The organism is Pseudomonas sp. F1_0610 (assembly GCF_047470865.1).
Taxonomy (GTDB): domain Bacteria; phylum Pseudomonadota; class Gammaproteobacteria; order Pseudomonadales; family Pseudomonadaceae; genus JAZDRH01.
Window position 1 is genome coordinate 1 of record NZ_JAZDRH010000004.1, and the last position, 57,671, is coordinate 57,671.

The following is a 57,671-nucleotide window of genomic DNA, read 5'->3' on the forward strand; positions in this document are numbered from 1 at the left end:
TCCATAAATATAAAACAACACCATCAATATCAATTTTTATAACACAAGGATCATCAATAAGCTCTCCATCATATGCATAATAGAGTCCAGATATATTATTTAGTTTTTTGCCATTAAATTTATACTTACTTAATTCGCATGCACTTAGTTTCATTTATATTTACCTTACTTATTAATACTCAATACAGGATGGATAACATTGTTTTTCAAAGCAGACTGGACGGACTGATTTGAAACACCATCTTTCAAAATGGTAACAAATTGCCCATCTAATCTTGTTACAACAACATTAGAATCTCTTATATGAAATAATACTGCTCCTCTATTACTGCTTTGAGATGTTTTCACTGCTGCCTGCCCTGAAAAATCACCTAATAGAACTTTATCTGGTTTACCTACAATATCATATATAGTTGAACGAACAGTTTCCCTCGCTTGCGGATCAGACGCTTTTAATCCAAAATCCTGAGCATGTTTTCCTACTTTTTTACCAAACTGGGCATCATCTGGTAATCCCCCCTAAAAATAAAAGGATGCAGAAGTAGAATTTTCTCTTAAAGTATTAGCCGGAGATTCTGTATGAAACCATCTAGATTTACTGATAGCCAGATCATGGTAATCTTGAAACAAGCTGAAGCTGGCACCCCAGTTCCTAACCTTTGCCGTGAAGCATTCCAGTCTTACCTTCAATATCACGCTATAACAGCCAGTATGAGGCGTAAGGGAAATTGTTTAGATAATGCAGTGGTTGAGCGCTTTTTTAGAAGCTGGAAGTCTGAACAAATTAACTATCGAAGATATTTGAGTCGACATCAAGCTGTGACAGATATTATTGATTATATAGAGCCCTTTTATAGCCAAGTTAGGCGTCATGCTCATCTAGGAAATATATCTCTAGACCAATATGAAGCCAAAACCTTAAAAGCTGTTTAATAATGTGTTCCATTTTAGTGGACTATTACAAATACATAATTCAACAGATATAAAAACGCCGCGGCTAAGCGCGGCATTTTTATTGTGAGAAAACTTAGGCTTGTTCTTGCGCTAGTTTTTCTTTGGCAGCAGCTACGTCTTTAATAGATAGTTTGATACGGCCGCGGTTGTCCACGTCCATAACCAATACTTCTACTTGCTCGCCTTCTTTAAGTACGTCAGATACTTTTTCAATGCGCTCTGGGCTGATCATTGAAATATGTACTAAACCATCTTTGCCTGGGAGGATGTTTACGAAAGCGCCAAAATCAACAATGCGTTCTACTTTGCCCACGTAGATTTTGCCAATTTCTGCTTCAGCAGTAATGGCTTCTACGCGTAGTTTTGCAGCTTGCGCGGCTTCTTTGGTTTGGCCAAAAATTTTAACTTCGCCGTTGTCTTCAATATCAATGGAAGCGCCTGTTTCTTCGCAAATAGAGCGAATGGTTGCACCGCCTTTACCGATAACGTCGCGAATTTTATCTGGATCAATTTTCATCGCAACCATAGTTGGCGCGTTGTCAGATAATTCGCTGCGTGAGCTAGCGATAATTTTGTTCATTTCACCAAGAATATGCTGACGCGCAGTATGAGCTTGGTTTAATGCAATCTCCATGATTTCTTCGGTGATGCCTTGGATTTTGATGTCCATTTGCAGTGCAGTTACGCCTTTAGCGGTACCTGCTACTTTAAAGTCCATGTCACCTAGATGGTCTTCGTCACCTAAAATATCGGTTAATACAGCGAACTGCTCGCCTTCTTTAACTAAGCCCATAGCAATACCTGCTACAGGTGCTTTCATAGGCACGCCAGCGTCCATTAGCGCTAACGATGCACCACAAACTGATGCCATAGAGCTTGAACCGTTAGATTCAGTAATTTCTGATACAACACGGATGCTGTATGGGAATTCTGTTTCCGCTGGCAACATAGCTTGCACGCCACGACGCGCTAAACGGCCGTGACCGATTTCACGACGACCTGTAGCCCCCATGCGACCACATTCACCTACAGAGTATGGAGGGAAGTTGTAATGCAGCATGAAGGAATCACGGCGCTCACCTTCTAGCGTATCCAGTAACTGCGCATCACGTGCAGTACCTAAAGTAGCCACTACTAGCGCTTGTGTTTCACCACGTGTGAATAAAGCTGAACCGTGAGTTTTATCTAACACACCAACTTCAATATTTAATGGGCGAACTGTTTGGTTGTCACGACCATCAATACGTGGTTTGCCCGTTACGATATTTGAACGAACAGTGCGATATTCAATTAAACCGAAGGCGTCTTTAACTTCTTGCACAGAAGGTTTGCCTTCTTCATCACCAGCAAAACGTGCAACCGTTTGCTCGCGTAGTTCATCGAGGCGGCCATAGCGATCTTGTTTGATGGTAATGGTATAAGCTTGAGAAATAGCTTCACCAAATTCTGCTTTGATTGCATTTAGCAAAGTTGTATTTTCTGCAGGCGCTGTCCAATCCCATGTTGGTTTAGCTGCTTGCTGCGCAAATTCTTTGATGGCCTTAATAGCTACTTGGAATTCTTCGTGAGCAAAGAGCACTGCACCTAACATTTGGTCTTCAGTTAGCTCTTGCGCCTCGGATTCCACCATTAGTACAGCTTCTTCTGTACCAGCTACAACCATGTCTAAGCTAGAAGACTTTAATTGCTCATACGTTGGGTTGAGCAAATAGCCCATTTCTGGGTGGAAACCAACGCGTGCTGCGCCAATAGGGCCGCTAAATGGAATACCTGAAACTGCTAATGCCGCTGAAGTACCAATCATTGCAGCGATATCTGGATCTGTCTTTTTGCTGGTTGAAACAACGGTACAAACAACCTGTACTTCGTTGGTAAAACCTTCTGGGAATAATGGACGAATAGGACGATCAATCAGACGAGACGTTAAAGTCTCTTTTTCTGATGGACGTGCTTCACGCTTAAAGAAACCGCCAGGAATTTTACCAGCAGCATAAGTTTTTTCTTGGTAGTGCACTGATAATGGGAAGAAGTCTTGCCCTACAACGGCGTTTTTTGCGCCTACAACTGTTACTAAAACACTAACGTCATTATCTACGCTAACTAAAACGGCACCTGTCGCTTGACGCGCAATACGGCCAGTTTCAAGAGTGATGGTCGATTGACCAAATTTAAATTGTTTAATCACCGGATTCACGGATTTTTCCTTCTCTTTATTTACCCTTGGGGGAATCGCTAGAAACATAAGGTATCGACCTTAGTGCCCCTAAAATACTGCCTTAACAAGCACGAAGCCCGAAGCCAATAGCACAAGTACTATTGAAGCTTCGGGCCCCGTTCATCGCAAAAGCAACGTTAATTATATTAACGACGTAAGCCTAAACGTGCGATTAAGTTGCTGTAACGTGCTAGTTCTTTACCTTTTAGGTAGTCTAGTAGTTTACGGCGTTGGTTAACCATGCGAATTAAACCACGACGTGAGTGGTGGTCTTTTTTGTTCGCTTTGAAGTGGTCTTGTAGCTTGTTGATGTTGAAAGTCAACAAAGCAACCTGTACTTCAGGTGAACCAGTATCGCCTGCAGCTTGTTGATAATCTGCAACGATTTGAGCTTTTTCTGCTGCGCTAAGTGCCATGTTAGGGCTCCTTCTATGGACAGGCCAAGACAATGTCTTGTGTTTAAAATAAAGGATTAACCGTGCCTGCCAACAGCTATCCTCATCTATACGCAAGTTGCTTATCGCAACCTGCCTATTTTGACTGAATTAGTCGCTTAGGTGCAACTAATCCGTCGTCATTCATTTCACCAATGCCAATAAACTGTGCTTGATGATTATACACGCGCACCATACCAAAGCGAGGTGCTTGATTGCCTCTTACAGGTTGACCGTGCAGCCAATAATAACTGCTATGCTCGGTTAACTCTACAATCGGCCAGTGTGTTAAGCCACAATCCGACGGCAATAAAAACTGATCTAATGCTTCGCTGTCTTGTTGCTCTTGCAATGCTATAAGTTTTTCCAAACTAATAGCTTGGCTAATATCAAAAGGACCTGCTTGTGTACGACGCAACTCAGCTACATGAGCGCCACAACCTAATTGCGCGCCAATATCTTCCACTAAACTACGAATATAAGTGCCTTTGCTACACGCCACACTTAATTTTACTTTGTCACCATTTACAGCTAACAGTTCAAGCTTGCTAATAGTAACGTCACGTGCTTCTCGCTCTACTGTTTCACCATTGCGTGCTAGTTTATATAGCGGTTGCCCGTCTTTTTTCAAGGCAGAGTACATAGGTGGAACTTGTTTAATAGCACCACGAAATGCAGGTAGTACAGATTCAATATCTGCTTGCGTTACAGAGACGGGCTTGCGCTCAAGCACTTCACCTTCTGCATCTGCAGTGGTCGTAGTGACACCCAACTGCATTACTGTTTCATAGCATTTGTCAGCATCTAACAAATAACGCGAAAATTTAGTGGCCTCGCCAAAACACAGTGGCAAAACACCGGTAGCCAATGGATCAAGACTACCTGTATGCCCACCTTTTTCAGCATTTAGCAACCAGCGTACTTTTTGCAAGGCAGCATTGGAGCTAAAACCTAAGGGTTTATCCAAAATAATGACGCCGCTAACTGCACGACGTTTACGTTTAACCTGTTGTTGCGCCACAAGTTACTCCTCGTCATCAGCCACTGGCTGGTGGCGACGATCAGCCGCTACGGCCTTTTCAATCAGCGCCGACAAGTGAGCGCCTTGAGTGACTGTTGCATCATAATGAAAGTGCAACTGAGGCACGCTGCGCAATTTCATTACTTTGCCTAGTAACGAACGCAAAAAGCCTGCTGAATCATTTAAAACAATTAAGTTTTGCTTAATTTGCTCAGGCGTATTTTCACCCATGATGGTGACAAAGACTTTTGCATGACCAATATCGCGCGTAACGTCAACCCCCGTAACTGTAACAAAGCCCAAACGAGGGTCTTTTACTTCACGTGAAATCAACATGGCTAATTCACGCTGAATTTGGTCGCCTACACGCTGAGTACGACTGTATTGTTTAGCCATAAAATTTTCTCAAAGAATAAAGCCAGGCTTTATTGTAAATTTCATTCGTATAAAAACACTAAACGGCAAGTTCAGGTGAGCGGTTAAACTCAGTGAACTTGCCGCTTAATGATAGCTTAGCGATTAGAGAGAACGTGCAACTTCGACTTTCTCATAAACTTCGATCTTATCGCCAACTTTCACATCATTGTAGCTCTTAACGCCAATACCACATTCCATGCCATTACGTACTTCTGCAACGTCATCTTTAAAGCGGCGTAGAGATTCTAGCTCGCCTTCAAAGATGACAACATCGTCACGTAATACACGGATTGGGCGGTTACGGTGAACAACACCTTCAACCACCATACAGCCTGCAATAGCGCCAAGTTTTGGCGAACGGAATACATCACGTACTTCTGCCACACCAAGAATTTGCTCGCGAATATCGCTGCCAAGCATACCAGACAAGGCTTTTTTCACGTCTTCGATGATGTCGTAAATAATGTTGTAATAGCGCATATCTAAATGCTCAGTTTCAACAATTTTACGCGCACCAGCATCAGCACGTACGTTAAAGCCGAAGATAACTGCGTTTGAAGCCAAGGCTAAGTTAGCATCACTTTCAGTAATACCACCTACACCGCCAGCAACCACATTCACTTGTACTTCATCATTACCAAGGTCTGCTAATGAGCCTTGCAATGCTTCAAGCGTACCGCGAACGTCTGCTTTAAGAACGATGTTGAGTGTTTTCTTCTCTTCTTGCCCCATGCTTTCGAAAATATTTTCCAATTTACCAGCATGTGCACGGGCGAGCTTAACTTCACGGAACTTGCCTTGGCGGAAGAGTGCAACTTCACGTGCTTTTTTCTCATCCGTAATAACAGAAACTTCATCGCCTGCTTCTGGTGTGCCATCAAGACCTAAAATCTCAACAGGAATAGAAGGGCCAGCTTCTTTAATCGCTTTACCGTTTTCATCAAGCATTGCACGTACGCGACCGTAGTGCACGCCTACCAGCACCATATCGCCTTGGCGTAAAGTACCGTTTTGTACGAGCACTGAAGCTACTGGGCCACGGCCTTTATCTAGACGTGATTCAATTACAACACCACGTCCAGTCGCGCTTGGGATTGCAGTTAGCTCAAGCACTTCAGATTGAAGCAGTACAGACTCTAACAATTCATCAATGCCCGTACCCTGCTTAGCAGATACATGAACAAACTGCGTATCGCCACCCCATTCTTCTGGGATAACTTCGTACTGTGCTAGATCATTTTTGATGCGATCTGGGTCTGCTTCTGGTTTATCAATTTTGTTCACTGCAACAATTACTGGAACACCAGCCGCTTTAGCATGTTGAATCGCTTCTACGGTTTGTGGCATCACACCATCATCGGCAGCTACTACAAGAATGACGATATCCGTTGCCTGTGCGCCACGTGCACGCATTGCTGTAAAGGCAGCATGGCCTGGAGTATCTAAGAAGGTGATCATGTCACCGCCTGTAGTTTTAACGTGGTAAGCACCAATATGCTGAGTAATACCACCGGCTTCGCCAGTCGCTACTTTTGTGCGGCGAATGTAGTCAAGCAGTGAGGTTTTACCATGGTCAACGTGGCCCATTACCGTAACTACAGGTGCACGGTTAACTGCTTCACCTTCAAGTTTTAATGATTCAGCTAAACGCTCTTCAATCACATTGTCACTCACACGTTTAACCTTGTGTCCCATTTCCTCAGCAACAAGAATAGCTGTGTCTTGGTCTAACACTTGGTTAATGGTAACGGGTGAGCCTAGTTTGAACATAAACTTAACAACATCAGCACCTTTCGCTGACATTTGTTGAGCTAGTTCAGATACAGTGATCGTTTCACCAATTTGCACTTCACGTACAATAGGTCCAGTTGGCGTTTGGAAACCATGCTCATTACGTGATTTTTTAGACTTAGAACGGCCACCACGTCCGCGGCGAGACATCATGCCATCTTCATCTTCCACATTAATGCGTGATGTTGATGCAACTTTGCCTTTACTCACAGCTGAACGACCTTTACGCTCATCGCGACGATCATCATCCACTTCACGCTTACGACGTGGTTCTTCACGACGACGCTGTTCTGTTGGTAGAGGCACATCAGCTGGGGCTACACTCACAGAGAGAATAGAGGATGCATTACCACCACGTGGCGCTTTATTGACGCTCACTGACTTAACTGCATCTCTTGGTTCACGCTGTGGACGATCACCGCGAGGCTGTCTATCAGTTTGCGGACGATCGTTACGTGCTGGACGCTCGCCTTGCGGACGCTCGCCACGTGCTGGGCGTTCACCTTGCGGACGCTCGCCACGTGCTGGGCGTTCACCTTGCGGACGCTCGCCTCGTGCTGGACGCTCGCCTTGTGGGCGGTCACCACGTGCTGGACGCTCACCACGTGCTTGTCTTTCACCCTGAGGGCGATCAGTACGCGATTGACGCTCGCCTTGCGGACGATCACCACGCGGCTTACGCTCAGCTTTAGCAGGCTTATCTTCTTCTGCTACAGGCTTAGAGATAGCCACTTTTTTAATCGTTGGTGCTTCTTGAGCTTTTTTCTGCGCTTGTTGACGCTCACGCTCAGCAGCGCGTTCTTTAGCTTTTTCTTCTTCAGCTTTAGCACGTGCTTTAGCTTCAACTTGTTCGCGTTCTGCTTCAATACGTGCAGCCTCTTTATCAGCAGCTTCACGTTTAGCATTATCTTCACGACGTTTTTCCGCCTCAGGATCAACCTCTCCTTCTGGCTTCACATAGGTACGTGTTTTTTTCACTTGCACACTAATAGTTGATTTGCTGCCTGGTGTGCGAATAGTACTGTTACTTTTACGTTGCAAGGTAATTTTACGACCTTTATCAGCATCACCTGTTTGTAAAAAACTCAATAATGTTTGTTTGTCTGTATTACTTACTACTTGATCAGCACTTTTATGTGCTAATCCAGCATCGCGCATTTGCTCAAGCAAGCGCTCTACTGATGTATTGACCTCTTTGGCCAAATCTTTAACCGTGACTTGCGTCATGCTCTTTTCTCCTCAGGCCGCAACTTGCTTATTCAAACCAGTGGGCGCGGGCGGCCATGATCAGCTTGCCGGCACGTTCTGAATCCATGCCTTGGATCTCGAGCAGATCATCAATTGATTGCTCGGCTAGGTCTTCGCGGGTGAGCACACCGCGTACTGCCAATTCTACAGCAAGCTCTTTGCTTACGCCTTCAAGATCTAATAAATCTTGAGCAGGCTGTGCATCGGCCAGTTTTTCCTCAGTGGCAATAGCTCGCGCTAATAGGCGATCTTTGGCACGAGTACGTAGCTCATTTACAATATCTTCGTCAAATCCGTCGATATTGAGCATCTCCTCCATTGGTACATAAGCAACTTCTTCAAGCGTTGCAAAACCTTCTTCAACCAATATAGCTGCAAGATCCTCATCTACTTCGAGTTCATCAACAAACAATTGTAGCAAGCTACCTGTTTCTGCTTGTTGACGTGCTTGAATGTCGTCTTCGGTCATCACATTTAACGTCCAGTTCGTTAACTGAGTTGCTAAACGCACGTTCTGACCACCACGACCAATCGCTTGCGCTAAATTATCTTCAGCCACAGCAATGTCCATAGAATGGGCATCTTCATCTACGATGATAGCTACTACTTGCGCAGGAGCCATGGCGTTAATAACAAACTGCGCTGGATTATCATCCCAAAGCACGATGTCAACACGCTCACCACCTAGTTCACCCGATACAGCTTGTACGCGAGAACCGCGCATACCAATACAGGCACCTTGTGGATCAATTCGTTTATCTTTTGAACGTACCGCAATTTTCGCACGTGAGCCAGGATCGCGTGCTGCCGTCATAATTTCGATAAGGCCTTCATAGATTTCAGGCACTTCAATACGAAACAGCTCAATAATCATCTCTGGCGCAGTACGCGAAAGAATTAATTGTGGACCACGGTTTTCGTTACGAATCTCTTTTAGTAAAGCCCGTACACGAGAGCCTACGCGGAAGGTTTCACGTGGGATAATTTCATCACGTCCTAGTAATGCTTCAGCGTTATTACCAAGGTCAACGATGATGTTATCACGTGTTACTTTCTTCACTGTTCCTAGTAGTATCTCACCTACTTTAGAACGGTAAGCTTCAATTACTTGTGCACGCTCAGCTTCACGTACTTTTTGTACAATCACTTGCTTTGCAGTTTGTGCAGCAATACGACCAAAATCGACAGACTCAATCTGTTCTTCAATGGTTTCGCCTACTTTGGCGTTATATTCCATCGCTTTTGGCATATCTTCAGTTACTTGAAACGCTGGATCATCCAGTTCTTCATCAGTAACTACTGTCCATTTACGGAAAGTTTCATAGCTGCCTGTTGTGCGATTAATAACCACACGGACATCTACTTCTTCGTCGTAACGTTTTTTTGTTGCTGTCGCTAGGGCCTGCTCCAGTGCTTCGAAAATAACGCCTGGTGGAACACCCTTTTCGTTAGATACTGATTCTACAACCAGCAATATTTCTTTACTCATTGCATGCCTCGCCTTGCGCAATCCTTTGAACCCGCGGGATCCACGTCGTTAATCAAAATTCGGGACAATGTTGGCCTTATCAATTTGGTCGATGGGTAAAAGATATTCTTCGTCGCTAACTCGTACAACGACATCTTCTTCCTCAACTCCTTGCAGAATACCTGTAATATTGCGTTTACCATCAAATGGTGTGCGCAAACGAATTTTCACTTGTTCACCTGCAAATGCTGCATATTGTGCCAAGGTAAACAAGGGGCGATCCATTCCAGGAGATGACACTTCTAAGGTGTATTCCGTAGAGATAGGATCATCAACATCCAGAACTGCACTTAATTGACGACTAACTGCTTCACAATCATCAATATAGATACCCTTTTCACTATCAATAAATACTCTTAACAGTGAGTGGCGTCCTTGGGAGATAAACTCAAGACCCCAGAATTGAAAGCCAAGTGCCTCAACTACCGGAGCTAACATGTCTTGCAACTGTTCAAGTTTGCTTGCCATGCACCCTCCTTCAAGCCTAAAAATAAAAAATGGGCATAACGCCCATCCTTGAAAACCGCCATTTGCATTGGCACAGAACGTTTAGCCATGAAAAAGCCCCTAAATGGGGCCGGCTAGAATACAAACGCTTGCAACTTCACTCTAAAATCAATTACATAATTGAAAAATTAAGCTGCAATATTCTAATGAGCGCCCTGCACCTTGTCAACCAACGCTCTTTTTACGAAAAAACCCGCCAATGTAGCGGGTTATTCGTTTTTGGTACCGAGAAGGGGACTCGAACCCCTACAGCCTTAGGCCACTACCACCTCAAGGTAGCGTGTCTACCAATTCCACCACCTCGGCAAAACTTGTAGCTACTTACTCAACCGTTGGAACATCACCATTTGAAGTCTGTGGCGCTGCACTTTCAGGCGCAACAGGCACATCATCATTTTGAGCTTTTGGTGCTTTTAATTCAACCACTTCTGCAGCTTCTGGTAGCTGCGGAACACCCACCAAACCTTGCTGCTTAGCAGTATCATTTGCGTAATACGCCAAACCAATACTAGTCGCAAAAAACACAGCGGCTAAAATAGCAGTTGTACGGCTTAAAAAGTTAGCCGAACCTTGCGATCCAAACACTGTTGCTGAAGCACCTGAACCAAAAGAAGCACCTGCATCAGCACCTTTACCGTGCTGAATAAGCACGAATCCAATTAGCGCTACCGCCACAATTAAGTGAACGATGATAATAACGTTCAATAGCATCTTAGTTTCCTGCAGCGCGACAAATCGCACTAAATTCTTCTGCATTCAGGGAAGCTCCACCTACAAGCCCCCCGTCGATATCCGCCATTGCAAACAGCTCAGCAGCATTAGCGGCTTTTACACTACCGCCATACAGTATTTGGACGCTTTGCCCGATTAATTCATCGTGCTGCTTAAGATATCCACGAATAATACCATGAATCTCTTGTGCTTGTTCAGGCGTTGCAGTTAAACCTGTTCCAATCGCCCAAACTGGCTCATAGGCAATAATAGCATGCTTAAAAGCACCTACACCTACTTCCTGTAATACTGCATTTAACTGTGTTAACACAGTTTCTTCTGCTTTGCCCGCCTCTCGCTCAGCTAAGGATTCACCCAAACATAAAATTGGAATTAAACCTGCTGACTGCGCTGCAATAAACTTGCGGCATATTACCTGATCGCTCTCAAATTGCAATATTCGGCGCTCAGAATGCCCCACTAAAACCATGGAGCAATTTACATCTGCGAGCTGTTTGGCACTTACTTCACCAGTAAATGCGCCCAACTCTAGTTCAGTAGCGCAATCTTGCGCACCTAAATTCCATTTTTTTTGCAATAACAAGTTTTGACTGACTTGTTGTAAATGCAAAAAGTTTGGAAACACAGCAATTCCAACATTAGCTGGATATTCCTGCGCAGCCAGATCAAGCAATAGCTGTTCAACGCTAGCGCGGCAACCAAACATTTTCCAGTTTCCTGCTACTAGTTTTTGACGCATGCTTGACCTCTTATCTAAATAGGGCGCAGATAGTACTCAACAACGCACAATCTTGCAAGAAAAATCAACTACATACAGCATCAACTTGCGCTGCAAGTTGTTCTGCATATTGTTGCACCATAGCTTCGTCATCACCTTCAACCATAACACGCACTAGTGGTTCGGTGCCTGACTTACGTAATAATACACGCCCACGGCCTAGCATAGCTTGAGTTACCTCATCACAGGCTTTAACAACATCTGGATGAGAAACAGGATCACTATCGCCTTTCAGGCGTACATTAATCAGAACCTGTGGGAATTTTTTCCAAGCAAAACGTTCTTTTGCCAAGCTATGCTGACGACGCTGCAAAGCACGAAGCACTTGCAACGCAGCAACAATGGCATCCCCCGTTGTGACATGATGTGCACATAAGATATGCCCTGAGTTCTCTCCACCTAGCATCCAGCCACGCTCTTGCATATCAGCAATCACATAGCGATCCCCTACTTTAGCGCGCGAGAAGCCTATGCCGCGTTCTTTAAGTGCTAGCTCTAATCCTAGATTACTCATTAGGGTACCCACTACACCTGCACCTTCAGTTAGCAATCCTCGGTCTTGTAAGTCGGTTGCTATGGTAAAGAGTATGCCATCGCCATCAAGCACAGCACCGGTATGATCAACCATTAATACACGATCGCCATCGCCATCAAAAGCAATACCTAAATCAGCACCTTGATCAACAACAGTTTTACGAAGTAGCTCTAAATGGGTAGAACCTACACCGTCATTGATATTTAAACCATTAGGCTCATCACCAATCACTGTAACCTGCGCACCTAACTCACGAAAAACACTAGGTGCAACCTTATAAGTGGCGCCATGAGCACAATCTAGCACTACTTTTAGGCCATCAAAACTAGTGGATGTTGGCACACTGCTTTTACAAAACTCAATATAACGACCTGCAGCATCATTAACGCGTGAGGCCTTACCTTGTTGACTGGATTCAACCACGGTCATAGGTGAGTCAATTAACTCCTCAATCATCATTTCAACTTCATCAGGGAGCTTAGTGCCTGTTGAAGAAAAAAACTTAATACCGTTATCGTTATATGGATTATGCGAGGCACTAATAACAATTCCTGCATCCGCATGAAAGGTGCGTGTTAAATAGGCAATCGCTGGTGTTGGCATAGGTCCTAGCAGCATAACATCAACCCCTGCCGCAATCAGCCCTGCTTGTAATGCTGACTCAAACATATAGCCTGAAATACGCGTGTCTTTACCTATTAAAATGCGCGCTCGACCATTTTTGCGAAACGCCATTCCTGCCGCCCAACCTAGCTTGAGCATAAAATCTGGTGTTATTGGAAATTGCCCTACTTCACCACGAATACCGTCAGTTCCAAAGTACTTTCTTGACATTTACACACCTACACAGCTGCTTGCACAGCGTTAAACAATTTTAATGCATCCATGGTGGCTTCTACATCATGTACGCGAAGAATTTGAGCACCTCGCTCAAATGCCATTAGAGCTAGAGCCACGCTTCCAATAAGGCGCTGATCCGTAGTTTTATTCAATACTTGACCAATCATGCTCTTACGAGATACCCCGACCAATAATGGCAATTTAAAACTATGCAATTGCTGCATATGTTTAAATAAGGATAAATTATGCTCTAGGTTTTTTGCAAAGCCAAAACCTGGGTCTAACACCAAGCGCTCACGCTGAATGCCTTGCTCTACACAGCGCTCAATTTGATGGCGTAAGAAGTCTTCAACTTCGTTAGTGACATTCTCATAGTGAGGAGCATTTTGCATAGTCCGAGGTTCGCCTTGCATATGCATCAAACAGACGGCCGCCAAGCTATCTTTTACGGCCTCAATTGCACCCTCCCTGGACAAAGAGCGCACATCATTAATCAAACCAGCTCCCACCTTTAGACTTTCACACATCACTGCAGGCGTTGATGTGTCTACTGAAATAACCACATCAAGATTTTTTGCTATTTTTTCAACCACAGGCACAACACGATCTAGCTCTACTTGCTCAGATACTTCATCTGCGCCAGGCCTTGTCGATTCACCACCAATATCAATCAACGTAGCACCTAACTGAACCATAGATTCTGCACGCTTTAGCGCTGCATCTAGACTGTTATATTGACCGCCATCTGAAAATGAATCAGGAGTGACATTAACAATCCCCATCACATGAGGACGAGATAAATCCAGTACACGCTGCCCGCACTTGAGTTGCATTTGTATTCTCTTCATTTACTCATAAAAAATGCCGATGTAGACATCGGCATTTTTACACACTTAATGATTTTTCGCAGGATCTCCTACAGGATCCTCAGGGTCATCCAAAGTCAACTCTGTAACTTCTGCCACTGATGCATTACCTGAACCACCTGGTTTATTATCAGACCAGTCTTTTGGCTCACGTGGCTCTCTGCCTTCCATAATGTCATCAATCTGGTCTGAATCAATAGTTTCATATTTCATCAGTGCTTGCGCCATCATATCTAGCTTATCGCGATTATCTTCCAAGATTTGCTTAGCCGTAGCATAACAGTGATCAATCACATCACGCACTTCTTGGTCAATTAACTTAGCCGTTTCACCTGACATATGTGAAGCCTGGCTAGCACCACGACCTAAATAGCCGCCATTTTCTTCTTCCACGTACATCAGGGGACCTAACTTTTCAGACAAGCCCCACTTGGTCACCATATTGCGGGCAATTTGTGTGGCACGCTCAATATCGTTGGATGCTCCCGTAGTAACACCATCCATACCTAGCGTCATCTCTTCTGCAATACGCCCACCATACAGGGAGCAAATTTGACTGAGCAAACCACGCTTAGACAAGCTGTAACGGTCTTCCTCAGGAAGAAACATAGTTACACCTAAGGCACGCCCACGCGGAATAATAGTTACTTTATATACAGGATCATGCTCAGGTACCAAACGCCCAACAATGGCATGACCTGCTTCATGGTAAGCCGTGTTCAGTTTTTCTTTCTCAGACATAACCATAGATTTGCGCTCTGCGCCCATCATGATTTTATCTTTAGCCAACTCAAACTCTTTCATGGTGACTAAACGCTTACCACCACGAGCAGCAAAGAGTGCCGCTTCGTTTACAAGGTTAGCTAAGTCTGCACCAGAAAAGCCTGGCGTACTACGCGCAATAATGGCTGGCTGCACATCATCGGCAATAGGTACTTTACGCATATGCACTTTTAAAATCTGCTCACGGCCACGAATATCCGGCAGACTTACTACAACCTGACGATCGAAACGACCTGGACGCAACAACGCTGGATCAAGTACATCAGGACGGTTAGTAGCGGCAATTACAATAACGCCATCATTGACCTCAAAACCATCCATTTCAACGAGTAACTGGTTAAGTGTTTGTTCACGCTCATCATGACCACCCCCCATGCCTGAACCGCGGTGGCGTCCTACAGCATCAATTTCATCAATAAAGATAATGCAGGGTGCATGTTTTTTCGCTTGTTCAAACATGTCGCGTACACGAGAAGCACCCACACCTACAAACATCTCAACAAAGTCAGAACCTGAAATAGAGAAGAAAGGCACTTTAGCTTCGCCAGCAATTGCTTTAGCCAGTAAGGTTTTACCTGTACCAGGCTGACCAACCATGAGTACGCCACGAGGAATTTTACCGCCTAAGCGTTCAAAACGGCTCGGGTCGCGTAGGAACTCAACCAATTCACCTACTTCTTCTTTAGCTTCGTCGCAACCAGCTACATCAGCCAATGTAGTTTTGATTTGGTCTTCTGCTAAAAGGCGAGCCTTGCTTTTGCCAAACCCCATAGGACCGCCTTTACCACCTGCACCACCTTGCATTTGGCGCATAAAGAACATAAAGACAGCAATAATAATTAAAATAGGGAAGCTAGCGATAAACAGCTGCATAAAGATATTTTGTCTTTCTGGCAGTTTGCCTACAACTTTCACATTGTTGTTTAGCAAGTCGCCCATCAAACCATTATCAGTAACGTTTGGACGTATTGTCTCAAAGAAACTGCCATCTGTACGCTTAGCATTAATCGTCAAGTTATCAATTGTTACCTGACTGATTTTTCCTTCATTCACTTCTTTAATGAATGCGGAATAATCAACCTTACCCGCATCATTTTGCGAGGAAAAGTTATTCATAACTGTAACGAGCACGACTGCAATGACCAGCCAAAGAATTAAATTTTTTGCCATATCACTCACTTAAGTAGCCCTCTGCAAGCGTAACCCGATGTAGATAACTGTTCTCACAACTATAACTTACTACAGATCTGCCTACATGGCTTGTGTTGCCTGTAACAAAAATTGATTTATATCGTCTACTCAGCTTTAAAACCGCGTGCTAACAGATACTGTTCACGTGATCGGTCTCGAGAGGACAACGGTTTTCGAATCTGTACTTTTTCAAACCGTGAGCGCACCTCTTTCAAGTACACATCAAAACCGTCACCTTGGAAAATCTTGATGAGAAAATCACCACCTGGGCGCAAAACACGACTAGCCAAATCTAATGCCAGTTCACACAAATACATAGCACCTGCTTGATCTGCAGTGCGTATACCACTCATATTGGGTGCCATATCTGAAATTACAAGGTGTACTGGATTATTATTTATCGCAGCAAGAATTTGCTCAAACACCTTATCCTCAGTAAAGTCCCCTTGGATGAAGGTTACATCAGCAATACTATCCATTGGTAGAATATCGGATGCAATTAAAGTACCCTTATCACCAATGATGCGGCTAGTTACTTGTGACCAACCGCCTGGAGCACTGCCTAAATCCACCACGGTCATTCCAGGGCGTAAAATTTTATCTTTGTCCTGAATTTCTAGCAATTTATAGCTAGCGCGCGAGCGATAACCATCCTTTTGTGCCATTTTTACATAAGGATCATCAAAATGCTCTTTTAACCAGCGTTGACTGCTTTTAGATCGTGCCACGTGATACCTCTTAGGCGATAGCTAAGGTAAACTAGCCATCTTATTTATCTGCAAATACGACACCGAGGTCGATTATGTCGCTCACTCAAGAGCAAAAGAAAAAATTTAAATCCATCGGCCATCATCTAAAAGCGGTTGTAACCGTAGCTGATAATGGTTTGACGGAAAACGTGCTTGCTGAAATTGATCGCGCACTCAATGATCATGAACTGATCAAAGTACAAATCCGCTTACCTGAGCGCGATGACCGTAAAGTCATTTTAGACGAACTTTGCCAAGCGTCTAGTGCTTTACTGGTTCAAAGCATAGGAAAAATGGCTTTGATCTACCGCAAAAACCCTAAGCCTAATAAAAACCTGTCAAACTTACTACGTTTTCAGGAATGATTAATAAAAGAGGAAGCTGAGCTTCCTCTTTTATTTTGGACTAGGCTGAATAACCAAGAGCAACCCTAAAACAGCTACTGCAAGATAGCAATACATCTGCCAGTAGAGGTATTTAGGTAATAGCAGCCACACTGTAAAAAATACAATAGACAACGCAATAACTGCCAGCAATAGTTGTGCACGCACATCTTTCCACCACAGTTTCCATTGCAAGCTTTGCCCTAGCGCAACCAGCTGCAGACCAGTGCACAATAGTGCAAAACCTATCACCAATGGCCGCATGCCTTTTGCTACCTCTTGTACCAAAACATCAGCAAAGCCAGCCTTCAAGAGTGCGGGTAAGAATACAAATTGCAGCATCCACACAGCGCCCACCCAAAAGGTTTGAGCGAGCTGCCATGTAATACGTGGTGCTTGCAGTGATGCCATTTTAAATATGCTTCACTTCAAGAATTTCATACTCAACAACACCGCCTGGCGTTTGTACTACAGCGACATCACCTTCCATTTTACCCACTAACGCGCGAGCAATAGGTGAAGTGACTGATATTTTACTGAGCTTAATATCCGCTTCGTCTTCTCCCACAATCTGATACGTAAGTTCTTCACCTGTTTCTACATTTTCAATATCCACAGTAGTGCCAAAAATTACTTTTCCAGAATGAGGAATAGTTGAAATATCAATAATTTGTGCAGCGGATAAGCGCCCTTCAATATCACGAATACGCGCTTCAACCATACCTTGCTGCTCGCGAGCAGCATGGTATTCGGCGTTTTCTTTTAAGTCCCCTAGCTCACGTGCTGTTGCAATAGCTTCTGTGATCGCTGGGCGGCGCTCTGTTTTTAGGATTTTTAATTCATCTTCCAAGGCGCGAGCGCCTTGGACTGTCATTGGAAACTTTGTCACGCATTCATTCCTGTGTGCAAGTCTTGCAAGCGGCGAACAGTCTTTTCAGGACCAAACTTCAGCGCTTCACAAACAGCCTGACCAGCCGCCAAAGTGGTGGTGATATAGACTTTGTTCTGCAAGGCATTACGACGAATAGAGAAGGAGTCGGTAATCGACTGACGTCCATCTGTTGTATTAATGATCAAGCTTACTTCACCATTCTTGATCATATCAACAATATGTGGGCGACCTTCAGTTACTTTATTAACCTGACGAACAGGTACACCTGCATCTTCAATGATACGCGCCGTACCTGAAGTGGCAACTACCGCAAAGCCTAATGCCACTAAATTGCGAGCAATTTCCACAATATAAGGCTTATCATCGTCACGCACACTGAGGAAAGCAACCCCCCCTGTTGGTAACTGTTCGCTGGCTCCCATTTGCGCTTTAGCAAAGGCTTCGGCAAAGCTTGCACCTACCCCCATTACCTCGCCCGTTGATTTCATTTCAGGGCCAAGAATAGTGTCTACTCCAGGGAATTTAGCAAACGGGAATACTGCCTCTTTCACGCTGTAATAATTTGGAATAATTTCTTTAGTAAATCCAATTTCAGATAATTTCTTACCTGCCATGACGCGGGCTGCAATTTTAGCAAGGGAGTCGCCAATACATTTAGACACAAAAGGTACAGTACGTGAAGCACGTGGATTAACCTCAAGCACGTAAATATCTTCACCTTGTACTGCCATCTGTACGTTCATCAAACCAATTACGCCTAGCTCTAACGCCATACGTTTAACTTGATCACGAATAGCCTCTTGAATGTGTGCTGCTAGTGAGTAAGCTGGCAATGAACAGGCTGAGTCACCAGAGTGCACTCCTGCTTGCTCGATATGCTGCATAATGCCGCCAATAACCACCTGCTCGCCATCACAAATAGCGTCAATATCTACTTCGATCGCACTATTGAGGAAGTGATCTAGCAATACTGGGCTATCATTAGACACCTGTACTGCTTCACGCATATAGCGTTTTAATTCATCTTCGTCATGCACAATTTCCATGGCACGACCACCCAATACATAAGATGGGCGAACCACTAACGGATAACCAATGCTACGTGAAGCAATAATGGCTTCTTCTTCACTACGTGCAGTCGCATTCTGCGGTTGACGCAAGTTCAAGCGTTGTACCATTTGCTGGAAGCGCTCACGGTCTTCAGCGCGGTCAATAGCATCTGGGCTTGTACCAATAATAGGTACGCCTGCTTCTTCTAGTGCGCGACAGATTTTCAATGGTGTTTGGCCACCGTATTGAACAATCACACCTTTTGGTTTTTCAACACGTACAATTTCAAGCACATCTTCTAAAGTGACAGGCTCAAAGTACAGGCGATCAGAGGTGTCATAGTCGGTTGATACGGTTTCTGGGTTACAGTTAACCATGATAGTTTCGTAACCGTCTTCACGCATTGCTAGTGCTGCATGTACACAGCAGTAGTCAAATTCAATACCTTGACCAATACGGTTCGGGCCACCACCTAAAATCATGATTTTATCACGACTAGACGGGTTAGCTTCGCACTCTTCTTCATAGGTTGAGTACATATAAGCTGTATCAGTAGCAAACTCACCTGCGCAAGTATCAACACGCTTATACACTGGCTGAACGCCTAGCTGCTGACGGCGCGAACGTAAGTTTTTCTCACTAACGCCTAATAGGCTAGCCAAGCGTGCATCAGAAAAACCCTTACGCTTTAGTTTAAACATTAGACGCTGGTTAATATCAGCCAGTCCTATTGTTTTCAAACGCTCAGCTTCTTTTACTAAGTCTTCAATTTGGATTAAGAACCAATGGTCGATTTTGGTGAGGTTATACACTTCCTCTAAGGTCATCCCAAAACGGAATGCATCGGCGATATACCATATGCGATTAGCACCTGGCACTGTTAGTTCGCGACGTAAAATAGAAGCCGCATCGCTAACACTAATATCCATAATTGGATCGAAACCGCTCACACCTACTTCTAAACCACGCAGCGCTTTTTGAACTGATTCTTGGAAAGTACGGCCAATAGCCATAACTTCGCCCACAGACTTCATCTGTGTTGTTAAGCGGGCATCTGCTTTGGGGAATTTTTCAAAAGCAAAGCGCGGTACTTTAGTCACTACATAGTCAATGCTTGGTTCAAAAGAAGCAGGTGTACGACCACCAGTAATATCGTTATCCAGCTCATCTAGCGTGTAGCCAACAGCCAGTTTGGCGGCAATTTTAGCAATAGGGAAACCTGTAGCTTTAGAAGCTAAAGCAGATGAGCGCGAAACACGCGGATTCATCTCAATAACAACCATGCGGCCATCTTTTGGATCAATACCGAACTGAACGTTAGAACCGCCTGTTTCAACACCAATTTCACGCATAACTGCTAAAGAAGCGTCACGCATGATTTGATATTCTTTATCCGTCAAGGTTTGCGCTGGAGCTACTGTAATAGAGTCGCCTGTATGCACGCCCATTGGGTCAAAGTTTTCGATAGAGCAGACAATAATGCAGTTGTCTTTTTTATCGCGGACAACTTCCATTTCATACTCTTTCCAGCCAATTAACGACTCATCAATAAGCAGTTCATTAGTTGGCGACAGATCTAGACCGCGTGTACAGATTTCTTCAAACTCTTCGCGGTTATAAGCAATACCACCGCCTGTACCGCCCATGGTAAAGCTTGGGCGAATAATACATGGGAAGCCTACTTCATCTAATACGCCGTACGCTTCTTCCATGTTATGGGCAATGCCAGAGCGCGGACAGGCAAGACCAATATTGCGCATAGCGTTGTCAAAACGAGAGCGATCTTCGGCTTTATCAATGGTATCTGCATTAGCGCCAATCATTTCAACGCCAAATTTTTCTAACACACCATGACGCTCTAGATCTAACGCGCAGTTCAGTGCTGTTTGTCCACCCATGGTTGGCAAGAGTGCATCTGGACGTTCTTTTTCAATAATTTTTGCAACAGTTTGCCACTTGATAGGTTCAATGTAAGTAGCATCAGCCATTGCTGGGTCAGTCATAATGGTGGCAGGGTTTGAATTCACCAAAATAACGCGAAAACCTTCTTCACGCAGGGCTTTACAGGCTTGTGCACCTGAATAGTCAAACTCACAAGCCTGACCAATAACAATAGGACCTGCGCCGATAATGAGGATGCTTTTAATATCTGTACGTTTTGGCATGGGACTCTCGTAATAATCAGGACAAAGTAGCGGTTGCCAGCTTCACGCCAAAGCCGACGAACAAGGCGCCCACTCCAGTAGTTGCACCAGCAGCTAAGCGTTTACGCTGAGCAAACCATTGTGCAAGGCGGGCACCAGTAAAAATCAAGGAGCTTAAGTAAACAAAGCTAATCACTTGCAAAATAACGGCCAAAATCAAGAATGATAATCCTGGGTAGGCGTATTTAGGATCAACAAACTGAATGAAGAATGACACGAAAAATAAAATTGCTTTGGGATTAGACAAACTAAGCAAAAAAGCTTTTGTCAGTGGCTTAGCCACTACCTTAGGCACTGCTTTTAGCTCATCTATTGGCGCTGTTTGATACATTTTCTTCCAAACACCGCGCAACATATTTACCCCAAGCCACACGAGGTAAGCTGCACCTAAGCTTTTAATTAGGATAAATAGCACAGGAAATGTGTGTAGTAATGAAGCCACGCCTAAGGCGGTTGCTAGCATTAGTACACTATCACCTAAAAATACACCGCAGGCGGCTCGATAGCCTGCGGCGATTCCACGTTGAGCAGCCGTTGCCAGAACAAACAAGGAGTTTGGCCCTGGTAACAGAACAATAGCTATAGTACCTAGCAAGTAGGTCCATACGTCTGGGATACCAACGCCTGCTAACATGTGCTTAACCTAATTTAGCTTGCATTGCTTGAATAAAGCGATCAAACAACACACTGACGTCATTAGGCCCTGGGCTTGCTTCAGGGTGGCCTTGGAAACTAAAGGCAACTTTGTCAGTACGCGCAATACCTTGCAACGTGCCATCAAACAATGATTTATGGGTAGGTTTAATTGTTGCAGGCAAGCTATTTTCATCTACCGCAAAACCATGATTTTGACTAGTGATCATCACTACGCCTGTTTCTAGGTCTTGCACAGGATGGTTGGCACCATGATGGCCATTTGCCATTTTCATGGTTTTAGCACCAGATGCTAAAGCCAACAACTGATGGCCTAAGCAAATACCAAAAACAGGAATATCCGTTTCTAATATCTGCTTAATAGCGTTAATCGCATAGTCACAAGGCTCTGGATCACCAGGACCATTGGATAAAAATACGCCATCCGGCTGCATAGCTAATACTTCACTGGCTGGCGTTGTAGCAGGCACTACAGTCAAGCGACAACCGCGCGCCACCAGTAAACGTAAAATATTGCGCTTCACTCCAAAATCGTACGCTACTACATGAAAAGGTAAATCAGCAGCTGGAATTTCAGGATGGCTATCTGTTTTTAATACCCAAGGCGCACTACGCCACTCATAGGCGGTTTGCGTGGTCACTTCTTTGGCTAAATCCATGCCTTTTAAGCCAGAGAAACCGCGTGCTAATTCAAGTGCTTTTTCTTCAGTTGCGTTTTCACCTGCTAAAATACAACCATTTTGAGCACCTTTATCACGTAAAATACGTGTTAGGCGACGCGTATCAATGCCAGCGATAGCGACAACATTATGCTCTTTTAGGTAATCACCTAATGTCTGTTTTTCGCGCCAACTACTTGATAGCAAGGGTAAATCGCGGATTACCAAACCTGCCGACCATACATTAGAAGATTCTGCATCCTCAGGTGTTACGCCGGTGTTGCCAATATGCGGATAAGTCAAAGTGACTATTTGTTTGGCATATGATGGGTCTGTAAGAATTTCCTGATAGCCTGTCATGGCCGTATTGAATACCACTTCACCGACGGTTTGCCCGTCGACACCAATGGCTTCGCCGTGAAAGATGCTGCCGTCAGCAAGGGCGAGGATGGCTGGCTTAGTCAAGAAGACCTCCCGTATTTCGAGCCGTTTGTGCAGATTTTTTCCGCAAAAAAGCGGAATGACGTAGAGAAACATCATTCCGCTTTTTTATGAATTCATAAGCACACTTCTAGTGGATACACTAAAGCAGTAGTTTAGCCTACTTTTGCGCAAAGAAAAAGTTATCACCGTAAATTTAATACATCTTGCATATCATAAAGATCTGCCGGCTTCTCTTTTAGCCATACTGCAGCACGCACAGCGCCTTTGGCAAAGGTCATTCGGCTAGAGGCTTTATGGGTAATTTCAACACGCTCGCCATCTGCTGCAAACAATACTGTATGATCCCCTACAATATCGCCAGCACGTACGGTAGCAAAACCTATGGTTTCAGCTTTACGCGCCCCCGTTTGACCTTCTCGCCCATAAACTGCCACCTGCTCTAAATCACGGCCCAGCGCATTAGCCACAACTTCACCCATACGTAAGGCAGTGCCAGAAGGCGCATCTACTTTATGACGATGATGTGCTTCAAGAATCTCAATATCTACATCATTGCCTAATACACGGGCAGCAGTATCTAGCAGATTTAAACAAAGGTTTACACCTACACTAAAATTAGCAGCAAATACAATAGGAATTTCCTTACCGGCCTGAACAATGAGTTCACGTTCTTGTAGGCTAAAACCTGTGGTGCCAATAACCATCGCTTTTTTAGCTTGGCGGCAAATTTCAAGGTTTTTTAAAGTGACGCTAGGATGAGTGAAGTCGATGAGTACATCAAAATCATTTAAAACATCACGCAGATCAGCTACTAATGGTACGCTAATCTTACCTAAACCTGTTAGTTCACCGGCATCGGCACCAATTAAACTACTATCTGGTCGATCAATTGCTGCGGTCAATTCACCTGTTTCTGTTTGACACACTGCTTCAATAAGCGTTTTCCCCATGCGCCCAGCGGCGCCCATCACTGCGATACGTGACATTTGCTACACCTGTGATTATTTTTGCAAGGCGCTAAGACTACCAAAATAAAAAGCCAGTTTGCATATTAAATCACAAACTGGCTTTTTTCTTTTTAGCTAAACCCTAATGCTCGCTATTTGCAGCTATATTTTTTGCAATTTCAGCAAGAATCTAAAGGCAAAGTCTAATTACAGGTCGTTAAAAAAACGCTTCATACCTTCAAACCAGCCAGACGCACGTGGTGAATTACCATTATTGCCTTTTAAGGTGGAGCGAAATTCTTCTAACAATTCCCGTTGACGCTTATCCAGTTTTACTGGTGTTTCAATTACCGCACGGCAAAGCAAGTCACCTACCGTACTACTACGCACAGGTTTAACGCCTTTACCACGCAGGCGGAACATTTTTCCTGTTTGTGTGCCTTCTGGAATTTTTAGCTTTACTCGACCATCTAAGGTGGGCACTTCAATTTCACCACCTAAAGCAGCGTCAGCAAAGTTAATAGGAACTTCACAATGCAGGTTGCTTCCATCACGCTCAAAAATCTCATGTCGTTTCACATGCACAACAACATAAAGATCCCCCGCTGGACCGCCTTTGGCGCCTGCTTCACCCTCTCCTGCCAAGCGAATTCGATCGCCATTATCGACCCCAGCTGGAATTTTCACAGACAAGGTTTTATTTTCTTCCACATGACCATGGCCATGACAACTATTACAAGGATCTGTAATCATCTGCCCCGTACCATGACAGCGTGGGCATTCCTGCTGAACAGCAAAGAAACCTTGCTGCATACGCACTTGACCTACACCATTACAGGTTGCACAAGTGGTTGGTGAGGTACCTTTTTTAGCCCCTGAACCATCACAGCTTTTACAAACTACTGCCACTGGAATTTTAATAGTTTGCGTAGTACCGCGTACTGCTTCTTCCAGCGTTAACTCAATATTGTAACGTAAGTCGCTACCACGCTGCGGACCATTACGTGACGAGCGCCCACCGCCGCCAAAGAAATCACTAAAGACATCACCAAAAATATCTGAGAAGTTGCCACCAGCAAATCCACCTGCACCAGCGCCACCCCCCATATTTGGATCAACCCCAGCATGCCCATAACGATCATAGGCCGCGCGTTTATCTGCATCAGATAAAATCTCATAAGCCTCATTAGCTTCTTTGAATTTTTCTTCTGCTTCTTTGTTATCCGGATTGCGGTCAGGATGGTACTTGGTTGCTAAACGGCGATAGGCTTTTTTCAGTTCAGCCTCAGTCGCACCGCGCTCAACGCCGAGCACTTCATAATAATCACGTTTTGCCATAACTTTTACTCCGGATGACTTAACTATCTAAACGCGACAACGCGGGAGCAATGCCCCCGCGTTGAGTTGCTAGACAGCCGTAGTTGACTAGCAAGATAACTTCAGCGCAGGCTTACTTGTTATCTTTGTCTTTTACTTCTTCAAACTCAGCATCAACTACATCGTCATCAGCTGCTTTGCTTCCTTGAGCTTGTTCGCCACCTTCTTGCGGTTGCGCTTCAGCGTACATTTTTTGTGCTAATGGTGCACTAGCTTCTGATAAGGCTTGAACCTTAGCTTCAATCTCTGCTTTGTCATCGCCCTTTACTGCATCTTCAAGCGCTTTAACCGCTTCTTCGATTTTCGCTTTTTCTTCATCAGTAGCTTTATCGCCTGCCTCGGTTATCATTTTGCGCGTTGCATGCACTAATTGATCACCTTGGTTACGTGCTGCTGCTAGCTCTTCAAACTTGCGATCTTCTTCAGCATTAGCTTCTGCATCGCGAATCATTTGATCAACTTCTTCGTCACTTAAGCCTGAGTTTGCTTTAATGACGATAGACTGCTCTTTGTTTGTTGCTTTGTCTTTTGCTGATACGTTTAAAATACCGTTCGCATCAATGTCAAAAGTTACTTCAATTTGTGGCACGCCACGTGGTGCTGGCGGAATGTCTGATAGATTGAATTGCCCCAAAGACTTGTTCTGTGCAGCTTGCTTGCGCTCGCCTTGTAGCACATGAATAGTCACTGCATTTTGGTTGTCATCTGCTGTTGAGAAAGTTTGCGACTTCTTCGTTGGAATAGTGCTGTTTTTCTCAATTAGTACTGTCATTACACCGCCCATGGTTTCAATACCTAGCGACAGTGGTGTAACGTCTAACAACAGAACGTCTTTTGTATCACCTGCCAATACGCCACCTTGAATTGCCGCACCCATAGCAACAGCTTCATCTGGGTTTACGTCTTTACGTGGCTCTTTACCAAAAAACTCAGTTACAGTTTTTTGCACCAGCGGCATACGTGTTTGACCACCCACTAAAATCACTTCATCAATAGCTTTAGCATCTAAGCCTGAATCTTTTAATGAGGTACGGATTGGCTCTAAAGTGCGCTGTACAAGGTCTTCAACTAATGACTCTAGTTTGGCACGCGAGATAATCACGTTTAAGTGTTTAGGGCCAGTTGCATCGGCCGTAATGTAAGGCAAGTTAACATCTGTTTGCTGTGCTGAAGAAAGTTCGATTTTCGCTTTTTCAGCTGCTTCTTTTAGACGTTGCATTGCTAATGGGTCGCCTTTAAGGTCAACACCATTTTCTTTTTTGAACTCATCGGCTAAATAGTCGATTAAGCGCAAGTCAAAGTCTTCACCACCTAGGAAAGTATCCCCATTGGTGGCTAATACTTCAAACTGTTGAACACCATCAATATCAGCAATTTCAATGATAGAAACGTCAAAAGTACCGCCACCTAAGTCATACACTGCAATGGTGTGGTCACCTTTGGATTTGTCTAAGCCGTAAGCTAAGGCTGCTGCAGTTGGTTCGTTAATAATACGTTTAACATCAAGACCAGCAATACGACCGGCATCTTTAGTCGCTTGGCGCTGACTATCATTAAAGTAAGCTGGTACTGTAATAACAGCTTCAGTTACTTTTTCGCCTAGGTAATCTTCTGCTGTTTTTTTCATTTTTTTCAGCACTTCAGCTGAAATTTGTGGTGGTGCTAATTTGTCACCTTTCACTTCAACCCAAGCATCGCCATTGTCAGCTTTAGTGATGGTAAAAGGCACTAACTTAATATCTTTTTGCACAACCTCTTCGTCAAAACGACGACCAATCAAACGCTTAACCGCAAATAGCGTATTTTTTGGATTAGTTACTGCCTGACGTTTTGCAGACTGACCGACAAGCACTTCACCATCGTTGGCATAAGCAACAATAGATGGAGTAGTACGCGCACCTTCTGCGTTTTCAATAACTTTTGTAACACCGTTTTCAAGCACGGATACACAAGAGTTAGTTGTACCTAGGTCAATACCAATAATTTTTCCCATGATTAACTCTCCGAAACTCTTTGAAGTACACAGCCTAAATTTCTTTTATGCTGCGCCATTTAATCTTGCTTTAATAAATATGGGCTGGTTTTTATATTTCAAGCCCTACTGCTAATTGCTCTATTAAACTGCTTGGCTTACGACAACCATCGCTGGACGCATAACTCGCCCATTAATTAAATAACCTGGCTGGAAAACCTGTAACACGCTATTAGGTTCCATATCTGCACTTGGTTGAATAGAAACAGCATTATGCTGCTCTGGATTGAATGGCTCACCTAATGGGTTAATTTGTTCAATATTGTGGCGCTTTAAGGTGTCTAAAAAGAGCTTTAATGTTTGCTCCATACCTTCACGCACCGCTTTATTGGCTTCATCTTCAGCATTCGTCATAGCCAAGCCACGCTCAAGTGCATCAACCACTGCTAGTAAATCATTAGCGAACTTTTCTAGCGCAAACTTATGTGCTTTTTCTACATCTTGATCAGCGCGACGGCGAATATTTTGAATTTCCGCTGCAGCGCGTAATTTACTATCGGCCAACTCACCTTCTAACTGAGCTACACGCTCTGCTAAGTCTTCAGTTGGTGCTTGCTCTAGCTCTTCTACGTCAGCTTGCTGTGCTGAACTTTCTGGCTCAACTAGGTTTTCTTCGTGATTTGTTTCGTTAGTCATGTGTGCTCCTATGTGCAACGTCTTTTGGCACTTGGCTGGTTATATGGGGATGAGCTAGCCTAGCTTCAAGAGACAACATCAAAAATGTGGACTATTTTTATTTTTTACATAAAGCCAAGAGAAACTATTGCCAAAACCTATATTTTAACTGTATAAATGAACAGCCATTAATTTGGAGAACGGCTATGCTGGTACAACTGACCATCACTAACTACGCTATCGTTGATCATTTAGAATTAGAGCTTTCCTCAGGCATGAGCACCATTACGGGCGAAACAGGTGCGGGTAAATCTATTATGCTCGATGCTCTCGGTTTGGCATTAGGTGATAGAGCAGAGGCTGGAATAGTCAGACCCAATGCAGATAAAGCCGAAATTAGTGCTACCTTTGACTTAAAAGATATTCCAGAAGCTAAAGCATGGCTGGCAGAACGCGATTTAGCTGCAGAAGAGTCGTGCATTCTACGTCGTGTTATTACCCCGGAAGGCCGTTCCCGCGCATATATTAATGGTAGCAGCTGTACCTTAGGCGACCTTAAAGCCTTAGGTGAACACTTAATTGATATTCATAGCCAGCATGAGCACCACTCACTGCTCAAACCAGAAACCCATCGCCGTTTACTTGATGAGTTCGCCACCACCAGCCAACTAGCCAGTGAAGTAGCTCAACTGGCCAATCAATGGCGCAGTTGCAAAGGTAAATTAGAGCAACTTACACAAAGCAATGAACAACAACGCGCACAACACCAGTTACTCAGCTATCAGCTAGAGGAACTTGATCAACTTAGCCTAGGCGAGAATGAGTTAGACGAGCTAGAAAACGAGCATCGTACCCTGACCAACGCTGTTGGTTTACTGCAAAACTGCCGTCAAGTGATTGAGCTCTGTAGTGAGAATGATAGCGCCAATGTATTAAGCATTCTAAATACCTGCTTGCATCGTTTATCCTCCATGCAAGGCGCCCCCCAAGCTTTAACTGAGGCAACCAACCTAATCGCCAGTGCACAAATTCAAGTTGAGGAGGCTGTTGGCGAGCTAAATCGCTTTTGTGATCACTTTGATGCCGATCCTGAACGCCAACAGTGGATAGAGGCACGCTTAGATGCTATTTATAGCTTAGCACGTAAGCATCGCGTGCAGCCGCATGAATTAAACCAACTCCAACAGGACTTGTTTACTCAATTAGAAGCCTTGAATGCTGACGACAGCCAACAAGAACAGCTCAACATACAGGTAGAGGAGCTGGCTAAAAACTATCAGAAACAAGCTGAAAAACTGAGTCAAAAACGCGGTCAAGCTGCCAAAAAACTCTCTGACGCAGTGCAACAGCAAATGCAAAAACTGGGTATGCCAGGAGGGCGTTTTACTATTGAGCTAAATCGCACAAAAACTATCCAGTTAGATCCTAATGGCTTAGAAAGTATTGAGTTTCAAGTAAGTGCCAACCCTGGGCAGCCTTTACGTGCATTAGCTAAAGTAGCTTCTGGTGGTGAGTTATCCCGTATCAGTTTAGCGATTCAAGTTATTACAGCTCAAACCTCACGGATTCCCAGCCTTGTATTTGATGAGGTGGATGTGGGTATTGGTGGCCCTACGGCTGAAATTGTTGGCCAACTATTACGCCAATTAGGGGAGCGCGGGCAAGTATTAACTGTAACCCATCTACCTCAAGTTGCCGCTCAAGGTCATCAGCACTTATTTGTACATAAGAAAAGAGAGAAAAACTCTACCAGTACTGCTGTTAGCCAGCTTACTGACGAGCAACGCGTAGAAGAAATAGCGCGTATGCTTGGTGGCATTGAGTTAACAGATGAGTCTTTGGCACATGCTAAGCAGTTATTACAGCGCAACTAATTAAAACGAAGCACCAAGCGCAACATATCTTGGTGCTGAATTCCATTTTCCCAAATAGGCTCTGGATAGTTATCTAGAAAAAAGTTCTTTTCTATTCTATCAACGCGAAAACCATGGCGCTGATAAAAGCTTAGTTGATGGCCAAAAGTACCTGTACCTAGCTCAAGCTCAGTTGCTCCTAACGCTTTAATATCCGCAATAACAGCTTTTAGCAATAAAGCACCTATGCCTTTTTGTTGCTGGTTTTCCGCGATCGCAATATTCATTAATTCATAGGTATGCTCAGCAATAGGTAAGGCTGCAGCTACACCTAAACATTGCTGGTTTTCCTCAACTACCCAGCAAAGACTTTTCGCTAAATAGCCTTGTACCTTCTCTAAATTAGGGTCTGCGATAAGCAACAACTCAATAGGCGCTTGCTCTGGTAGGACTTGTTTGACTTGCATTGCTCTATTTTTTCTCTTTTTCCAATAACTCGGGCTTAATATCTGGATTATCCCAATTACCTTTAATGCTGTAATTAACAGTAGCTACACGACCTAGTTTATCGCCTATGAGCTTGTCTACCACAAAAATAGCGCCCCCTACAGCCGGAGCGCCGGCAATGATAGCGGCAATAGATAGGTTGTTAGATACCGGCAAGGTCACACCTAGCCGCCCATTTATCTGCTGTGTATGTAAATTAATGCTGCCAGCCAAGGTTAAGTCGCTAGAGGGGCCACTAATATGTGTAGCTTGGCGTGTCGTATAAACGCCATACTGCGCCTGTAAGGATAACTTGGCTTTATCATATGCTAGGCCTTTACCGAAAATATCACGAAAATCTAGCCGTAAACGCCGCCCTATAGAATCAAAGTTTAATAAACCAAAAATACGCAACGCTTGGGCGCTACCTTCAACACGCTTTAATATGCCATTGCTAAACTTTGCATCGACCACACCTGAAAAATTTTCTAATGCGAAGTCTTGAGGGGAGCCTGGCCAATTACCTGTAATAGCTACACTAAAACCTTCACTGGTTAAGGAGTCAACATAACCCCAACGTTTGAGGATATCTCCCACATTAGCGCCTGACAGGGTTCCTGAGAACTGTGTTTTTGCTTTTTTAGCCCTACCATCCCAAGTAATGGCTCCTGATAATAATAAGCCCTTTAAATTGACAGCTAGGTCTGTAACTTTAATACCTGTTTTAGTTGGCCTTGCCTTGAGTGAAATATCGCTAATTATACTGTTATCTGCTAAATATAATTTATCAATCGCCAGATTAAAGGCTGGTATAGTTTTTGGGTCAGTGTTTATTAAAGGATCATTTGTGACTCTTGCTGGATCTTTACTTACATGATAACTCGCTAGTTTTATATCAATAGGTGATTTTTGCCTAATTTTTACATCACCCACCACATCCAGTGATTTTAGAGCAATATTAAAGCCTTTAGGTTGCGCTGTAGCCTGTACAAAAATATCAGTAAAGGTACGATCGAAGGCCTTTAGCTTGGCAATAACTACATCTAATTCTTTTAATAGGCTGGTTTGGCTAAGGTCATCTGTTTGTAGTTGCTCTAAAACCTCTTGCCAAGCGCCTAAATCAAAATCCGTCATCTTACCTACAGCGTAAATACCAGCACGTGTTGGCCGCTGGGCGATACCGTCAGCCAGACGCACATTGCCTTGTAACTGCGCCCAATCGCCATTAGGCGCTACGAAATAACCATTCAATAGCTGATCTTTGTAGTTTACTTTTAGTGTTTTGCTAGGGTTTCCTAAGTCAAAAGTTAAAGCTAACGGCGCTACTTCCCGCGCGGTTTTGGCAAAAGGCAGGGGCAGCTCACTAGCCATACCTTGTAATGATGAGTTTAATTGCAACTGTACGCGATTAGCATCTAAGTTTAAGCGCAGTTGGTAAGGAATTTTCCCCTTAACAGGTAGTGGCTGTTTCACTCCAAGCCAAGTTTGCAAGCTATTTACCGGCATAACACCAGTCACTTGGATACTGGATGCCAGCTTGCCATTTTTGCCAGTAGCTAGAACCTGTCCTGTAAAATCATTATGCAAAAAACGGCCCTGTACGTTTTTACCAGCAATGCCTTTATCACTATCAAAAATAAAATCACCTCTTAGCTGGCTCAATGACAGGTCATAAGCTTGCATTTGTAGACTAATTAAGCGCGGCTGAAAGGCTACTTTTACTTTAATTTTATCTGGATCATCTAATGGCATTTTTAAATCAAGCTGAGCTGGTACGATACCAGCCCCATCCCAATCTTTAAAATGCTCTTGGTTAACGGGCAATGGTGCACTACGTAATATAGTTAAGATATCATTCACATTAGACAGCATAGGCGCATAGACTGTTAGCTGGCTGAGCGAATCGGCAAAGCTTACTTGAACATGCGCATCACTCACTTGGGTGTCTAAAATTTTGCCGTTAATATGTTCAACACGCACTTGTCCAGGAGAAATATACACTTGCGCTTGTGCTTCACTAATAGTGGGCCAACCTGGCTGATAATCCATCACAGCATTGCTAACATCAAAGAATAGATAGCTACCAGAAGGATCGTTTTCTTCAGGTACCAAATGACCTTTATATTTATAATACCCTTGACGTACGAAACCTTCTTTAATTGCATTGGTCAGCCAGTTTGCCGTGTCTTTGTTAAAATGCGGTGCTCGGGTAGGTAGGTAGTTTTCAGTGTAGGCTGCATCACCATTATAGATATTAATGGTTAAGTCCATGGTGTCTTTTACATCTGGCGCATGATAGAGCTTGATGTCTAAGTTGCCTTGTAGTTGTCCAATAGCCCCTTGCATATCAATCACAGGCGCTTGCAGATGTACCCCTTCGTCTGTTACATCCCATTTAAACTGCACATTGCCTTTGTCGTACACCCAAGGTTTAGGAAACAGCTGATCTAAATGCAAACTTACTGGTTGTTCAGCTTGTGCATTTAGTTCACCACTGAGTAAATCACCTTCAATAGTGCCATTTATTCCAGTTAAGGCAGGGGAACCTTGCCATGCTTGATAATTTAACTGTACGGGTCGAATAAAATAGCGCAAGCGCTCTTTGCCTTCACGATCAAAATACCATGTGGCCTTAGCGTCTTTAATAACGCCTTTTGCATCTAAAATAGCAATAACGTCTCGTCCTTTTTCCGGCAAAGGTGCGAGTTTTTGTAACATGTACGAAAGATCATCAACCACCAAATGCTGGCTTATAAGCTGCAAGCCATGCTCAGATGTGGCTGTTTTAGGCTGATAACTCAGCAAAAAATTGAGAGGCTCAGCTAATTTTTGGCCATCTAATTGAAAATCTAAAGGGCTGATATGTAGTGTGCGCAACTGTTCTTTGTCACGATAAAAACCAGTGAGATTTACGTGGCTAAGCTCTACTGAACGACCTGTATTATTGAGCACAATATTATCTGCATTAAACTTAATGGCACCCTTACCCTGATTCTGACCAGCTTGTTCATACCATACCTCAACACCTGCATGCACAGACTCTATGCCAATAGCCTGTAACTGCGCTGGCGATATAAAACGACTCCATTGGCTTTTAGGCAGGCTGGCATACGATGAAAAACGACTGTTACGCCAATTTTCTGTATCTAGCTGTCCCGTAAGAGACAACTGTAGCTTTTCTCCATCAGCAAAATTCACGCGCCCTTTTAGCTGCTGCTTAAAGGCCGAGTTATCTAAAGAAAGGTTGATATAGGTAAGGGATAAAGGCAGAGCATCTTCAGCCATCATTACAGCTCGGCTATTAACGAGGTAAAGCTGTTTGATACTCTGCAAATAATTAAGCAGCTTTTGTATATCTATTGTGCCATTGGTACTTTCTTCTGGAGCACTAACCCCTAATAACTGCCACTGCCCTTGCTGCTGTACTAGCTGAAAATCAGCGCCATCGAGCAAAATACTTTCTATGTTTAAATCAGCGCCTAGTAAACTACTTAATAAGTTAATTTTTAACGCTAAGCGCTGCACATGTACTCCACTATCAGCGTTTCCTATATGTACATTATGGGCAACAAAAACAGGCGAAAAAATATGCCATTGGCCTTCAAGACGCTCAACTTTAACCTCTTGCTTTAATCGTTCACGCAAAAACTGCTCTAGTTCTAGAGAGTATTCCCCTGCCATAGGAATAACTACACGCCCTATACTTACATAAAGCGCAGCCAATATCAGGGCTGCACCAATCAGGAGGTAACTGATTTTACTTATGTAAGTTAAGAGATTTTTCATCCATAGTTATCTCATAGGAGAACAACATCGTATTGTTCTTGCGAATACAAACTTTCTACTTGGAATTTAATAGGACGACCAATAAAGGATTCTAAATCAGCCACATTACCAGATTCCTCATCTAATAATCGGTCAACTACATTTTGGTTAGCTAGCACCATATAGCCTTCTGCTTGAAAAGCTCGGGCTTCACGCAAAATCTCCCGAAAAATCTCGTAGCATACTGTTTCTGCTGTGCGTAATGCGCCACGTCCAGCACATGCACTGCAAGGTTCACACAAAATTTGCATCAGACTTTCACGGGTACGCTTACGCGTCATCTGCACTAAACCTAGTTCAGTAATGCCAATAATATTGTTTTTAGCATGATCGCGCTCTAGTTGACGCTCTAACAGACGCAATACTTGGCGCTGATGCTCCTCATCGACCATGTCTATAAAGTCGATGATAATGATGCCTCCTAAATTGCGTAAACGTAATTGACGCGCAATCGCATTAGCCGCTTCTAAGTTGGTTTTAAATATAGTTTCTTCTAACGTACGATGACCAACAAAGCCGCCTGTATTCACATCAATAGTGGTCATAGCTTCGGTTTGGTCAATTACCAAATAACCACCAGATTTAAGCAGCACTTTACGCTCTAGTGCCTTATGTATTTCTGACTCAACACTGTATAAATCAAACAATGGGCGTTCGCCTGGATAATGTTCAAGCATGTGCGAAATTTCAGGCATTAATTCAGCTACAAATTGCTGCGCTTTTTGGTAGGTTTCACGTGAATCTATACGTACTTTTTCCGTGTTATCACTAACAAAATCACGTAGTGTGCGCATGGCAAGGGAAAGGTCTTCATAGATCAAGGCAGGGCAAGTATTTTTCTCCATTAACTTAGCGACCTGCGCCCATAAACGACGAACATAGCGAATATCCGCCATCACTTCGGCTTGCCCAGCACCTTCTGCCGCCGTTCGTAGAATAAAGCCACCTTTTTGCTCAGGCAGTTCGCTGGCTAAACAATCATTAATTAGCTGTTTTAAACGCTCACGCTCGGTTTCGTCTTCAATGCGTAAGGAAATACCTACATGGTCGTTACTGGGCATATAGACCAAATAACGTGAAGGAATAGAAAGATGGGTCGTTAGTCGTGCGCCTTTAGAACCTATAGGATCTTTGGTGACTTGCACAACCAATGCTTGGCCTTCATGCACAAGGTTACTAATTGAATCAGAGCTAGCACCTTCAGCTGGAATAACTTCTGAGGCATGGATAAAGGCGGCACGATCAAGGCCAATGTCCACAAAGGCTGCTTGCATACCCGGCAATACGCGCACTACGCGCCCTTTATAGATATTCCCAACAATGCCACGACGCAGTGTGCGCTCAACATGAACTTCTTGTAGAACTCCATTTTCAACCATCGCCACTCGTGATTCCATCGGGGTAATGTTGATTAAGATTTCTTCACTCATGAACTATCCACCGCAAAAAGATATAAGAATAAAAACTTAAGAAAATTTCTATGCTTACAGCATCTCACAAAGCCTGTTGGCGCAACATTAAAAGCGTTTCAGCTAAAGGCAAACCAACAATGGCTGAATAACTGCCATCAATGCGCTGCACAAAAGAACCTGCTAAGCCTTGAATGGCATAGCTACCGGCTTTATCACAAGGCTCACCTGTCTGCCAATATAGCTTAATTTCTTCATCGGTTAATGCTCTAAATTCGACTTTGCTGCTTACCACACAGCTTTGCTGCACATCCTGACTTACTAGACAAATGGCAGTGTGCACCCAATGCGATCGATTCGATAAGCGTTTTAGCATAGAAAAAGAATCTGCTTGGTCTTTTGGTTTGCCTAAAATTTCACCATCAAGCTCTATAATAGTATCTGCACTTAGCACATAGGCCTGTTGCTGTTCTAACTGAATAAAGCCTTGCTTCGCTTTTTCTTGCGCCATGCGTTCAACATAATGCAGAGCGTTTTCATGCTGATATGGCGTTTCATCAATCGTTACTTCTGTTTGAGTAAAAGTTTGAGCAATTTGCTTGAGTAAATCAGCACGACGTGGCGAGGTTGACGCTAAGAACAATGGCATGCGTTTTCCTTCTTTAATCTTCACTAGAGACAGTTAAACGCTTGGTCAAGGGCCGCATTAAAAAGAATAACCATGGCCATAAGAGACTACTTACCAAAGCAGGTAGCAAAAACGACAGTGCAGGAATACGCTGCCCACCTAAAGCCATCAGCCATAGTTGCAGTAACAGGCCTAACACATAAAAAACAAACAAGGCGGCCGCTTGCTGCCAAACAGGAAACATGCTGAATCTACGGTGAACAAACACTACAAAAAAAATCATTACGCTATAGATAAGCGCATGCTGTCCTAAAAAAGTATAAGACAGAATATCTTGTAATAAACCACATACCCAAGCAGTGGTTAATCCAACACGATCGGGAACAATCAGTACCCAATAGGTTAGAAAGAGTGGCACCCAAAGTGGTCGAGCAGTTTCTAAAAACACAGGTATAGGTGCAACTGAGAGCACCAAAGCAATGGTTAAACTCACAATAATCAGTGCCCATAGATTATTTAATGGCATACGACTCATGGATTAGCCTCACTTGCTTTAGGCTTTTCTATGCCCTGTAGGACCTCACTCGCCTGCTCAACCGCACGCTCATTATCTTCAACCTGCTCCAGCTGCTCTTTACGCAAGTCGATAGCATCTTGTTTGTTAAAAACCAACATAAAAAAACGAGTTCGAGACAAAGCAGCAGTTGGTTTCGCTGCAATTTGTGCAAATGGCTGACTACTACTTGGCTCTACATGGGTCACAATGGCAACAGGATAACCCGCTGGAAAACGCTGCCCCATACCAGAAGTAACTAACAAGTCACCTTCTTTAATATCAGCATTATTAGAGACATGACGTAAATCCATACTTTCTTGATCACTAGTACCAACAGCAATCGTACGCAAGCCATTACGGTTTACTTGTACAGGCACACCGTGACTAGGATCTGTGATAAGTAACACCCTCGCGCTATAAGGCATAACTTCAATAACTTGTCCTGCCAAACCGCGCGACTCCAATACTGGCTGGCCAACGTATACGCCATCTTGGCTACCTTTATCAATCAAAATACGTTGCGAATAAGGATCTGGATCTATGCCTATTAACTCAGTAACCAGTACATCCTCATCCAATACGGCTGAGGAATTAAGTAGCTCACGCAAGCGTACATTTTGTTCAGTTAAGGTTGCTAGTTTTTGCAGGCGACGCGCCATTAATAACGATTCTGCACGTAAGCGCTCATTTTCTTTAATTAAATCATTGCGGCTAGTGAATTGTTCAGTGGCACTATTCCATAACTGAGCAGGAAGCTCGCCTAAGCTATATAAAGGCGTTAATAATGCACCAAACTGGCTACGCACAGGCTTAAGCAATTCATAGTTTGCATCGACTATCATTAACACTGCCGAAAGCAACCCTAGCACTAGCATGCGTGCGCCTAGAGCGGGTCGTTTGGAAAATAATAGTTTAATAGAAATATCCTCTAAAGCAGAAAGCTACGGCATCAGACGTAGCTTTCGTACAATCAACCTATTTATAACATTATGTATTAAAGCGACATAAATTATTCACTGGTTGAGAGTAAATCCATGGTGTTTTTGTCGATCATTTCTAACGCTCGACCGCCACCTAACGCCACACAGGTCTTAGGATTTTCAGCAACAATAACAGGCAACCCTGTTTCTTGCGCTAACAATTTATCCATATCACGTAACAAAGCACCGCCGCCTGTTAATACTAAACCGCGCTCAGCAATATCAGAGGCCAGCTCAGGTGGAGACTGCTCAAGTGCACTTTTAACGGCTTGTACAATTTGTGCTAAGGACTCTTGCAAGGCTTCTAGTACTTCTTCTGAATTCAATGTGAAACTGCGTGGTACGCCTTCTGATAGATTACGGCCACGCACATCAAATTCTAGGATTTCGTCACTTGGATAGGCCGAGCCAATCTCTTGTTTAATACGTTCAGCGGTAGACTCACCAATCAAACTGCCATAATTACGGCGTACGTAGGTAATAATAGCTTCGTCAAAGCGGTCGCCACCAACACGTACTGATTCCGAATAAACAACGCCATTTAATGAAATAAGCGCAATTTCTGTAGTGCCACCGCCAATATCAACCACCATAGAACCGCGTGCTTCATCAACAGGTAGGCCAGCTCCTATTGCTGCTGCCATTGGTTCTTCAATTAAATACACTTCACGAGCACCTGCACCTAATGCTGAGTCGTGAATAGCACGGCGCTCTACCTGTGTTGATTTACAAGGGACACAGATTAAAACGCGAGGGCTTGGAGAAAGTAGGCGGCCTTCATGTACTTTTTTGATGAAGTACTGCAGCATTTTTTCACACACATTAAAGTCAGCAATCACACCGTCTTTCATTGGGCGAATAGCTGTAATATTACCCGGCGTACGTCCCAACATACGTTTTGCATCTGTACCTACTGCAACAACGCTTTTTTGGTTACCGCGCGTCCGGATAGCAACAACTGATGGTTCGTCTAAAATAATGCCGTGATCACGAACATAAATAAGGGTGTTTGCTGTTCCAAGATCGATGGAAAGATCACTGGAAAAAATACCGCGTAACTTCTTAAACATGGATGACTTGACCTAAATAATGCGCCATTTAAACAGCGCGTACTAATAATGTGGAAAACTCTAACAATCAACGTGCTTTAGAGCAACAACTCTATATGTTAGATTGCACACTTTTCCGATAAAAAACGAATAATGTTATGATTGACCGCTATCTGTAGAATCTGTTCCCACTTTTACGGTCAAACACAAGTTATCGTGCACTTAGGAGATACCCCCATGGCGCTTGAACGCTCCGACGTGGAAAAAATAGCGCATCTTGCCCGCCTAGGTCTTGATGAAGCACAAATTCCACAAACAACACAGGCACTTAACAGCATTTTAGGGCTAGTTAATGCTATGCAAGCTGTTGATACTGAAAACGTAACACCGCTTTACCACCCATTAGAAGCTACCCAACGCTTACGCGCTGATGAAGTAACGGAAGAAAACCACCGCGACGATTATCAAGCCATTGCGCCAGCAGTGGCAGAAGGTCTTTACCTTGTGCCTAAAGTCATCGAATAAGGGATAGACTGAGCATGCATCAATTAACACTGGCCGATATTAATCGCGCACTGGCCGCTAAAGAATTTTCTGCGCAAGAACTTACCAAGCACTTATTAACGCGTATCAAACAACTTGATCCGCAGCTAAATAGCTTTATCACAGTGACTGAAGAAAGTGCATTGGCTCAAGCCAAAGTAGCTGATGAGCGGCGCGCTCAAGGGGATACCAGCCCACTGCTGGGAGCTCCTATTGCCCACAAAGACCTGTTCTGCACCCAAGGCATCCGCACCAGCTGCGCATCTAAAATGCTAGATAACTTTATCGCACCTTATGATGCAACAGTGGTTAGCAAACTAGCTGAAGCAGGTGTTGTTAGTCTAGGTAAATTAAATATGGATGAGTTCGCCATGGGCGGCTCTAACGAAACCAGTTTTTATGGTGCTGTAAAAAATCCATGGAACTTAGATCTTGTCCCAGGCGGTTCATCGGGTGGAAGTGCTACTGCTGTTGCTGCACGCCTAATTCCTGCGGCTACCGGAAGTGATAGTGGTGGCTCTGTACGCCAGCCTGCGGCGTTCACTGGTCTAACAGGTTTAAAACCTACTTATGGCCGTATTTCACGCTGGGGTATGATTGCTTATGCTTCAAGCTTTGACCAAGCTGGCGTATTAGCCCACACCGCCGAAGACTGTGCGCTGATGCTGCAGGCGATGGCTGGCTTTGACACAAAAGATTCAACCTGTGTTGAACATGTGGTTGACAATTACAGCGCTAATCTAAACCAACCTTTAGCGGGCCTACGTATTGGCTTACCTAAAGAATACTTTAGTGCAGGTTTGGATAGCCGTATTGCTGAGCTTGTCATGCAAGCTGTTGAGCAACTTAAAAAGCTGGGCGCTACGGTTAAAGAAATTAGCTTACCGAACCTGCAACATGCTGTACCTGCTTACTATGTTATCGCACCCGCTGAAGCCTCAACCAACCTCTCACGTTTTGATGGTGTGCGTTATGGTCATCGCTGTGAGGAGCCCAAAAACCTTGAAGACCTTTACAAGCGCAGCCGCGCAGAAGGCTTTGGTGAAGAAGTACAGCGCCGTATCATGATTGGCACCTATGCGCTATCTGCAGGTTACTATGATGCTTACTATATGAAAGCACAGCGTGTTCGTCGCTTAATCAAAAATGATTTCGTTGCTGCCTTTAATGAAGTTGATGTAATCCTTGGCCCAACCACACCTAACCTTGCATGGAAATTAGGTGCTAAAAATAACGATCCTGTATCCGCTTATTTAGAAGACATCTATACCGTAACCGCCAACCTCGCAGGCATTCCTGGATTGTCTATGCCAGCGGGTTTTGTCGAAGGACTGCCGGTTGGTGTGCAACTATTAGGTAATTACTTCCAAGAGGCACGCTTACTCAATATCGCTCACCAATATCAACAAGCAACTGACTGGCACAAAAGCGCGCCAGCAGGATTTTGAGGACGACTCACATGCAATGGGAAACAGTGATCGGGCTGGAAATCCACGCACAGCTCGCAACCAACAGTAAAATATTCTCTGGTAGTGCCACTACATTCGGCGCACAACCAAACACCCAAGCCAGCTTAGTTGACTTAGCTATGCCAGGCACCTTGCCTGTGCTTAACCAAGAAGCCGTGCGCATGGCCTGTATGTTTGGTTTAGCTGTTAACGCTGAAATTGGCGAGCAAAATATTTTTGCCCGTAAAAACTACTTTTATCCTGACCTTCCAAAAGGTTACCAAACTAGCCAGATGGATCACCCTATTGTGGGTAAAGGCTATTTAGATATTACGCTAGAAGATGGCACTGTGAAGCGTATCGGCATTACACGCGCACATCTTGAAGAAGATGCTGGCAAAAGCTTGCATGAAGATTTTAGCGGTATGTCTGGCATCGACCTTAACCGTGCTGGCACGCCCTTGCTAGAAATTGTTTCTGAGCCAGATATTCGTAGTGCGAAAGAAGCCGTTGCCTATGTTAAAGCCATTCATGCGTTAGTTCGCTACTTAGGTATTTGTGATGGCAACATGGCCGAAGGTTCTCTACGCTGCGACTGCAACGTCTCTATTCGCCCCAAAGGGCAAGAGCAGTTTGGTACACGCGCTGAAATTAAAAACGTAAACTCATTCCGTTTTATTGAACGTGCCATTAATCACGAAATTCAACGCCAAATTGACTTAATTGAAGATGGTGGAGAAGTCGTGCAAGAAACCCGTCTTTATGATCCTAATAAAGATGAAACACGTTCGATGCGCAGCAAAGAAGAAGCCAACGATTACCGTTATTTTCCTTGCCCAGACTTGTTACCTGTAGTGATTGAGCGCAGTTATTTAGACAGGTTAAAAGCACAGTTACCTGAACTACCAACGCAAAAACGTGAGCGCTTCCAATCTGAGTTTGGCTTATCTGCGTACGATGCTGACGTACTTTCAGCCAGCCGTGAAATGGCAGACTACTTTGAACAGGTAGAGCAACTGTGTGGCGATGCTAAATTAGCCGCTAACTGGGTGATGGGCGAGCTTTCAAGTTTGTTAAACAAAAACAATCTAGAAATCAGCCAATCGCCTGTATCTGCTCAACAACTAGCTGGTATGTTGGCGCGCATTCAAGATAATACTATTTCTGGCAAGATTGCTAAGATGGTATTTGAAGCCATGGCCGAAGGTGAAGGCGATGCTGACCAAGTTATTGAAAAACGTGGACTAAAACAAGTAACAGACACTGGCGCCATTGAAAAAATGCTAGATGAAGTATTAGCCGCCAATGCCGAACAGGTTGAGCAATACAAAGCCAGCGAGCCGGATAAACGCGCCAAAATGTTTGGTTTCTTTGTTGGTCAAGCCATGCGAGCCTCTAAAGGCAAGGCTAACCCTCAGCAAGTTAATGAACTTTTAAAGAAAAAGTTAGATTAATTGATCCTCCAATAACGCCAGACTCTTCTGGCGTTATTGCTATTAATTAAGAGATGTAGATGAAAGCGCTTCGTTTATTAGTTGTCTTATCGTTTTTTATCTGTTCCCACCTTGCTCACGCAAGCTACTCAGTTGATCCTAAAATTCGCAGCCAGCAAGGCATTGCCTCATGGTATGGTGATAATTTAAAAAACCGCCCCACCGCAAGCGGCGAACCTTTTGATCCAAAAAAGCTAACTGCAGCACATCCTAGCCTACCTTTTGGCACCTATGTAAAAGTGACAAATATGCGCAATCAGCGTACTGTAATTGTACGTATTAATGATCGCGGACCTTATAGCGGAAAACGTATTATTGACCTATCACGTGCGGCTGCTGAGAAAATTGGCTTACGCCGTGCAGGAATAGGTCCAGTTAAAATTCAAATTCTAAAGTAGAAAGAACGCCCTATGGAGCAGCTTAGCTATGCCAATCAAAGCTTAGCCGCACCAGGCTTACATAAAGTTTTAATTATTGACTTAGAAAATTGTCCTAGCCAAATACATGACCTAAAAAACAGTTTAGATCAGTACCCTATTGTGGTTATTTGTTACGCTCAATCACATGCACGTATTCCTCTTGATTGGCTAATACCTTTGAATAAGGTTATCAATGAGAAACGGCTACGTATTTATAAAATGGCGGAATCAGGCAAAAACTCCGCTGATTTTGGTATTGCGTTCTATAGCGGCATGCTGATTCAAGAATGCCCTGCCGATACTCAATTTACGATTGTCTCAAACGACAGCGATATGGACCATGTAGTGCACTTACTGAGAGATCAAGGACGCCGTGCTCAGCGTGTGGGTAATAGCAAGCGCATACCCGTAAACCCAACACAGGTTTCAGAAGACTTTATTAAGTATTGCCAATTCTTGCAGAAATATCCTAAAGGGCGCCCCGTACGCAAAGAAGGATTACGCAATAGCATGAAAAGCCAATTAAAATATGATGAAAGCAGCGCAGATAAGCTAGTTAATCAGCTATCACAACGCGGTATCCTAAGCATTAACGAAAGTAAAATAACTTACAACGCAAGTGTAATAGCTAGTTTCTCCAACTTTCCACATAACGAATAATCTGATGAAAACCCAGCAAATAACCACCTCAAACCTACTCTTACGCCAGTGGCAAGATTCTGACTATGACGCCTTCGCTCGCTTAAATGCAGATGCCAATAACATGCGTTTTTTCCCTGCACCTCTAGCGCGTGAAGAAAGCGATCATCTAGCTAATCGTTGCCGAGATTTAATTAATCAACGCGGCTGGGGGTTTTGGGCTGTTGAAGAAGTACTTTCTGGCCAATTTATTGGTTGCGTTGGTTTGCATGCTCCAGATTATCAACTGCCTGTTTCACCTTGTGTTGAAGTGGGCTGGCGATTACTACCTGAGTTTCAAGGTAAAGGCTATGCCACAGAAGCAGCTCAAGCAGCATTAGGCTTTGGCTTTAATGAGCTTCATCTTGATGAAATCATTGCTTTTACTACTTTGACTAATCTGCCCTCACAAGCGGTTATGCGACGCCTAGGTATGCAGCGTGATTTTAATAATGACTTTGATCACCCTCTGCTTGATCCGCAACACCCATTAGTACGTCATTGTCTGTATCGTCTATCGCAGCAGGACTGGTTCAATCTTAAAAATAGCTAACCTATTATCCACTAATACAGGCTTAATCTAAGCCTATTAAATTTTTTGGGCTAATTCAGACTACTGATACATAGCGCTAGAACAACACATAAGTTGCTAGCTTTCCTCCTTATAGCGACTAAAATATACTCAGTTTTGTTTTGCCTTCTTTGGCTCGGAGATCATTATGGAAATTGCCCTATACCTTATAGCAGGCTTTATATTACTGGTTATAGGGGCTGAACTCTTGGTGCGTGGCGCGGCTCGCCTCGCTGCTGGCTTTGGTATCTCACCGTTAATTATTGGCTTAACTATTGTTGCCTTTGGTACTAGCGCACCTGAAATGGCGGTTAGTACTCAATCTGCAATCAATGGCCAAGGCGATATCGCCATAGGCAACGTTGTTGGTAGTAACATCTTGAATGTTCTATTAATTTTGGGTTTATCGGCGGTTATCACGCCTTTAGTAGTTACCCGCCGTTTAGTCACCATTGATGTGCCTATTATGATTGCAGCCAGCGCATTAGCTTGGGCGCTGGCTATTGATGGCAGCTATTCTCGCGCAGATGGCTTGATTTTATTCGCCGCTATTTTAGCCTACACAGGCTATCTTATTTTCGACAGTATTCGTAAGCGTAATAAAGGCGAGGCCATTGAAGTCGATGATGAATACACTGCAGATAACGAGCCTAATTCAGCAAAAACCACAGCCAAGAACATTGCCTTAATTATAGTTGGCTTAGTGATGCTCGTAGCTGGATCTGATTTACTGGTGAAAGGCGCGGTCAGTTTAGCGACATTATTAGGCTTATCTGAGTTGGTGATTGGCTTAACTATTGTCGCTATAGGTACATCATTACCTGAGCTAGCAACTTCCGTCATCGCAGCGATGAAAGGCCAGCGTGATATTGCAGTAGGTAATATTGTAGGTAGCAACCTATTTAACTTATTAGCGGTATTAGGCCTAGCGGGGTTAGTTTCGCCACAAGCCATTGAGATTTCAAAACAAGCTATTACGTTTGATTTTCCAATTATGATGATAGTTGCTGTTGCCTGCCTGCCAATTTTCTTCACCAGCTTTAAAGTTAGCCGTTGGGAAGGTTGGCTATTTATCCTGTATTACATTATTTATACAGCTTATATTATTTTAGGCAGCCAAAATTTTGCTTATATGGATCAATTCTCTAGCGCAGTGCTTTATTATGCAGCACCTGTTACCTTGATTATTTTAGCGCTATCCCTGTTGTTAAACTTTAAAAAATCAAAATTGTAACCTTTCAGTTACTCAAGCACTAAAACAGTGCTTGAGTAACTAATTAAGTACTCTTTCTAAGTGAAGCAATTCATCAAACTCCAACATAATTTCGTTATACAGCTCAAGCTCGCCTAGGTTTTCTATTAATGTTTGGTTAGTTTCTAGCATTTCAAATAACGGTAATTGCTTAGAAATAGCAAAGCTATCATCCGTATTTAAATAAAACTTAATCAGCTTAAGTACTTGGTAAATAGAGAAGGCTAGATCCTCTTCCTTTAATGCGCTCTGCCAAACCTCAAGCAAAGATATACCCTGCGCTTTCAAAGCTTGATAGGTTGCCCAAACACTACCTGTTCCCCAATCTACTGCTTCCCAGCTTGGAGAAAATAGCAAGCGCTGCAAATAGCTTCTACCCAACTCACCTGTTAAACCAAATGCATAAATAATGCCGCCATTACTATCGGTTGAACAGAGCTCACCTAGCTCCCATAGTTTATCTAACCACGCCGCTTGTTTTTGTAAGGGAAGCTTACAAACCAACACAGGTATGTATTCATCAAATAAATGCTTACCTAAACAAAGCTGTAACTTACTTTCAATAGATTGTTGGTGGCTTAATAAGTCAAAGTGAAGCAAGGCTAACACACTGGTTTGATAAATCGCGTAATCCGCATCTGTATCTACTTCTTCAAATATGAGGTTACATAAAAAAGTTTTCATAGCCGCATGCTTTTTCTTTGCTAGCACTTCAATTACACAGCAATACGCCTCTGAATGCTGATCCTTTATATAAGCGGCATTCTGCACGAAGAAATAATCATACAAACGCTCTGCAAAAGCGGGGTCTATTTCTGACTCAATAAGCCTAAGTACAGCATATAAGGCCAAGGGATCCTGCCAATAACCGGCCTTTAATAGCGTCTTCTGTTGTGCATCATTATTTAGTGATAAGCGTAAAATAAGTTGCTGTGCTCGCTGCCTACTTTTAGGACCATCGAGTAAACAATCTATAAGTTGCTGGGCAAAATTGCTCATAACACTCCTAAAATTACAGTGAGTAGGTTCTTTTTCACTGTTTTTTTTTGTTAGACTCAGGTTTTGCTCATCATAAGGCGAGTACCTCTATTGATCCCCATTTTTCTCGCAGTGGTCTTAACTATTCTGTTAACACCTGGACCAACCAATACGTTACTGGCATCGGCTGGTGCTCAACTAGGCATGCGCCGTGCTTGTCCGTTAATTTTTATTGAGGCTCTTGGCTATTTGAGCGCTATTAGCTTTTGGGGATATTTTACAGGTGCACTGGCCCAGCTTTTTCCAAGCTTACCTCCCATCATTCAATTAATGAGTGCTTTTTATATTCTGTATCTGGCTTTAAAACTCTGGCGTAGCTCTCAATCACACCTTGCCTTACAACAGGGTATTCGCCAACATGAGGTATTCTTAGCCACCCTACTTAATCCTAAAGCATTAATTTTGGCTACAGTCGTGTTTCCTATACAAACATGGCAAGACATGGCGCATTACAGCCTTTATACAGGGCTATTTCTTATGCTACTAGTCCCTATTGCTAGCTTTTGGATATTTCTAGGTTCTTTACTTAAATCCAGTGAAGGACGCTGGTTTAATCAGCGTCGTTTACAAAAAGTAGCGGCCATTGTGCTTTTCAGTTTTGCTATTCCTCTAAGTTATTCAGCAGCGACAGCACTACAAAATTAATCATGAAATCCAACATTCAACTTTGCAGCGCTTTGAGCACTGCGTACTACCTAAATCCCAAGTAATTACCTAGAATTGCTGCAATATTTCTTGAGCTCACTGTATGAATTACCCCTTACTTTGGGTGTTAGCCCTACTGCTTATCGCTATTACATTCTTTATTCGCAACAAGCCACGTATGGATGTAGTCGCTTTATTAATGGTAGTTGCACTGCCATTAACTGGTGTTCTCAGCGTAGATGAAGCATTGCGCGGTTTTAGTGACCAAAGCGTGATCGTTATTGCTGCATTATTTGTGATCGGTGATGGCTTAGTGCGTACAGGAATCGCCAACAAAATGGGCGAGCTGCTAATGAAGCACTCTGGGCAGAGTGAAATTCGTTTAATAGTGATGCTAATGCTGGCCGTAGGCGCACTAGGCTCAGTAATGAGTTCTACTGGCGTAGTAGCTATTTTTATTCCTGTTGTATTAAGTATTGCCACACAATTAAAAATTTCGCCATCTCGTTTAATGATGCCTTTATGCTTTGCTGGACTCATTAGTGGCATGCTCACTTTAGTCGCCACGCCTCCAAACATGGTCGTACAAAGCGAGTTGCAACGCTCTGGAGAAACAGGCTTTAGCTTTTTCTCATTTGCACCAATGGGCGTCATTATTATGGGTTTAGGCATTGTGTATATGTTGGTAGTGCGTAAATGGCTCGACCGAACAGACAACAATAGTGACGCAGAAACACGCTACAACATTTCAGACCTTGTTCGTGAGTATAACTTAGAAGAGCGCAGTCGACGCTTACGTGTAAAATCAGGTTCAAGCCTTGCAGGGCAAGCGCTCAACGAACTGCAGTTACGCAAACAATATGGCATCAATGTTATTGCCATTGAGCGCCAACGCCGATTTCGTGTAAAGCTCATTACAGCAACAGGAAATACGGAACTTTACGCTGGCGATGTACTATTAGTCGATATTGTTAGCCCTGCTATCGCTCTACTAGGCTCTTACTATGAGCTCGGCTTAGAGCCTGTGAGCTTTAAAGAAAGCTATTTCAGCAGTCATCACCGTGAATTAGGCTTAGCTGAAGTAATGATTCCCCCTTCTTCTAAACTCATTGGAAAATCAATACAAGAGTTAGGTTTTCGTACTAAACGGCATCTTAATGTCATCGGCTTACAGCGCAAACAACAAGCTATTGACGGCTTATTGATTGATGAAACCCTAGAGTCTTCAGATACTTTACTAGTAGCAGGCTACTGGGAAGATATTCGACGCCTACAAGGAAAAAGCCGTGACTTTTTGGTGTTGAGTCTGCCCGCCGAGGTGGATGACGTTGCACCAGCCCTAAGCCAAGCACCGCATGCTCTATTTAGCTTAATGGTCATGGTTATTTTGATGGTCAGCGGTTTAGTTTCCAATGTAATGGCAGCTTTAATTGGTTGTTTGTTAATGGGAAAATTTCGCTGTATCAGTATTGATAGCGCTTATAAATGCATTAACTGGCCAAGCTTAATTTTAATTGTTGGTATGCTACCTTTCGCAACAGCGCTCCAGAAAACTGGCGGTATTGATCTAGCTGTTAATGGTTTAATGCGATTAATGGGGGACGCTGGACCACATATTATTTTGGCTGGCTTATTTGCCGCAACAGCTATTACAGGATTGTTTATTTCTAATACAGCTACAGCTGTTTTAATGGCACCTATCGCTATTGCTACAGCAAAAGTTCTAGGCGTTGCCGTTGAGCCTTTTGCGATGACGGTTGCCATTGCAGCCTCCGCTGCCTTTATGACGCCTATTTCCTCCCCCGTTAATACCTTAGTTATGGGCCCTGGACGTTATCAATTTGCTGATTTTTTAAAAGTAGGCGTTCCCTTCACCATTATTGTAATGTTGGCAACTGTAATGTTTATTCCGATTTTCTTCCCATTCTAAAAACACTAAGCACATAGTCGTTGCACAAGATAACTCTTTGCTAGTCCCCTAACGTCTTTTAAGCAGCCGATGGCTAATCTCCATAAGCTATCAAGCTAATCTCTTGACTACTGCTAGCTTTCAAATAACAAGAAAACTCAATATAAGCTAAGGTTTGTTGTTTATTTCTATTTAAATCAGTTTGTTCAACCCATTGCTGTACAGCTTGAATCAATATTCGCTGATGGTCAGGGCCTAACCTTGTATCAGCATAGGGATCAAGCACTATGCCTGTGCGATATTTCAACTGTAAAAACAGTGGTTCTAATAGGCTAAGTAACTGATCATTTAATGAAAAGCACCATTCACGGGTAGTTAAATTATGAAAATCAAGTGCCACCTTCATGCTCCCCCTATTATGCCTACAGTTGACTTAACCATAGTTTACGTTGCTGAGCATCCATGAAACTCCAGGCGATAAAACGGCTTTGCTTTTGCCCTTGTGCCATAGTCACAACTTTAACCTCACTAGCATGCACATCCATTAAGGCGCGCTTGGCTTGACGCACATTGTCTTGCTTAGATAATAAACAGCTAAACCAAAGCACTTGGTTCGCAAAAGCTTTGCTGTCTTTGATCATACGTCTGACAAAAGCCACTTCACCGCCAACACACCAGAGCTCATTATTCTTTCCGCCAAAATTCAATGTAGGTAACTTACGTTGTGGATCTAACTTCCCTAAGTTACTCCATTTACGTTTACTACCAGAGGCTGCTTCCTGCGCATTACTATGAAAAGGTGGGTTACACATTGTCATTACAAAGCGTTCGTTCGCTTGAATGATATGACTAAAGCAAGCCTTACTCTCTTTTTGCAACCTAAACTCAATGTGCTGATATAAATTATTCTTTTGCACATTTTTACTCGCTGATTTTAGCGCTATTGGGTCAATATCTGTTCCAACCACCTGCCAGCCATAATCCAAATGGGCCAATAATGGATAAATACAATTTGCCCCTGTGCCAACATCTAATAGCTTAAGCTGCGGCTGGGGACTACTTAGCTCAACACCATCAGCTGCCAATATATCAGCCACAGCATGCACATAATCTGCCCTACCTGGCACAGGTGGGCATAAATAACCTTCTGGGATTTGCCAAAACTGTAATTGATACAGCGCCTTAAGTAACGCCCTATTAAAAGCCAAAACTGCCTGAGGATTTGCAAAATCAATGCTAACTTTGCCATAAGGGTTAGTAATCATAAATCGCGCCAATTCAGGGCTAACCTTAATCAGCTGAGCAAAATCATAACGCCCTTGATGGCGATTGCGGGGGTGAAAAACAGAAGAAGACACAAGCAACAGTCTCAAAATAAAAACCATTGTCGCACGCTTAGCTTCTACAGGGTAACACTTTAATAATGTAACCAACGCTCGCTTTTTGGGTAACACTTACTGGGAAGATAGGTAACACTTTTCTTAAAACCCTAAGTAACCAAAAACCAAGAAAACTTATAACCCATTGATTTAAAAGAGAATAAAAAAGTTGGCACGACTTCTGCATTAATACAAGTACAACAACAATAACAAGCAGTACCCTATAACAAGAATAATACGTAACGGCTCAACAACAATAACAATAAGAAAGGAGAGGCGCAGTTAACTGATTTTTTTGGAGAGGGATAGTGACAGTAGGTTGTGAAGAAAAACAAAACTGTGTTAAGCAGCACAAAGCAACTGAAAACATCACTAGCCAGCATTCAAAGAAATACGCTAACTCTTGGTTTCTAGATTTGGAAACCTAGGCGATAACAATAAAAATAGCCTAACTAATAACAATAAAAAAGCAGCATGAATTGACAAGGGGAACTTCGGTTCCCCTTATTCATATCTAAAGCTGTGCGTTTTACACATTCATTTCATCCTCTTCAAGTGCTAGAATCCATCTCCGTAATAGATACCTGCTAATCCAAAGCTACCCCAACTGCATAGCTGATTGCTGTATCTCCATCTACCTTTTACTAGAAGTTACTCATGCTGAAAAAGCTGTTTAGAAAATTCCTTGCTCCTGATTCCAATGATACTGTTGGTGCTAGCGCGCCTACGCTCATTAGTGCTAAAACTCATCAACTTGACAATGGGTATTTCAGCCGCAACTCGGTGCAAGTGGCTAAACGTCTACAAGAAGCAGGCTTCCAAGCCTATTTGGTAGGTGGCTGTGTCCGTGATTCGTTATTAGGATTACGCCCCAAAGATTTTGACGTTGCCACTAGTGCTACGCCGGAACAGATTAGCAGCCTATTTCGTAACTCGCGCATTATTGGACGGCGTTTTAAACTAGTGCATATTCATTTTGGGCGAGAAATTATTGAAACCGCTACTTTTCGTGGCAGCCATGACGACACAGGCAAAAATAACGACCGCTCAGCTCACAACGATAAAGGTCGGATTTTACGTGATAATGTTTACGGCTCGTTAGATGATGATGCATTACGCCGTGATTTTACCATTAACGCCTTATATTACGATGTCAGTAGCCACAACATCATTGACTATGCCCAAGGCGTACAAGATATCAAAGATGGGCTTATTCGCTTAATTGGCGACCCAAGCCAACGCTACCTTGAAGACCCTGTACGCATGCTGCGTGCAATTCGCTTTGCCGCTAAATTAGGTTTTACGCTGGAAGCTAAAACAGCTGAACCTATTCGCCAGTTAGCACACCTACTTAAAGACATTCCCGCTGCACGCTTATATGAAGAAGTGCTTAAGTTGTTTATGAATGGAAAAGCACTTAAAACCTACGAGCTACTCCAAGAATACAACCTCTTTGCTCCACTTTTTCCAGAGACAGCCCACATTATTGCCAGTGGCTCGCAATATGCCAGTGAAATTGTACGCAGCGCACTAAAAAATACCGATGAACGCATCAGTGCCAATAAACCCGTAACACCTGCGTTTTTATTTGCTGCCCTACTTTGGCCAGGCGTTCCTGTACGTACTACAGACATTCAAAATCAAGGCATTCCAGCCTTTGAAGCGTCTCAAGAAGCCAGCCATTGGGTACTTCATAACCAACTAAAGCACACTGCTATTCCTAAACGCTTTAGTATTCCTATGCGTGAGATTTGGAGCCTGCAAGAGCGTTTAACCCGTCGCCAAGGCAAACGTGCAGACGTATTACTCGCACATCCTCGCTTTAGAGCTGCTTATGATTTCTTATTGTTACGAGAAAGTGCGGGTGAGCAAACAACGGGCTTAGGTCAATGGTGGACAGAGTATCAATTTGCTGACGATGCAAAAAAGCGCAGTATGATTAAAGAAGTGGCTAACCAATCGGGTACAAAACGCAAACGCACCAAGCACGCACCACGCCAACGCAAACCACGTACTCACACCAACACTGAGAATTAATATGGCTACTGCATATGTTGGCATGGGAAGTAACTTAGCCACGCCGGAAGAACAATTAATCCAAGCATTAAAAGCACTGGCCCATATTCCATGCACAACTTTACTGGATTACTCATCCTTTTATTCAACCACGCCTGTCGGGCCACAAGATCAACCACGTTTTGTAAATGCAGTGGCTAAAATAGAAACGGAGCTTGAGCCCTTAGCATTGCTGGACGCGTTGCAAAGTATTGAATTAGAACAAGGACGCCTACGTAAAGCTGAACGCTGGGGGCCACGCACCTTAGACTTAGATTTATTACTTTTTGCTGATCAGATAATTAGGCATGAGCGTTTAATAGTTCCACATTATCAAATGCACTTAAGGGCTTTTGTACTTGAACCTTTAATAGAGCTGTGCCCGACTGGTTTGCGCTTGCCAACAGGTGTAGATTTAGCTGAGCTTCATGCCAATTGCCCACCCGATAATGACTTAAAAGCACTATACAAACCAACGCTTGGGTTATTATAAGGTCAATTGCTCATTGACTACTCCTTGTATCCTCAGGACTATAGTCGCCCTGTAAAACGTACCACAGAGTACTGATAGAGGAACCTTGCATGTCTGATGTAACCCTAACAAAATTACAAAAAATGAAGCAAAGTGGTGAAAAGATAGTCATGCTCACCAGCTATGACGCTACCTTTGCTGATGCCGCATCACGTGTTGGCGTGGAAGTACTATTAATTGGCGACTCGCTAGGTATGGTGCTACAAGGAAACGACAGCACACTACCCGTTACCATTGAAGATATGGTCTACCATACCGCCTGTGTAAAACGTGGCAATAAAGGTGCATTAATTGTCGCTGACTTACCCTTTATGAGCGCCGCCAGCCTAGAACAAACCTTAGAGCACAGCGCCAAACTAATGCGCGCTGGAGCGCATATGATTAAAATTGAAGGCGAAGCTTGGCTAACAGACTCCGTTAAGCGCCTCGCTCAACTCGGTGTACCTGTATGTGTGCATTTAGGCTTAACACCACAGCTAGTTAATGTGTTTGGTGGTTATAAAGTGCAAGGGCGTGGTGAAGGTCCAGCGCAAAAACTTTTTGATGATTGCATTGCTATCGCCCAAGCTGGTGCTGCAATGTTACTTTTAGAATGCGTGCCTAGCGAACTGGCAACAAGAATTAGCCAAGCCGTTAGTGTGCCTGTGATCGGCATTGGTGCTGGCCCTAATACTGACGGCCAAGTACTAGTACTACACGATATGCTTGGCATGTCGTTAACGGGGCGTACAGCTAAATTTGTACGCAATTTTATGCAAGACAACACCAGCATTGATGGCGCTCTAAAGTGCTATGTAAATGCGGTGAAAGATGGGTCTTTCCCAGCAAGTGAGCACGAGTTTTCAGCATGAAAACCATAACATCTGTACAAGAAATCCGCACGGTAATAGCGCAAGCACGCCGCCAAGGTAAACGCATTGGTTTAGTTCCAACTATGGGTAATCTACACCAAGGGCATATGTCTCTGATTCAAAAAGCCTGTGAATACGCAGACTTTGTAGTGGCTAGTATTTTTGTTAATCCCTTGCAATTTGGTATTAATGAAGATTTAGATAGCTACCCACGCACCCTTGAGCAAGACCAAGAAAAGCTCCGCGCTGCTGGCTGTAGCTTATTATTTCACCCAAACGTCGAAGAAATGTACCCCACAGGCATGCAAGAGCAAACCTTAGTGCATGTGCCTAGTGTGTCTGCTGGCCTATGTGGTGCAAAGCGTCCTGGACATTTTGATGGTGTTGCCACAGTAGTAAGCAAACTATTTAACATTGTGCAACCTGATATTGCTGTATTTGGCGAAAAAGACTTCCAGCAGCTAGCGGTTATTCGCAAGCTAGTAGCAGATATGAATTTGCCTATTCAAGTATTTGGAGCACCTATTGTGCGCGCTGAAGATGGTTTAGCGCTTTCTTCTCGTAATCAATACCTCACTACGGAGCAGCGCGCCTCAGCACCTGCACTGCACAACGCATTAGTACAGTTAGTCGATTCTATTTTGCATGGCGAGACGGACTTTACTAAACTAATTGAAACAACCAACAAAGCACTAAGCAATGTAGGCTTCAAACCTGACTATCTAGAAATTCGTGATGAACTAACGTTAGAGCCTGCAACAACAAATACTAAACAGGGTGTGGTTTTAGCTGCTGCTTACTTAGGTAGCACACGTTTAATCGACAACCTGACCTACCACTTGAACTAAGCTGTTTAGAACACATTTGAGGATCACTCATGCAAAGCATCATGCTTAAAGCCAAGCTGCATCGGGCCATTACAACTCACGCTGTAGTGGATTATGAAGGTTCATGTGCAATTGATGGCAATTGGCTAGATATGGCAGGCATTCGTGAATACGAACAAATCCAACTCTATAATGTTGATAACGGCGAACGTTTCACCACTTATGCCATCCGCGGTGAAGCGGGCAGCAAAATTATTTCTGTCAATGGCGCTGCAGCACACAAAGCTAGCGTTGGTGATCGCCTAATTATTTGCGCTTATGCGCTGTACACCGATGAGGATTTAAAAACTCACACTCCTCATGTACTTTACATGGATGCTAATGGTGATGTGAGCCACAGCAGCAATGCAATCCCTGTGCAGTTAGCTTAAATCACAACACATAAAGCCCGAAGTTGGTATGCTCTAACTTCGGGCTTCTTTATTTCCAGGCGAAATTACTGTTATGAGTCATTACCAGCATCCGCTCAATGCTAGTCAACTGCCTAGCTGGCAAGCACTACAACAACACCAAAAAGCCATGCATAATTTTTCTATGCGCCAGGCTTTTAATCAAGACAAACAGCGTTTTCAACATTTTTCATTAAATCATGACGGGCTGTTGCTGGACTACTCAAAAAATATTATCACCCAAGAAACCTTAACCTTATTAACTGACCTAGCTAAGGAAACAGGTTTAGCTCAAGCCATTCAAGCCTTATTTAACGGTGAAAAGGTGAATGCGTCTGAGCAACGTCCAGCTCTGCATACGGCCTTACGCCGCCCAATTGGCGACCAGCTAGTTGTAGATGGCGTTGATCTTATTCCACAAGTGCATAATGTACTTAAACAAATGACGGAAATGGTTAACCGTATCCACAATGGACTTTGGCGTGGTTACAGTGAAAAACCTATTACTGACGTTGTTAATATTGGCATAGGTGGATCATTTCTAGGCCCTCAGTTAGTCTCTGAAGCGCTACTCCCTTTTGCCCAGCAAGGCGTGCGTTGCCATTTCCTAGCCAATGTTGATGGCAGTGAGTTTCATGAACTGACCCAGTGCATTCAAGCAGAAACCACATTATTTGTTGTCTCTAGCAAATCTTTTGGCACCTTAGAAACCCTAAAAAATGCTCAAGCTGCACGCACTTGGTACTTTGCTCAAGGTGGCTGTGTCGATAAGTTAGATCGCCACTTTATTGCAGTTTCCAGCAACACCAAAGCCGCCGTTGAATTTGGTATTGCTGAAGAAAATATTTTCCCTATGTGGGACTGGGTGGGCGGGCGCTACTCGCTATGGTCTGCCATAGGCCTACCCATTGCTTTAGCTATTGGCATTTCAAACTTCAAAGAATTGCTGGCAGGCGCTTGGAGTATGGATCAGCATTTTCAACAAGCTCCTTTTGCTGAAAACATGCCTGTTATTATGGCATTACTGGGCGTTTGGTATAGCGATTTTTGGCACGCACAAAGCCATGCTATTTTGCCTTATGACCATTACTTACGTAATTTCACCCAGCATTTACAGCAGCTAGATATGGAGTCTAATGGCAAATCTGTTCGCCAAGATGGCAGCACCTTAGACTATGCCACTGGCCCTATTATCTGGGGTGGGGTGGGCTGTAATGGACAGCATGCTTATCATCAATTATTACACCAAGGCACACACTTAATACCTGCTGACTTTATTGTGCCTGTTGTAAGTCATAATCCTGTAGAAGATCATCACCAGTGGCTGTATGCCAACTGTTTATCGCAAAGCCAAGCGCTAATGCAAGGTAAAACCTTAGATGAAGCCAAACAAGAGCTTTGCCATCAAGGTTTAAGCCCAGAAGAAGTACAGCAACTTGCACCACATAAGGTTATACCTGGTAACCGCCCTACTAATACATTAGTGTTAGAGCGTGTTTGCCCACGCCGTTTAGGTGCTTTAATTGCTCTATATGAACATAAAGTATTTGTACAAAGCGTCATTTGGGGCACAAATGCTTTTGATCAATGGGGCGTTGAACTGGGTAAGGTACTTGGTAATAACGTCTATCAGCGCTTAACTGGTCAAGCAGTTGCGCCTGCTGAAGATGCTTCAACACAAGGCTTAATCGACTTTTTCCGTAATCGTCACCGCGGCTAATTGTGTTGAGTTAACGCTCGGCCGTGGCGAGCTACTCGCCACTATTATTGTTATTTCCTGATAAGGTTCTTGATATGCATGATGTGGTGATTGTTGCAGCAACGCGTACTGCAATTGGTGGCTTCCAAGGTGCGTTAGCCAATATTTCGGCGCCTGATTTAGGGGCTGTTGTTATCCGTAAGCTCTTAGAACAAACAGCCGTTGATCCAGCCCAAGTAGATGAAGTTATTTTAGGCCAAGTATTAACGGCTGGTAGCGGACAAAACCCAGCCAGACAAACCGTAATCAAAGCTGGGATGCCGGTGCAAGTACCTGCAATGACTATTAACAAAGTCTGTGGTTCTGGCTTAAAAGCCTTGCACCTTGCAACACAAGCCATCCGCTGTGGTGATGCGCAGATCATTATTGCTGGTGGCCAAGAAAACATGAGCCTATCGCCTTATGTCCTACCTAAAGCACGTACTGGTCTACGCATGGGACATGCCCAAATGCTAGACAGCATGATCGAAGATGGCTTGTGGGATGTATACAACAACTACCACATGGGTATTACCGCAGAAAACCTAGTGGAAAAATACCAACTGACACGTGAAGAGCAAGATCAATTTGCTGCTAACTCGCAAGCTAAAGCCGTAGCAGCTATTGAAGCTGGCCGTTTTAAAGATGAAATTGCACCTGTTAGCATTCCGCAACGCAAAGGTGATCCTGTTATTTTTGATACGGATGAAGGCCCTCGTGCTGGCACCACAGCCGAAAGCTTAAGCAAACTTCGCCCAGCATTTAAAAAAGAAGGTTCAGTAACAGCAGGTAATGCATCCAGCATTAACGACGGCGCAGCGGCGGTCATGCTTATGAGCGCGGCAAAAGCCAAAGAGCTAGGCCTCAGTGTACTGGCAACTATTAAAGCTTATGCCAGTGCAGGTGTTGACCCTAGCATTATGGGAATTGGCCCTGTAGACGCCACAAAACGCTGTTTAGCTAAAGCTGGCTGGGGAATTAACGATTTAGACCTTATTGAAGCCAACGAAGCTTTCGCTGCCCAAGCACTTAGCGTAAATAAAGAGCTCGGTTGGGATACAACCAAAGTTAACGTCAACGGTGGTGCTATTGCTTTGGGCCATCCTATTGGTGCTTCTGGTTGCCGTATCCTAGTTTCATTGGTTCATCAAATGATTCGCCAAGACGCTAAAAAAGGTCTAGCCACTCTCTGTATTGGCGGCGGAATGGGTG

General features: G+C 43.7%; 51 protein-coding genes, 1 tRNA gene and 2 pseudogenes (1 of these 54 running past the window's edge). 19 read left to right on the forward strand and 35 right to left on the reverse strand.

The window, feature by feature from the left end; all coding sequences use genetic code 11:
• Positions 1–165 precede the first annotated feature (165 nt).
• Complete coding sequence (locus VQ643_RS03320) at positions 166–348, reverse strand: hypothetical protein (protein WP_414197855.1); 183 nt, start codon at positions 346–348, stop codon at positions 166–168.
• A gap of 351 nt (positions 349–699) precedes the next feature.
• Here VQ643_RS03320 and VQ643_RS03325 point away from each other — a divergent pair, with 351 nt between their 5' ends.
• A complete protein-coding gene (locus VQ643_RS03325) occupies positions 700–933 on the forward strand; it encodes an IS3 family transposase (RefSeq protein ID WP_414198013.1) in 234 nt (77 codons plus the stop codon).
• A 94-nt stretch (positions 934–1,027) separates the two neighbouring features.
• Here VQ643_RS03325 and pnp read toward each other — a convergent pair whose 3' ends face one another.
• The 15 genes and pseudogenes from pnp to rlmE all read right to left on the reverse strand — a co-directional run bounded on the left by pnp (position 1,028) and on the right by rlmE (position 16,568).
• Complete coding sequence (pnp, locus tag VQ643_RS03330) at positions 1,028–3,148, reverse strand: polyribonucleotide nucleotidyltransferase (protein WP_414197856.1); 2,121 nt, start codon at positions 3,146–3,148, stop codon at positions 1,028–1,030.
• A 167-nt stretch (positions 3,149–3,315) separates the two neighbouring features.
• On the reverse strand, positions 3,316–3,585 hold the full coding sequence (rpsO, locus tag VQ643_RS03335) for a 30S ribosomal protein S15 (protein WP_414197857.1): 270 nt from the start codon (positions 3,583–3,585) through the stop codon (positions 3,316–3,318).
• A 115-nt stretch (positions 3,586–3,700) separates the two neighbouring features.
• Positions 3,701–4,624 carry a tRNA pseudouridine(55) synthase TruB gene (truB, locus tag VQ643_RS03340; protein ID WP_414197858.1) on the reverse strand — a complete coding sequence of 308 codons (924 nt, stop codon included), beginning with the start codon at positions 4,622–4,624 and terminating at the stop codon, positions 3,701–3,703.
• A gap of 3 nt (positions 4,625–4,627) precedes the next feature.
• On the reverse strand, positions 4,628–5,020 hold the full coding sequence (rbfA, locus tag VQ643_RS03345) for a 30S ribosome-binding factor RbfA (protein WP_414197859.1): 393 nt from the start codon (positions 5,018–5,020) through the stop codon (positions 4,628–4,630).
• 123 nt (positions 5,021–5,143) lie between these two features.
• Positions 5,144–6,976, reverse strand: a pseudogene (infB, locus tag VQ643_RS03350) (translation initiation factor IF-2); the annotation flags it as partial.
• An 816-nt stretch (positions 6,977–7,792) separates the two neighbouring features.
• A pseudogene (locus tag VQ643_RS03355) lies at positions 7,793–8,059 on the reverse strand (translation initiation factor IF-2 N-terminal domain-containing protein); the annotation flags it as partial.
• Positions 8,060–8,087: 28 nt separating this feature from the next.
• Entirely contained in the window at positions 8,088–9,569 is a 1,482-nt protein-coding gene (gene nusA / locus VQ643_RS03360) for a transcription termination factor NusA (RefSeq protein ID WP_414197860.1), read from the reverse strand.
• Between the two features lie 48 nt (positions 9,570–9,617).
• Positions 9,618–10,076, reverse strand: coding sequence for a ribosome maturation factor RimP (gene rimP / locus VQ643_RS03365; RefSeq protein ID WP_414197861.1), 459 nt, complete (start codon positions 10,074–10,076; stop codon positions 9,618–9,620).
• Between the two features lie 259 nt (positions 10,077–10,335).
• Positions 10,336–10,421, reverse strand: a tRNA-Leu gene (locus VQ643_RS03370).
• Positions 10,422–10,436: 15 nt separating this feature from the next.
• The gene (gene secG, locus VQ643_RS03375; RefSeq protein WP_414197862.1) at positions 10,437–10,826 is read right to left on the reverse strand and encodes a preprotein translocase subunit SecG; all 390 of its coding nucleotides are present in this window, start codon (positions 10,824–10,826) and stop codon (positions 10,437–10,439) included.
• A 1-nt stretch (position 10,827) separates the two neighbouring features.
• Positions 10,828–11,586, reverse strand: coding sequence for a triose-phosphate isomerase (gene tpiA / locus VQ643_RS03380; protein ID WP_414197863.1), 759 nt, complete (start codon positions 11,584–11,586; stop codon positions 10,828–10,830).
• A 64-nt stretch (positions 11,587–11,650) separates the two neighbouring features.
• The gene (glmM, locus tag VQ643_RS03385; RefSeq protein WP_414197864.1) at positions 11,651–12,994 is read right to left on the reverse strand and encodes a phosphoglucosamine mutase; all 1,344 of its coding nucleotides are present in this window, start codon (positions 12,992–12,994) and stop codon (positions 11,651–11,653) included.
• Between the two features lie 8 nt (positions 12,995–13,002).
• Positions 13,003–13,833 carry a dihydropteroate synthase gene (gene folP, locus VQ643_RS03390; RefSeq protein ID WP_414197865.1) on the reverse strand — a complete coding sequence of 277 codons (831 nt, stop codon included), beginning with the start codon at positions 13,831–13,833 and terminating at the stop codon, positions 13,003–13,005.
• 60 nt (positions 13,834–13,893) lie between these two features.
• Positions 13,894–15,819, reverse strand: coding sequence for an ATP-dependent zinc metalloprotease FtsH (ftsH, locus tag VQ643_RS03395; RefSeq protein ID WP_414197866.1), 1,926 nt, complete (start codon positions 15,817–15,819; stop codon positions 13,894–13,896).
• Positions 15,820–15,944: 125 nt separating this feature from the next.
• Entirely contained in the window at positions 15,945–16,568 is a 624-nt protein-coding gene (gene rlmE / locus VQ643_RS03400) for a 23S rRNA (uridine(2552)-2'-O)-methyltransferase RlmE (protein ID WP_414197867.1), read from the reverse strand.
• 74 nt (positions 16,569–16,642) lie between these two features.
• On the opposite strand from rlmE, the gene yhbY reads away from it, so the two are divergent.
• Positions 16,643–16,954 carry a ribosome assembly RNA-binding protein YhbY gene (gene yhbY / locus VQ643_RS03405; protein ID WP_414197868.1) on the forward strand — a complete coding sequence of 104 codons (312 nt, stop codon included), beginning with the start codon at positions 16,643–16,645 and terminating at the stop codon, positions 16,952–16,954.
• A 30-nt stretch (positions 16,955–16,984) separates the two neighbouring features.
• On the opposite strand, the gene VQ643_RS03410 is transcribed toward yhbY, so the two are convergent.
• From VQ643_RS03410 to grpE, 9 genes are all read right to left on the reverse strand, one after another.
• Positions 16,985–17,374, reverse strand: a complete 390-nt coding sequence (locus VQ643_RS03410; RefSeq protein ID WP_414198014.1) for a DUF4149 domain-containing protein — start codon at positions 17,372–17,374, stop codon at positions 16,985–16,987.
• A gap of 10 nt (positions 17,375–17,384) precedes the next feature.
• Positions 17,385–17,861, reverse strand: a complete 477-nt coding sequence (gene greA / locus VQ643_RS03415; RefSeq protein ID WP_414197869.1) for a transcription elongation factor GreA — start codon at positions 17,859–17,861, stop codon at positions 17,385–17,387.
• Positions 17,858–21,079: a carbamoyl-phosphate synthase large subunit gene (carB, locus tag VQ643_RS03420; RefSeq protein ID WP_414197870.1), complete on the reverse strand. Its 3,222-nt coding sequence runs from the start codon at positions 21,077–21,079 to the stop codon at positions 17,858–17,860. The genes greA and carB overlap by 4 nt, the downstream gene beginning before the upstream one ends.
• A gap of 16 nt (positions 21,080–21,095) precedes the next feature.
• A complete protein-coding gene (leuE, locus tag VQ643_RS03425; RefSeq protein WP_414197871.1) occupies positions 21,096–21,752 on the reverse strand; it encodes a leucine efflux protein LeuE in 657 nt (218 codons plus the stop codon).
• A gap of 4 nt (positions 21,753–21,756) precedes the next feature.
• A complete protein-coding gene (carA, locus tag VQ643_RS03430; RefSeq protein WP_414197872.1) occupies positions 21,757–22,896 on the reverse strand; it encodes a glutamine-hydrolyzing carbamoyl-phosphate synthase small subunit in 1,140 nt (379 codons plus the stop codon).
• A 161-nt stretch (positions 22,897–23,057) separates the two neighbouring features.
• Complete coding sequence (dapB, locus tag VQ643_RS03435; RefSeq protein ID WP_414197873.1) at positions 23,058–23,861, reverse strand: 4-hydroxy-tetrahydrodipicolinate reductase; 804 nt, start codon at positions 23,859–23,861, stop codon at positions 23,058–23,060.
• 168 nt (positions 23,862–24,029) lie between these two features.
• The gene (gene dnaJ, locus VQ643_RS03440; RefSeq protein ID WP_414197874.1) at positions 24,030–25,160 is read right to left on the reverse strand and encodes a molecular chaperone DnaJ; all 1,131 of its coding nucleotides are present in this window, start codon (positions 25,158–25,160) and stop codon (positions 24,030–24,032) included.
• Positions 25,161–25,272: 112 nt separating this feature from the next.
• Positions 25,273–27,192 (reverse strand): molecular chaperone DnaK, encoded by a 1,920-nt coding sequence (gene dnaK / locus VQ643_RS03445; protein WP_414197875.1) that lies wholly within the window; start codon positions 27,190–27,192, stop codon positions 25,273–25,275.
• A 123-nt stretch (positions 27,193–27,315) separates the two neighbouring features.
• Positions 27,316–27,867 carry a nucleotide exchange factor GrpE gene (gene grpE, locus VQ643_RS03450; RefSeq protein ID WP_414197876.1) on the reverse strand — a complete coding sequence of 184 codons (552 nt, stop codon included), beginning with the start codon at positions 27,865–27,867 and terminating at the stop codon, positions 27,316–27,318.
• Positions 27,868–28,052: 185 nt separating this feature from the next.
• On the opposite strand from grpE, the gene recN reads away from it, so the two are divergent.
• A complete protein-coding gene (gene recN / locus VQ643_RS03455) occupies positions 28,053–29,720 on the forward strand; it encodes a DNA repair protein RecN (RefSeq protein ID WP_414197877.1) in 1,668 nt (555 codons plus the stop codon).
• On the opposite strand, the gene VQ643_RS03460 is transcribed toward recN, so the two are convergent.
• The 7 genes from VQ643_RS03460 to VQ643_RS03490 all read right to left on the reverse strand — a co-directional run bounded on the left by VQ643_RS03460 (position 29,717) and on the right by VQ643_RS03490 (position 38,653).
• Positions 29,717–30,166, reverse strand: coding sequence for a GNAT family N-acetyltransferase (locus VQ643_RS03460; RefSeq protein WP_414197878.1), 450 nt, complete (start codon positions 30,164–30,166; stop codon positions 29,717–29,719). The genes recN and VQ643_RS03460 overlap by 4 nt on opposite strands.
• A gap of 4 nt (positions 30,167–30,170) precedes the next feature.
• Entirely contained in the window at positions 30,171–33,971 is a 3,801-nt protein-coding gene (locus VQ643_RS03465; protein WP_414197879.1) for a YhdP family protein, read from the reverse strand.
• 11 nt (positions 33,972–33,982) lie between these two features.
• Complete coding sequence (rng, locus tag VQ643_RS03470; RefSeq protein ID WP_414197880.1) at positions 33,983–35,440, reverse strand: ribonuclease G; 1,458 nt, start codon at positions 35,438–35,440, stop codon at positions 33,983–33,985.
• A gap of 64 nt (positions 35,441–35,504) precedes the next feature.
• Positions 35,505–36,068, reverse strand: coding sequence for a Maf family protein (locus VQ643_RS03475; protein ID WP_414197881.1), 564 nt, complete (start codon positions 36,066–36,068; stop codon positions 35,505–35,507).
• 13 nt (positions 36,069–36,081) lie between these two features.
• Positions 36,082–36,582 carry a rod shape-determining protein MreD gene (mreD, locus tag VQ643_RS03480; protein ID WP_414197882.1) on the reverse strand — a complete coding sequence of 167 codons (501 nt, stop codon included), beginning with the start codon at positions 36,580–36,582 and terminating at the stop codon, positions 36,082–36,084.
• Complete coding sequence (gene mreC, locus VQ643_RS03485) at positions 36,579–37,520, reverse strand: rod shape-determining protein MreC (protein ID WP_414198015.1); 942 nt, start codon at positions 37,518–37,520, stop codon at positions 36,579–36,581. Before mreC ends, mreD begins: the two co-directional genes overlap by 4 nt.
• A gap of 92 nt (positions 37,521–37,612) precedes the next feature.
• Positions 37,613–38,653: a rod shape-determining protein gene (locus tag VQ643_RS03490; RefSeq protein ID WP_414197883.1), complete on the reverse strand. Its 1,041-nt coding sequence runs from the start codon at positions 38,651–38,653 to the stop codon at positions 37,613–37,615.
• Positions 38,654–38,869: 216 nt separating this feature from the next.
• On the opposite strand from VQ643_RS03490, the gene gatC reads away from it, so the two are divergent.
• The 7 genes from gatC to VQ643_RS03525 all read left to right on the forward strand — a co-directional run bounded on the left by gatC (position 38,870) and on the right by VQ643_RS03525 (position 45,018).
• Positions 38,870–39,157: an Asp-tRNA(Asn)/Glu-tRNA(Gln) amidotransferase subunit GatC gene (gatC, locus tag VQ643_RS03495; protein ID WP_414197884.1), complete on the forward strand. Its 288-nt coding sequence runs from the start codon at positions 38,870–38,872 to the stop codon at positions 39,155–39,157.
• A 14-nt stretch (positions 39,158–39,171) separates the two neighbouring features.
• Positions 39,172–40,623 (forward strand): Asp-tRNA(Asn)/Glu-tRNA(Gln) amidotransferase subunit GatA, encoded by a 1,452-nt coding sequence (gene gatA, locus VQ643_RS03500; protein WP_414197885.1) that lies wholly within the window; start codon positions 39,172–39,174, stop codon positions 40,621–40,623.
• A gap of 11 nt (positions 40,624–40,634) precedes the next feature.
• A complete protein-coding gene (gatB, locus tag VQ643_RS03505; RefSeq protein ID WP_414197886.1) occupies positions 40,635–42,077 on the forward strand; it encodes an Asp-tRNA(Asn)/Glu-tRNA(Gln) amidotransferase subunit GatB in 1,443 nt (480 codons plus the stop codon).
• Positions 42,078–42,136: 59 nt separating this feature from the next.
• Positions 42,137–42,514, forward strand: a complete 378-nt coding sequence (locus tag VQ643_RS03510; RefSeq protein ID WP_414197887.1) for a septal ring lytic transglycosylase RlpA family protein — start codon at positions 42,137–42,139, stop codon at positions 42,512–42,514.
• 12 nt (positions 42,515–42,526) lie between these two features.
• A complete protein-coding gene (locus tag VQ643_RS03515; protein ID WP_414197888.1) occupies positions 42,527–43,195 on the forward strand; it encodes a PIN domain-containing protein in 669 nt (222 codons plus the stop codon).
• Between the two features lie 4 nt (positions 43,196–43,199).
• Positions 43,200–43,766, forward strand: coding sequence for a GNAT family N-acetyltransferase (locus VQ643_RS03520; RefSeq protein WP_414197889.1), 567 nt, complete (start codon positions 43,200–43,202; stop codon positions 43,764–43,766).
• A 166-nt stretch (positions 43,767–43,932) separates the two neighbouring features.
• A complete protein-coding gene (locus VQ643_RS03525; RefSeq protein WP_414197890.1) occupies positions 43,933–45,018 on the forward strand; it encodes a calcium/sodium antiporter in 1,086 nt (361 codons plus the stop codon).
• A 39-nt stretch (positions 45,019–45,057) separates the two neighbouring features.
• Here the strand turns inward: VQ643_RS03525 and VQ643_RS03530 are convergent, their stop codons facing one another.
• A complete protein-coding gene (locus VQ643_RS03530; RefSeq protein WP_414197891.1) occupies positions 45,058–46,035 on the reverse strand; it encodes a hypothetical protein in 978 nt (325 codons plus the stop codon).
• A 90-nt stretch (positions 46,036–46,125) separates the two neighbouring features.
• On the opposite strand from VQ643_RS03530, the gene VQ643_RS03535 reads away from it, so the two are divergent.
• On the forward strand, positions 46,126–46,719 hold the full coding sequence (locus tag VQ643_RS03535; RefSeq protein WP_414197892.1) for a LysE family translocator: 594 nt from the start codon (positions 46,126–46,128) through the stop codon (positions 46,717–46,719).
• Between the two features lie 103 nt (positions 46,720–46,822).
• Positions 46,823–48,649, forward strand: a complete 1,827-nt coding sequence (locus tag VQ643_RS03540) for an SLC13 family permease (protein WP_414197893.1) — start codon at positions 46,823–46,825, stop codon at positions 48,647–48,649.
• Positions 48,650–48,722: 73 nt separating this feature from the next.
• Here VQ643_RS03540 and VQ643_RS03545 read toward each other — a convergent pair whose 3' ends face one another.
• Positions 48,723–49,028: a hypothetical protein gene (locus VQ643_RS03545; protein ID WP_414197894.1), complete on the reverse strand. Its 306-nt coding sequence runs from the start codon at positions 49,026–49,028 to the stop codon at positions 48,723–48,725.
• 22 nt (positions 49,029–49,050) lie between these two features.
• Positions 49,051–50,001 (reverse strand): 23S rRNA (adenine(1618)-N(6))-methyltransferase RlmF, encoded by a 951-nt coding sequence (gene rlmF, locus VQ643_RS03550; protein ID WP_414197895.1) that lies wholly within the window; start codon positions 49,999–50,001, stop codon positions 49,051–49,053.
• 663 nt (positions 50,002–50,664) lie between these two features.
• Between rlmF and VQ643_RS03555 the strand changes: the two genes are divergently transcribed.
• From VQ643_RS03555 to VQ643_RS03585, 7 genes are all read left to right on the forward strand, one after another.
• Entirely contained in the window at positions 50,665–52,044 is a 1,380-nt protein-coding gene (locus VQ643_RS03555; RefSeq protein WP_414197896.1) for a polynucleotide adenylyltransferase PcnB, read from the forward strand.
• A 1-nt stretch (position 52,045) separates the two neighbouring features.
• On the forward strand, positions 52,046–52,555 hold the full coding sequence (gene folK / locus VQ643_RS03560) for a 2-amino-4-hydroxy-6-hydroxymethyldihydropteridine diphosphokinase (protein WP_414197897.1): 510 nt from the start codon (positions 52,046–52,048) through the stop codon (positions 52,553–52,555).
• 89 nt (positions 52,556–52,644) lie between these two features.
• Positions 52,645–53,445, forward strand: a complete 801-nt coding sequence (gene panB, locus VQ643_RS03565; protein ID WP_414197898.1) for a 3-methyl-2-oxobutanoate hydroxymethyltransferase — start codon at positions 52,645–52,647, stop codon at positions 53,443–53,445.
• A complete protein-coding gene (gene panC, locus VQ643_RS03570; RefSeq protein ID WP_414197899.1) occupies positions 53,442–54,293 on the forward strand; it encodes a pantoate--beta-alanine ligase in 852 nt (283 codons plus the stop codon). Before panB ends, panC begins: the two co-directional genes overlap by 4 nt.
• A gap of 29 nt (positions 54,294–54,322) precedes the next feature.
• Positions 54,323–54,703: an aspartate 1-decarboxylase gene (panD, locus tag VQ643_RS03575; RefSeq protein ID WP_414197900.1), complete on the forward strand. Its 381-nt coding sequence runs from the start codon at positions 54,323–54,325 to the stop codon at positions 54,701–54,703.
• Between the two features lie 73 nt (positions 54,704–54,776).
• Positions 54,777–56,441 carry a glucose-6-phosphate isomerase gene (gene pgi, locus VQ643_RS03580; protein ID WP_414197901.1) on the forward strand — a complete coding sequence of 555 codons (1,665 nt, stop codon included), beginning with the start codon at positions 54,777–54,779 and terminating at the stop codon, positions 56,439–56,441.
• Positions 56,442–56,515: 74 nt separating this feature from the next.
• On the forward strand, positions 56,516–57,671 hold the 5' portion of the coding sequence (locus VQ643_RS03585; protein WP_414197902.1) for an acetyl-CoA C-acetyltransferase. Its footprint extends 23 nt past the window's final position; only the first 1,156 of its 1,179 coding nucleotides appear in the window; the start codon lies at positions 56,516–56,518; its stop codon lies off the right edge, out of view.

Bases quoted from the DNA above. Each gene is read 5' to 3' on its own strand.
- yhbY (WP_414197868.1), top strand. From the start codon at position 16,643: ATGTCGCTCACTCAAGAGCAAAAGAAAAAATTTAAATCCATCGGCCAT.
- folK (WP_414197897.1), top strand. From the start codon at position 52,046: ATGGCTACTGCATATGTTGGCATGGGAAGTAACTTAGCCACGCCGGAA.
- rng (WP_414197880.1), bottom strand. From the start codon at position 35,440: ATGAGTGAAGAAATCTTAATCAACATTACCCCGATGGAATCACGAGTG.
- dapB (WP_414197873.1), bottom strand. From the start codon at position 23,861: ATGTCACGTATCGCAGTGATGGGCGCCGCTGGGCGCATGGGGAAAACG.
- gatC (WP_414197884.1), top strand. From the start codon at position 38,870: ATGGCGCTTGAACGCTCCGACGTGGAAAAAATAGCGCATCTTGCCCGC.
- rbfA (WP_414197859.1), bottom strand. From the start codon at position 5,020: ATGGCTAAACAATACAGTCGTACTCAGCGTGTAGGCGACCAAATTCAG.
- VQ643_RS03555 (WP_414197896.1), top strand. From the start codon at position 50,665: ATGCTGAAAAAGCTGTTTAGAAAATTCCTTGCTCCTGATTCCAATGAT.
- folP (WP_414197865.1), bottom strand. From the start codon at position 13,833: ATGCAACTCAAGTGCGGGCAGCGTGTACTGGATTTATCTCGTCCTCAT.
- VQ643_RS03515 (WP_414197888.1), top strand. From the start codon at position 42,527: ATGGAGCAGCTTAGCTATGCCAATCAAAGCTTAGCCGCACCAGGCTTA.
- panD (WP_414197900.1), top strand. From the start codon at position 54,323: ATGCAAAGCATCATGCTTAAAGCCAAGCTGCATCGGGCCATTACAACT.
- nusA (WP_414197860.1), bottom strand. From the start codon at position 9,569: ATGAGTAAAGAAATATTGCTGGTTGTAGAATCAGTATCTAACGAAAAG.
- dnaK (WP_414197875.1), bottom strand. From the start codon at position 27,192: ATGGGAAAAATTATTGGTATTGACCTAGGTACAACTAACTCTTGTGTA.
- glmM (WP_414197864.1), bottom strand. From the start codon at position 12,994: ATGTCAAGAAAGTACTTTGGAACTGACGGTATTCGTGGTGAAGTAGGG.
- VQ643_RS03540 (WP_414197893.1), top strand. From the start codon at position 46,823: ATGAATTACCCCTTACTTTGGGTGTTAGCCCTACTGCTTATCGCTATT.
- VQ643_RS03520 (WP_414197889.1), top strand. From the start codon at position 43,200: ATGAAAACCCAGCAAATAACCACCTCAAACCTACTCTTACGCCAGTGG.
- VQ643_RS03530 (WP_414197891.1), bottom strand. From the start codon at position 46,035: ATGAGCAATTTTGCCCAGCAACTTATAGATTGTTTACTCGATGGTCCT.
- recN (WP_414197877.1), top strand. From the start codon at position 28,053: ATGCTGGTACAACTGACCATCACTAACTACGCTATCGTTGATCATTTA.
- VQ643_RS03490 (WP_414197883.1), bottom strand. From the start codon at position 38,653: ATGTTTAAGAAGTTACGCGGTATTTTTTCCAGTGATCTTTCCATCGAT.
- VQ643_RS03525 (WP_414197890.1), top strand. From the start codon at position 43,933: ATGGAAATTGCCCTATACCTTATAGCAGGCTTTATATTACTGGTTATA.
- dnaJ (WP_414197874.1), bottom strand. From the start codon at position 25,160: ATGGCAAAACGTGATTATTATGAAGTGCTCGGCGTTGAGCGCGGTGCG.
- secG (WP_414197862.1), bottom strand. From the start codon at position 10,826: ATGCTATTGAACGTTATTATCATCGTTCACTTAATTGTGGCGGTAGCG.
- VQ643_RS03460 (WP_414197878.1), bottom strand. From the start codon at position 30,166: ATGCAAGTCAAACAAGTCCTACCAGAGCAAGCGCCTATTGAGTTGTTG.
- VQ643_RS03465 (WP_414197879.1), bottom strand. From the start codon at position 33,971: ATGAAAAATCTCTTAACTTACATAAGTAAAATCAGTTACCTCCTGATT.
- rimP (WP_414197861.1), bottom strand. From the start codon at position 10,076: ATGGCAAGCAAACTTGAACAGTTGCAAGACATGTTAGCTCCGGTAGTT.
- gatB (WP_414197886.1), top strand. From the start codon at position 40,635: ATGCAATGGGAAACAGTGATCGGGCTGGAAATCCACGCACAGCTCGCA.
- pgi (WP_414197901.1), top strand. From the start codon at position 54,777: ATGAGTCATTACCAGCATCCGCTCAATGCTAGTCAACTGCCTAGCTGG.
- rpsO (WP_414197857.1), bottom strand. From the start codon at position 3,585: ATGGCACTTAGCGCAGCAGAAAAAGCTCAAATCGTTGCAGATTATCAA.
- VQ643_RS03510 (WP_414197887.1), top strand. From the start codon at position 42,137: ATGAAAGCGCTTCGTTTATTAGTTGTCTTATCGTTTTTTATCTGTTCC.
- carB (WP_414197870.1), bottom strand. From the start codon at position 21,079: ATGCCAAAACGTACAGATATTAAAAGCATCCTCATTATCGGCGCAGGT.
- VQ643_RS03475 (WP_414197881.1), bottom strand. From the start codon at position 36,068: ATGCCATTGTTCTTAGCGTCAACCTCGCCACGTCGTGCTGATTTACTC.
- grpE (WP_414197876.1), bottom strand. From the start codon at position 27,867: ATGACTAACGAAACAAATCACGAAGAAAACCTAGTTGAGCCAGAAAGT.
- tpiA (WP_414197863.1), bottom strand. From the start codon at position 11,586: ATGCGTCAAAAACTAGTAGCAGGAAACTGGAAAATGTTTGGTTGCCGC.
- panC (WP_414197899.1), top strand. From the start codon at position 53,442: ATGAAAACCATAACATCTGTACAAGAAATCCGCACGGTAATAGCGCAA.
- ftsH (WP_414197866.1), bottom strand. From the start codon at position 15,819: ATGGCAAAAAATTTAATTCTTTGGCTGGTCATTGCAGTCGTGCTCGTT.
- gatA (WP_414197885.1), top strand. From the start codon at position 39,172: ATGCATCAATTAACACTGGCCGATATTAATCGCGCACTGGCCGCTAAA.
- mreD (WP_414197882.1), bottom strand. From the start codon at position 36,582: ATGAGTCGTATGCCATTAAATAATCTATGGGCACTGATTATTGTGAGT.
- panB (WP_414197898.1), top strand. From the start codon at position 52,645: ATGTCTGATGTAACCCTAACAAAATTACAAAAAATGAAGCAAAGTGGT.
- leuE (WP_414197871.1), bottom strand. From the start codon at position 21,752: ATGTTAGCAGGCGTTGGTATCCCAGACGTATGGACCTACTTGCTAGGT.